The sequence below is a fragment of the Amycolatopsis suaedae genome, from assembly GCF_004214935.1.
GTDB classification, from domain to species: Bacteria; Actinomycetota; Actinomycetes; order Mycobacteriales; family Pseudonocardiaceae; genus Amycolatopsis; species Amycolatopsis suaedae.
In genome coordinates this window covers 284,198-341,868 of record NZ_SFCC01000001.1, presented here as the reverse complement: position 1 = coordinate 341,868, position 57,671 = coordinate 284,198, and the positions used below count along the sequence as shown (strand labels likewise).

Annotated in this window: 52 protein-coding genes (2 of these 52 running past the window's edge); 28 read left to right on the top strand and 24 right to left on the bottom strand. The window is 72.0% G+C overall.

Annotation, left to right across the window (positions count from 1 at the left end; genetic code table 11):
• A protein-coding gene (locus EWH70_RS01600; protein WP_130473374.1) for a DUF6801 domain-containing protein crosses the window boundary here: on the top strand, positions 1-627 show its 3' portion. Its footprint begins 678 nt before the window's first position; only the last 627 of its 1,305 coding nucleotides appear in the window; its start codon lies beyond the left edge, outside the window; it ends in the stop codon at positions 625-627.
• A gap of 467 nt (positions 628-1,094) precedes the next feature.
• A complete protein-coding gene (locus tag EWH70_RS01595) occupies positions 1,095-3,398 on the top strand; it encodes an ATP-binding protein (RefSeq protein ID WP_240686731.1) in 2,304 nt (767 codons plus the stop codon).
• Here the strand turns inward: EWH70_RS01595 and EWH70_RS36445 are convergent.
• Genes EWH70_RS36445 through EWH70_RS01575 form a run of 4 tightly spaced genes read right to left on the bottom strand, consistent with a single transcriptional unit; the run spans position 3,370 to position 7,587 of the window.
• Positions 3,370-4,635 (bottom strand): PucR family transcriptional regulator, encoded by a 1,266-nt coding sequence (locus tag EWH70_RS36445; RefSeq protein ID WP_130473372.1) that lies wholly within the window; start codon positions 4,633-4,635, stop codon positions 3,370-3,372. The two genes, EWH70_RS01595 and EWH70_RS36445, sit on opposite strands and share 29 nt — an antisense overlap.
• 48 nt (positions 4,636-4,683) lie before the next feature.
• Positions 4,684-5,796 (bottom strand): HTTM domain-containing protein, encoded by a 1,113-nt coding sequence (locus EWH70_RS01585; protein ID WP_130473371.1) that lies wholly within the window; start codon positions 5,794-5,796, stop codon positions 4,684-4,686.
• Positions 5,793-6,383, bottom strand: a complete 591-nt coding sequence (locus EWH70_RS01580) for a DUF5819 family protein (RefSeq protein WP_130473370.1) — start codon at positions 6,381-6,383, stop codon at positions 5,793-5,795. Before EWH70_RS01580 ends, EWH70_RS01585 begins: the two co-directional genes overlap by 4 nt.
• A 7-nt stretch (positions 6,384-6,390) precedes the next feature.
• Positions 6,391-7,587: a lipase family protein gene (locus tag EWH70_RS01575; RefSeq protein ID WP_130473369.1), complete on the bottom strand. Its 1,197-nt coding sequence runs from the start codon at positions 7,585-7,587 to the stop codon at positions 6,391-6,393.
• On the opposite strand from EWH70_RS01575, the gene EWH70_RS01570 reads away from it, so the two are divergent.
• Positions 7,586-8,935 (top strand): PucR-like N-terminal domain-containing protein, encoded by a 1,350-nt coding sequence (locus EWH70_RS01570; RefSeq protein WP_476692382.1) that lies wholly within the window; start codon positions 7,586-7,588, stop codon positions 8,933-8,935. The genes EWH70_RS01575 and EWH70_RS01570 overlap by 2 nt on opposite strands.
• Here EWH70_RS01570 and EWH70_RS01565 read toward each other — a convergent pair.
• The gene (locus EWH70_RS01565) at positions 8,932-9,858 is read right to left on the bottom strand and encodes a proline dehydrogenase family protein (RefSeq protein WP_130473367.1); all 927 of its coding nucleotides are present in this window, start codon (positions 9,856-9,858) and stop codon (positions 8,932-8,934) included. The genes EWH70_RS01570 and EWH70_RS01565 overlap by 4 nt on opposite strands.
• An 85-nt stretch (positions 9,859-9,943) precedes the next feature.
• Here EWH70_RS01565 and EWH70_RS01560 point away from each other — a divergent pair, with 85 nt between their 5' ends.
• Positions 9,944-11,089: a PucR family transcriptional regulator gene (locus EWH70_RS01560; RefSeq protein WP_130473366.1), complete on the top strand. Its 1,146-nt coding sequence runs from the start codon at positions 9,944-9,946 to the stop codon at positions 11,087-11,089.
• Between the two features lie 432 nt (positions 11,090-11,521).
• On the opposite strand, the gene rpmF is transcribed toward EWH70_RS01560, so the two are convergent.
• Entirely contained in the window at positions 11,522-11,698 is a 177-nt protein-coding gene (gene rpmF / locus EWH70_RS01555; protein ID WP_420809024.1) for a 50S ribosomal protein L32, read from the bottom strand.
• Between the two features lie 178 nt (positions 11,699-11,876).
• Here rpmF and EWH70_RS01550 point away from each other — a divergent pair, with 178 nt between their 5' ends.
• Complete coding sequence (locus EWH70_RS01550) at positions 11,877-12,650, top strand: GNAT family N-acetyltransferase (RefSeq protein WP_130473365.1); 774 nt, start codon at positions 11,877-11,879, stop codon at positions 12,648-12,650.
• On the opposite strand, the gene EWH70_RS01545 is transcribed toward EWH70_RS01550, so the two are convergent.
• The gene (locus EWH70_RS01545; protein WP_130473364.1) at positions 12,581-13,195 is read right to left on the bottom strand and encodes a LysE family transporter; all 615 of its coding nucleotides are present in this window, start codon (positions 13,193-13,195) and stop codon (positions 12,581-12,583) included. The two genes, EWH70_RS01550 and EWH70_RS01545, sit on opposite strands and share 70 nt — an antisense overlap.
• A 182-nt stretch (positions 13,196-13,377) precedes the next feature.
• Here EWH70_RS01545 and EWH70_RS01540 point away from each other — a divergent pair, with 182 nt between their 5' ends.
• The 8 genes from EWH70_RS01540 (at position 13,378) to EWH70_RS01505 (ending at position 22,943) form a co-directional block, all read left to right on the top strand.
• Positions 13,378-14,298 carry an NADP-dependent oxidoreductase gene (locus EWH70_RS01540; protein ID WP_130473363.1) on the top strand — a complete coding sequence of 307 codons (921 nt, stop codon included), beginning with the start codon at positions 13,378-13,380 and terminating at the stop codon, positions 14,296-14,298.
• A gap of 49 nt (positions 14,299-14,347) precedes the next feature.
• A complete protein-coding gene (locus EWH70_RS01535; protein ID WP_205669010.1) occupies positions 14,348-15,652 on the top strand; it encodes an MFS transporter in 1,305 nt (434 codons plus the stop codon).
• A 35-nt stretch (positions 15,653-15,687) separates the two neighbouring features.
• Positions 15,688-17,577 (top strand): molecular chaperone HtpG, encoded by a 1,890-nt coding sequence (gene htpG, locus EWH70_RS01530; protein WP_130473362.1) that lies wholly within the window; start codon positions 15,688-15,690, stop codon positions 17,575-17,577.
• An 88-nt stretch (positions 17,578-17,665) separates the two neighbouring features.
• The gene (locus EWH70_RS01525; protein ID WP_130473361.1) at positions 17,666-18,337 is read left to right on the top strand and encodes a response regulator transcription factor; all 672 of its coding nucleotides are present in this window, start codon (positions 17,666-17,668) and stop codon (positions 18,335-18,337) included.
• The gene (locus tag EWH70_RS01520) at positions 18,334-19,725 is read left to right on the top strand and encodes a sensor histidine kinase (RefSeq protein WP_130473360.1); all 1,392 of its coding nucleotides are present in this window, start codon (positions 18,334-18,336) and stop codon (positions 19,723-19,725) included. The genes EWH70_RS01525 and EWH70_RS01520 overlap by 4 nt, the downstream gene beginning before the upstream one ends.
• Entirely contained in the window at positions 19,713-20,174 is a 462-nt protein-coding gene (locus tag EWH70_RS01515; protein ID WP_130473359.1) for a hypothetical protein, read from the top strand. Before EWH70_RS01520 ends, EWH70_RS01515 begins: the two co-directional genes overlap by 13 nt.
• A gap of 64 nt (positions 20,175-20,238) precedes the next feature.
• Positions 20,239-21,447, top strand: a complete 1,209-nt coding sequence (locus EWH70_RS01510) for a DUF418 domain-containing protein (RefSeq protein ID WP_130473358.1) — start codon at positions 20,239-20,241, stop codon at positions 21,445-21,447.
• A gap of 389 nt (positions 21,448-21,836) precedes the next feature.
• Positions 21,837-22,943 (top strand): beta-eliminating lyase-related protein, encoded by a 1,107-nt coding sequence (locus tag EWH70_RS01505; protein WP_130473357.1) that lies wholly within the window; start codon positions 21,837-21,839, stop codon positions 22,941-22,943.
• On the opposite strand, the gene EWH70_RS01500 is transcribed toward EWH70_RS01505, so the two are convergent.
• Complete coding sequence (locus EWH70_RS01500) at positions 22,900-23,352, bottom strand: hypothetical protein (protein ID WP_130473356.1); 453 nt, start codon at positions 23,350-23,352, stop codon at positions 22,900-22,902. The two genes, EWH70_RS01505 and EWH70_RS01500, sit on opposite strands and share 44 nt — an antisense overlap.
• 147 nt (positions 23,353-23,499) lie before the next feature.
• Complete coding sequence (locus EWH70_RS01495) at positions 23,500-25,128, bottom strand: DUF885 domain-containing protein (RefSeq protein WP_130473355.1); 1,629 nt, start codon at positions 25,126-25,128, stop codon at positions 23,500-23,502.
• Positions 25,129-25,189: 61 nt separating this feature from the next.
• Between EWH70_RS01495 and EWH70_RS01490 the strand changes: the two genes are divergently transcribed.
• The 4 genes from EWH70_RS01490 (at position 25,190) to EWH70_RS01475 (ending at position 29,049) form a co-directional block, all read left to right on the top strand.
• Entirely contained in the window at positions 25,190-27,514 is a 2,325-nt protein-coding gene (locus tag EWH70_RS01490) for a molybdopterin oxidoreductase family protein (RefSeq protein ID WP_130473354.1), read from the top strand.
• 13 nt (positions 27,515-27,527) lie between these two features.
• The gene (locus EWH70_RS01485; protein ID WP_130473353.1) at positions 27,528-27,986 is read left to right on the top strand and encodes a hypothetical protein; all 459 of its coding nucleotides are present in this window, start codon (positions 27,528-27,530) and stop codon (positions 27,984-27,986) included.
• Positions 27,987-28,050: 64 nt separating this feature from the next.
• Positions 28,051-28,323: a GlsB/YeaQ/YmgE family stress response membrane protein gene (locus EWH70_RS01480; RefSeq protein WP_130473352.1), complete on the top strand. Its 273-nt coding sequence runs from the start codon at positions 28,051-28,053 to the stop codon at positions 28,321-28,323.
• A 3-nt stretch (positions 28,324-28,326) separates the two neighbouring features.
• Positions 28,327-29,049 (top strand): aminoglycoside 3'-phosphotransferase, encoded by a 723-nt coding sequence (locus EWH70_RS01475; protein WP_130473351.1) that lies wholly within the window; start codon positions 28,327-28,329, stop codon positions 29,047-29,049.
• Here the strand turns inward: EWH70_RS01475 and EWH70_RS01470 are convergent.
• Together EWH70_RS01470 and EWH70_RS01465 are read right to left on the bottom strand one after the other, a co-directional pair.
• On the bottom strand, positions 29,029-29,820 hold the full coding sequence (locus EWH70_RS01470) for an endonuclease/exonuclease/phosphatase family protein (protein ID WP_130473350.1): 792 nt from the start codon (positions 29,818-29,820) through the stop codon (positions 29,029-29,031). The genes EWH70_RS01475 and EWH70_RS01470 overlap by 21 nt on opposite strands.
• Before the next feature lies 1 nt (position 29,821).
• Complete coding sequence (locus EWH70_RS01465; protein ID WP_130473349.1) at positions 29,822-30,583, bottom strand: glycosyltransferase family A protein; 762 nt, start codon at positions 30,581-30,583, stop codon at positions 29,822-29,824.
• Positions 30,584-30,660: 77 nt separating this feature from the next.
• On the opposite strand from EWH70_RS01465, the gene EWH70_RS01460 reads away from it, so the two are divergent.
• The 3 genes from EWH70_RS01460 to EWH70_RS01450 all read left to right on the top strand — a co-directional run bounded on the left by EWH70_RS01460 (position 30,661) and on the right by EWH70_RS01450 (position 35,081).
• The gene (locus EWH70_RS01460) at positions 30,661-31,866 is read left to right on the top strand and encodes a hypothetical protein (protein ID WP_130473348.1); all 1,206 of its coding nucleotides are present in this window, start codon (positions 30,661-30,663) and stop codon (positions 31,864-31,866) included.
• Positions 31,867-31,955: 89 nt separating this feature from the next.
• Positions 31,956-33,131, top strand: a complete 1,176-nt coding sequence (locus EWH70_RS01455; RefSeq protein ID WP_130473347.1) for a PQQ-dependent sugar dehydrogenase — start codon at positions 31,956-31,958, stop codon at positions 33,129-33,131.
• Between the two features lie 852 nt (positions 33,132-33,983).
• Positions 33,984-35,081, top strand: a complete 1,098-nt coding sequence (locus EWH70_RS01450; protein ID WP_130473346.1) for a hypothetical protein — start codon at positions 33,984-33,986, stop codon at positions 35,079-35,081.
• Here the strand turns inward: EWH70_RS01450 and EWH70_RS01445 are convergent.
• From EWH70_RS01445 to EWH70_RS01420, 6 genes are all read right to left on the bottom strand, one after another.
• Positions 35,062-36,429: a purine-cytosine permease family protein gene (locus EWH70_RS01445; protein WP_130473345.1), complete on the bottom strand. Its 1,368-nt coding sequence runs from the start codon at positions 36,427-36,429 to the stop codon at positions 35,062-35,064. The two genes, EWH70_RS01450 and EWH70_RS01445, sit on opposite strands and share 20 nt — an antisense overlap.
• Positions 36,422-36,898 (bottom strand): cupin domain-containing protein, encoded by a 477-nt coding sequence (locus EWH70_RS01440; RefSeq protein ID WP_205669000.1) that lies wholly within the window; start codon positions 36,896-36,898, stop codon positions 36,422-36,424. Before EWH70_RS01440 ends, EWH70_RS01445 begins: the two co-directional genes overlap by 8 nt.
• A gap of 61 nt (positions 36,899-36,959) precedes the next feature.
• Positions 36,960-38,198: a glycoside hydrolase family 27 protein gene (locus tag EWH70_RS01435; RefSeq protein WP_240686730.1), complete on the bottom strand. Its 1,239-nt coding sequence runs from the start codon at positions 38,196-38,198 to the stop codon at positions 36,960-36,962.
• Positions 38,199-38,220: 22 nt separating this feature from the next.
• Positions 38,221-41,940, bottom strand: a complete 3,720-nt coding sequence (locus EWH70_RS01430; protein WP_130473344.1) for a glycoside hydrolase family 2 TIM barrel-domain containing protein — start codon at positions 41,938-41,940, stop codon at positions 38,221-38,223.
• 140 nt (positions 41,941-42,080) lie between these two features.
• Positions 42,081-42,929: an SAM-dependent methyltransferase gene (locus EWH70_RS01425; protein ID WP_130473343.1), complete on the bottom strand. Its 849-nt coding sequence runs from the start codon at positions 42,927-42,929 to the stop codon at positions 42,081-42,083.
• Positions 42,930-43,163: 234 nt separating this feature from the next.
• A complete protein-coding gene (locus EWH70_RS01420) occupies positions 43,164-44,072 on the bottom strand; it encodes an aminoglycoside phosphotransferase family protein (protein ID WP_130473342.1) in 909 nt (302 codons plus the stop codon).
• Between the two features lie 204 nt (positions 44,073-44,276).
• Here EWH70_RS01420 and EWH70_RS01415 point away from each other — a divergent pair, with 204 nt between their 5' ends.
• Complete coding sequence (locus EWH70_RS01415) at positions 44,277-44,642, top strand: hypothetical protein (protein WP_130473341.1); 366 nt, start codon at positions 44,277-44,279, stop codon at positions 44,640-44,642.
• Here the strand turns inward: EWH70_RS01415 and EWH70_RS36055 are convergent.
• The 3 genes from EWH70_RS36055 to EWH70_RS01400 are packed head-to-tail and all read right to left on the bottom strand — an operon-like array spanning position 44,612 to position 46,850.
• Positions 44,612-45,379 (bottom strand): helix-turn-helix transcriptional regulator, encoded by a 768-nt coding sequence (locus tag EWH70_RS36055; protein WP_240686729.1) that lies wholly within the window; start codon positions 45,377-45,379, stop codon positions 44,612-44,614. The two genes, EWH70_RS01415 and EWH70_RS36055, sit on opposite strands and share 31 nt — an antisense overlap.
• Positions 45,380-45,416: 37 nt before the next feature.
• A complete protein-coding gene (locus EWH70_RS01405; protein ID WP_130473340.1) occupies positions 45,417-46,235 on the bottom strand; it encodes an alpha/beta hydrolase in 819 nt (272 codons plus the stop codon).
• 24 nt (positions 46,236-46,259) lie between these two features.
• Positions 46,260-46,850: a hypothetical protein gene (locus EWH70_RS01400; RefSeq protein ID WP_130473339.1), complete on the bottom strand. Its 591-nt coding sequence runs from the start codon at positions 46,848-46,850 to the stop codon at positions 46,260-46,262.
• Positions 46,851-46,913: 63 nt separating this feature from the next.
• On the opposite strand from EWH70_RS01400, the gene EWH70_RS01395 reads away from it, so the two are divergent.
• From EWH70_RS01395 to EWH70_RS01385, 4 genes are all read left to right on the top strand, one after another.
• A complete protein-coding gene (locus EWH70_RS01395) occupies positions 46,914-48,065 on the top strand; it encodes a PucR family transcriptional regulator (protein WP_130473338.1) in 1,152 nt (383 codons plus the stop codon).
• A 102-nt stretch (positions 48,066-48,167) separates the two neighbouring features.
• Positions 48,168-48,329, top strand: a complete 162-nt coding sequence (locus EWH70_RS35355; protein ID WP_165436106.1) for a hypothetical protein — start codon at positions 48,168-48,170, stop codon at positions 48,327-48,329.
• Between the two features lie 135 nt (positions 48,330-48,464).
• A complete protein-coding gene (locus EWH70_RS01390) occupies positions 48,465-49,358 on the top strand; it encodes a glycoside hydrolase family 43 protein (RefSeq protein WP_240686728.1) in 894 nt (297 codons plus the stop codon).
• Positions 49,359-49,868: 510 nt separating this feature from the next.
• Positions 49,869-52,802: an alpha-L-fucosidase gene (locus EWH70_RS01385; protein ID WP_130473336.1), complete on the top strand. Its 2,934-nt coding sequence runs from the start codon at positions 49,869-49,871 to the stop codon at positions 52,800-52,802.
• On the opposite strand, the gene pdxR is transcribed toward EWH70_RS01385, so the two are convergent.
• The gene (gene pdxR / locus EWH70_RS01380) at positions 52,788-54,263 is read right to left on the bottom strand and encodes a MocR-like pyridoxine biosynthesis transcription factor PdxR (RefSeq protein WP_130473335.1); all 1,476 of its coding nucleotides are present in this window, start codon (positions 54,261-54,263) and stop codon (positions 52,788-52,790) included. The genes EWH70_RS01385 and pdxR overlap by 15 nt on opposite strands.
• 28 nt (positions 54,264-54,291) lie before the next feature.
• Between pdxR and EWH70_RS01375 the strand changes: the two genes are divergently transcribed.
• Entirely contained in the window at positions 54,292-55,104 is an 813-nt protein-coding gene (locus EWH70_RS01375; protein WP_130473334.1) for a methyltransferase, read from the top strand.
• Here the strand turns inward: EWH70_RS01375 and EWH70_RS35755 are convergent.
• The 3 genes from EWH70_RS35755 to EWH70_RS01365 are packed head-to-tail and all read right to left on the bottom strand — an operon-like array spanning position 55,068 to position 56,994.
• Entirely contained in the window at positions 55,068-55,259 is a 192-nt protein-coding gene (locus EWH70_RS35755) for a hypothetical protein (RefSeq protein ID WP_205668999.1), read from the bottom strand. The genes EWH70_RS01375 and EWH70_RS35755 overlap by 37 nt on opposite strands.
• Complete coding sequence (locus EWH70_RS01370; RefSeq protein ID WP_130473333.1) at positions 55,256-56,404, bottom strand: alpha/beta hydrolase family protein; 1,149 nt, start codon at positions 56,402-56,404, stop codon at positions 55,256-55,258. The genes EWH70_RS35755 and EWH70_RS01370 overlap by 4 nt, the downstream gene beginning before the upstream one ends.
• On the bottom strand, positions 56,401-56,994 hold the full coding sequence (locus EWH70_RS01365; protein ID WP_130473332.1) for a TetR/AcrR family transcriptional regulator: 594 nt from the start codon (positions 56,992-56,994) through the stop codon (positions 56,401-56,403). The genes EWH70_RS01370 and EWH70_RS01365 overlap by 4 nt, the downstream gene beginning before the upstream one ends.
• A 43-nt stretch (positions 56,995-57,037) precedes the next feature.
• Here EWH70_RS01365 and EWH70_RS01360 point away from each other — a divergent pair, with 43 nt between their 5' ends.
• A complete protein-coding gene (locus EWH70_RS01360; RefSeq protein WP_130473331.1) occupies positions 57,038-57,436 on the top strand; it encodes an acyl-CoA thioesterase in 399 nt (132 codons plus the stop codon).
• A gap of 37 nt (positions 57,437-57,473) precedes the next feature.
• On the top strand, positions 57,474-57,671 hold the start of the coding sequence (locus EWH70_RS01355) for a PGPGW domain-containing protein (protein ID WP_240686727.1). Its footprint extends 222 nt past the window's final position; only the first 198 of its 420 coding nucleotides appear in the window; the start codon lies at positions 57,474-57,476; its stop codon lies off the right edge, out of view.

Sequence of the window (57,671 nt, the reverse complement as noted above, 5' to 3'; positions counted from 1 at the left end):
GGTGACCCTGCAGGCGATCCCGCGGGTGACCCCGCTGGCGACCCGGCCGGTGATCCGGCTGGCGACCCGGCGGGTGACCCGGCTGGTGACCCCGCGGGCGGTCCGGGTAACCCGATCGAGTACGGGTTCAACCTGGCCGGCTCGTCGTTCATCAAGACCCCGAACGGCACCGTGAAGCTCACCGGCGGAATCGACGCCAAGTACGACCTCGCGACCGGCAAGTTCGACGCGGATCTGAAGCTCGACCCGACCACCGGCGAGTTCAAGATCATGAACTTCCTGCCGACCACCGCGAGCATCGAGTTCACCCCGGAGGGCAGGACCACCGGGACCCTGATCGACGGCCAGCTGAAGTCCACCTCCGCGGAGTGGATCACGCTGACGTCGGTGAAGGCGTTCGGCTTCCCCATCGGCGGCGGCGCCGAGTGCCGGACGGTCGAGCCCGCGAAGATCAGCCTCGCCTCGAAGCCCGGCTTCGACCCGCTCGCCGGTGGCAAGCTCACCGGCGGGTACGACCTGCCCGGCGTGAAGGGCTGCGGTTTCCTCAACGACTGGATCAGCATGTTCACCGCTGGTCCCGGCAACACCGTCGACGTCGACCTGACGCCGAAGAAGGCAACCAGCTGATCCGCTCCATCCGGAGGGGCCCCATGCTCGCCATGGGGCCCCTTGCTCATGAACGGGCGCCCAAGCACGTGAAGGCCACCGTCACCACGTCTCGCGTCAGGGCCCCGGCGAAGTCGGTCGCCGGGCGTGAGCGAGGGGGCTTTACGGGCGAAGAAGGGTAGTAAAGCTCCCTTGCTGCCTTACGGGTGTGGCTGGTGGGGCTGCCGTGGCCCGCGATGCCAGCGGGACACCTGGGAGCGCGTGAAGGCCGAGTTCCTGTCGCCAGACGTGGTGAAGGTGGCCTTCACGTGCTTGGGGCCTTCACCGGCACGGGAACGGCGTAGCGTGACCAGTCTCGTCACTCGATCTAGCCTGGAATGCACACAGCGTCACTCGAATTAACGAAATCATGATCCGATTAGTCCAAGCGGTGGTACGCAGTTTGCGCCACAATGATCACCCTACTCGGACAGGTGGGTGATGCCGGAGTGCGTGCAGCGGGGGCCACACACGACGTGTTACCGGCCGAGGTGACGACCTACGTCGGCCGGCGGGCGGAACTGTCCGAGCTGCGCAGGTTGCTCGGCGTCTCGCCGGTCGTCACCCTCACCGGCCCGGGCGGCGTGGGCAAGACCCGGCTGGCGCAGCGCGCGGCCGCCGCCGTGCGGGCCGCGTTCCCCGGCGGGCTCGCCTTCGTCGAACTCGCCGACCTGCGCGAACCCCAGCTCCTCGTCGACACGGTCGCGCAGCGGCTCGGCCTCGGCGACCGGGCCGCCCGCCCGCGTATCGACGTGCTCGTCGACCACCTGCGTGGCAGACGGCTGCTGCTGGTGCTCGACAACTGCGAGCATCTCGTCGCCGCCTGCGCCCAGTTCGTCAGCACGCTGACCACCTCGTGCCCGGACCTGGTCGTGCTCGCCACCAGCCGCCAGTCCCTGGCCGTCGCCGGTGAGCACGTCCTGCCGGTGCCGCCACTGACCGTCGAGGGCAGCTCGCCCGCACTGCTGGCGCAGTCCGACGCCGTGCGGCTGTTCGTCGACCGGGCCACCGCCGTGGTGCCCTCGTTCCGACTGACCGAGGACAACACCGCCGACGTCGCCCGGCTCTGCCGCGCCCTGGACGGACTCCCGCTGGCCATCGAGCTGGCGGCGGTCCGGCTCCGGTCGCTGTCGGTCGGCCAGCTCGCCGACCGGCTGGACAAGCGATTCACCCTGCTCACCACCGGCGGATCCCGCGGGCCGAGCAGGCACGGGACGCTGCGCTCGCTGGTCGACTGGAGCCACGAGCTGTGCACCGAGCAGGAGCGGCTGCTGTGGGCACGCGCGTCGGTGTTCTCCGGCACGTTCGACCTCGACGCCGCCGAGGCGGTCTGCTCGGGCGACGGCCTGGACACGGCCTCCGTGCTCGACGTGATCGACCGGCTGCTGGACAAGTCCATCCTGCACCGCGACGACGTCGAAGGCGTGGCCCGCTACCGGATGCTGGAGACCATGCGGCAGTACGGCGCCCAGCGCCTGCGGGCCGCCGGCGACACCGAGCACTACCGGCGGCGGCACCGCGACTGGTTCTTCGAGCTGACCCGGCGGTTCGAGGCGGAGTGGATCAGCCCCGCCCAGGTCACCTGGATCAGCAGGCTGCGCCGGGAACACGCCAACCTGCGGGTGGCACTCGAGTTCTGCGCCACCGCGCCGGACGAGGCCGCGGTGGGCCTGCGGGGCCTGCCCCCGTTCAAGGAGTACTGGATCATCACCGGCCTCACCGAGGGACGGCTGTGGCTGGACAAGCTGCTCGGCGTCACCGGCGAGGACACCCCGAGCCGCGCCCACGTCCTGTGGATCTACGCGTTCTACGCCCTCGTACAGGGTGACCTGCCCGCCATGGAACGCGCGCTGGCCGCGGCGACGGAGACCGCCGACCGCGACGGCGACGAGAGCGCGCTGGCCTACGTCGACCACGTGCGCGCCTACGCGGCGCTCATCGGCAACGACATGGCCACCGCGGCGACGTTGTTCGAAACGGCGATCCGCTCGTTCCGCGAGCAGGGCGACCGTCCCGGCGAACTGTGGTCGACCTTCAACCACGGGCTGGCGCTGAGCCTGTCCGGCCACTACGAGCGGGGCCGCCGGATCCTGCGCGACAGCATCGCCACGCTCGCCGCCAACGGGGAGCTGTTCTGGCGGTCGTGGGCACTGTGGTCGCTCAGCGCCGCGGAGTACCTGCACGGCGACATCGCCGACGCCACCGGCGACGCACTGGAGATGCTGCGCCTGCAACGGCAGGTCCACGACAAGGTCATCCTGGCGTTCGGCCTGACCGTGCTGGCCGGCTGCGCGACCCGCAGCGACGAGCCACGCCGCGCGGCCCGGCTGCTGGGCGCGGCGACGACGGTCTGGCAGACGCTGGGGGCCACGCCCAACAACTACGCGGCGTTCGTCGAACCACGCAACCGCGACGTCGACACCGTCACCGGCCAGCTCGGGGTCGAGGACGCGGCCGCCGAGTTCCTCGCAGGCACCGGACTGTCCACAGAGGACGCCGTCGCCTACGCGCTCGGCGAGGTGCCCGCCGAGCCGGACGCCGCGGTGCCGTTCCGCAGCCCGCTGACCAAGCGGGAGACGCAGATCGCCGAACTGGTGGCGATGGGCATGACCAACCGGGAGATCGCGGAGCGGCTGGTCATCTCGCGGCGCACGGCCGAGACCCACGTCGACCACATCCTCGGCAAGCTCGGCTACACCAACCGGGCCCAGATCGCGGCCTGGTTCACCGATCGGCACACCCCGCCCGCATGAGCCGGGCACGCACGGCGACCTCCAGCTCGAACCGGTGCTGCGGGTCGTCCAGCGACGAGCCCAGCACCTCCTCCAGCTTGTGCATCCGGTACCGGACGGTCTGCGCGTGCACCTGGAGCCGGTCGGCGACCGCCGCCACCCGGCCCCGGCTGGCCAGCCACTCGTGCAGCGTCACCAGCAACCGTTCCTGCTGCGCCTCGGCGAGCGTGTCCAGCGGCGCCAGATGCCGGTCCACCAGCGTGTCGATCAGCATCTCGTCGGCGAACAGCGCGAGCGGGAGCTGGTGATCGGCGCAGTCGACGACCGGAAGCGCCGGGATCACCCCGCGGTCGGCCAGGTCGAGCGCGCGGCGGGCCACGCGCAGCGACGACGGGCACTCCTCCAAGGGCACCACCGGTCCGACGGCGGCCCGCCAGCCCGGCAGGCTCGCGGCGACGCCCGCGGCGTCCAGCCGGTCCCCCGGCGCCACCAGGCACGGCGCCTGCCCGGACAGGTCGGCCAGCACCGCCGACGGCAGCGCGGCGGCGGCCCCCCGGTCGTCCGGTGCGCGCAGGGCGACCACGGTGACCGTCGCCGGCAGCGGCCAGTTCGCCAGCCTCGCGGCGTCGGCGAGTGCGCGGCCACCGGCCGGTGCCTCCGCGGTCAGCAGGTGCAGTAGCTGGGCACGCCGGGCATCCAGGCCGTCGGCGGCCTCGGCGCGTGCCGCCGCGTACCCCTCCGCGCAGTGCAGGGCCAGCTCGTCGAACCGCGCGGCGACGGTGTCGGCGCAGCCCCGCGTCCACTCCGCCGACGCGCCCCGCGACCGCAGGAACTCCCACAGCCGCCGCCCGGCGAGCCCGCCCGCGATCCGGAACGCCTCCTGCACCGCGTCGAGCGACCGGCCGTCGGCGAACTCCACCGAGCCGAGCCCGCGGACCACGCCGGACCAGTCCTCCCGCGCGACGGTGGGGTCGACGAGGGCGTCCACCCCGTGTTCCAGCACGGCACGGACGGCCCCGGCCGCGACCTTGCCGAACGGGCCGTCCAGCACGTCGCGGTACTCGGCGACGGCCCGCCGCACGCCGGCGACGACCTCGGCGGCCACCTGGTCGGCGTGACCGCGGAAAGCCAGCACCAGCTCGCGGTGCCCGGGACGCAGTCCCACCGTGCCGTCACCCGTTCGCTGCCGGGGAGGCCGCGGCACCGGCATCACCGGCGCCACGACCTCGCTCAGCCGACTCCACTGTCGAACCACCATCTGCAGCTCCCGATCAGAAAACCCACCCAGGGCCACCCAGCATGGCGATCAAGGAACCGGTCCCGCGTCCGGAGAACTACGTATGCCACTACGTAGGGGGAGCCGCGCCACCCTGGCCACGGTCTCCCCTGCCCGGCGCAGCACGCTGGTCGGCGCGAACACCAGGTCGACCGCGATCACGGCGAGCGAGAAGAACGGCAGGCCCAGCAGCAGCGCGATGCCGAGGTGCTCGGCGATCAGGCACACCAGCAGCACGTTCTTCACCCTGCGGTTGACCAGACTGAACGGGAAAGCCAGCTGGACGGCCATGGTGGCGTAGGTCAGCACGAGCACCACGACGGCGTGAGCGGACAGCAGCTCGGACACCGCTGGCAGCACGGCGAAGTCGTCGATCCGCAGCGAGAAGTACACGGCGGTGCCGTCGGCCCAGCGGGTGCCCTGGGTCTTGAGCAGCCCGGCGGTCAGGTACAGCAGGCAGATCTGCGCCATGATCACCAGCAGCGCGGCGTTGTGGGTCAGGTTGGCGATCGCGTCCAGCACGGCCCGCTCACGCTGCCTGCGCCTGCTCGCCCACCACAGCGCCTGGACCAGCCAGGCGCCCCAGAACGCCACCGCCCAGCCGGCCGTGAGGTGACCGGTGACGGTGGCCGCCAGCAGTCCGGCCCCCGTGGCACCCCACAGCGGGTACCCGGCCGCGCCGTCGCGGCCCCGGCGCGCGTCCAGCGACCAAACCTGCCCGCAGCGGGTGAACGTCAGGTAGATCGCCACCAGGTGCAGGATGTTGTCGCCGCCGTTGTTGACCAGGCTGTTGCGGTTCTGCAGCGACAGCACTCCGATCAGGAACAGGATCGCGGCGGTCCGCGTCCGCCAGCCCAGCAGCAGCGCCACGCTGGCGGCGATGGCGAACAGGTAACAGGCCTCGAACCAGACCGCGCCGTCCGACCAGAGCAGCACGCTGAACGCGCCGGAGCGTGCGGTGGCCCGCTGCGCCAGCTCCCAGCTGAACGGCCCGTCCGGGCCGAACAGCTCGTGGCGGTTGGGCCATTCTCTGATCAGGTACGCCAGCCAGGTGCCGGCGACGCCGATCCGCACGGCCGCCGTCTGGTAGGCGCCCAGCGCCGTGCCGGTGACCCGGTCGTAGAGACCGGCGAGGCGGCTCACGGCCGGTCCGCAGGCGTCACGGGCCACCACGGCAGCTCCCGGTGGGTGGGCCCGGCCGCCTGGCCCGCCGAACGCCACGGCGGATCCGGCACCGGCGTGGTGACCAGCCTCAGCTGCACCCGGACCGCCGCCGGGTCCAGCCGAGTGAGCGCGATCCGCCGCAGCAGCGCCTCGGCGATCAGGCCGTTCTCGCCCAGCGCCACCTCCCGCCGGTCGTGGGTCTGCACGTAGCGGCGCCACGCCTTGCGCAACTGGTCGCGGGTGTCGCTGGGCAGCGGGTTGCCCCTGGTCCGCTCGTGGTCGACGGCGGACAGGTCGGTCCAGCCGGTCCGCCGCGTCGAGCCGCCGGCATCCGGGACCTCCGCGCGGGCGTGCACGGCGGTGTTGACGTGCGGCGGCTCGGGGGCGAACAGGTTCCAGTTCTGCACGAACTCCGGCGACATGTACTCGTGGATGGCATCGCCGTACCGGTCGCTGAGCACGTTGTCCGGCGCGAGGTAGAGCGCGGTCAGTCCGATGTGGACAGCCGCGGCGGCGGCGAGCACCGCCGCCGCGGCGCCCACGACGGCCCGCGCGATGCGTTCCACGGCGTGCTCAGCAGTTCGAGCCCGCGGGGACACCGGCGACACGGTCGCGCATGAACGCCAGCGCGTCGGCGTTGCCGGTGTAGACCAGGGTGATGTGGTCGGACTGGTAGGCCTTCCAGGTCAGCTTCACGCCCTGCGCGCAGTAGGCCGAGCGCAGTGCGGCCGCCTGCCCGAACTGCACCAGGTCGTCCTGCTCACCGTGGTACTGGTAGACGGGGACGCGCGGGGGTGTGCCGCCCAGCTTGTTCTCCCCGACCCTGGCCAGCCACTCCGGGTCGACCAGCGGGCTGCTGGTCAGGTAGTCGCGCAGCCGCTTGTTCTCGTACTTCAGCAACAGGTCCAGCGTGCATTCATCGGCGTTCATCGCGTTGACGGCGGCGCGGCCGGCGTCGTTCAGGCTGGGCCCGAGATCCAGGTCCGGGTAGGCGTTGTCCAGTCCCAGCAACGCGAACAGCAGCAGGCCGAAACCGCGCTTGCCCTCCAGATACAGCGCCACCTCGGTCAGGTCGGCGGGGACGCCGCCCGCGACGATGCCGATCAGGTCCAGCTCGGCGGCGTACTCCGGCTGGAGCTGGCCCGCCCACATCGACGCGCCGCCGCCCTGCGAGTAACCACGCAGCATCACCTTCGCCGACGGCGAGATCCCGGACTGCGGCAGCCGCTGCGCCGCCCGTACGACGTCGAGCAGGGCGTGCCCTTCGGCGCGCCCGGTGACGTAGGTGGCCTTCGGCTCGGGCCGGTAGCCCTCGTAGTCGGGTACCGCGACGGCGTAACCGCTGTTGAGCAGGTCGTTCAGGGCGGGCTGCTCGTAGAAGGCGTGCCGGTCGATCATGTTCGACGGCCGGCACTTGAACGCCGGTCCCTGCGTGCCGGGGGCGAAGCCGACGAGCGGGGCCTTCGCCGGGTCGGCGCCGCGCGGCACGATCACCGTGCCGGTCATCGCGGTGCGCTCGCCGAGCGCGTTGGTCGACAGGTACATGACCTGCCAGGCGGCCGGCGGCGTGCCCAGCGGGCCGGACTTCGACGGCCGCCACCGGATGACGTCGCCCGGCTTTCCCTCCGGCAGCGGGCTGGGCGGGACGAAGAAACTGTCCCCCGGTGGCGCCGGATCGGGCGGCGGTTGCGCTGACAGCGCCGGAACCGCACACAGCACGGAGCCCGCCACCAGGGCGGTGATCACGACCGAAAGAATCCTGCGCCTCATGCGCCGGAAAAGTAGCCGCGGGGCCGCACTGGAAACAATCACGACCCGAAACGGAAACCCGGGCCGACGCCAGCTTTGTCATTTCCGGACAATGGCGATCTTGCTGTTTTGTTCGTTTGACGGCCGCGATCACGGGGGTTATTTTCCGTGGATGAACAGGCAGCAACCGCAGAATGCTGTCCCGCTGAGTTCGTCACAGAAACTCTGGAACAGGATTCCCGCTCAGCTCGCGGAAAAGGTGCGCCCGCTGACCGGCGCATTGATCCACGACGCGGTCCGGGAAATCCAGCGTACCGTTCCCGCCTACGATCAGCCGTTGGAAGGCAAGTTCCACGACGTGCTGGTGGGCTGCACGACGATGGCGATCGAGACCTGTTTCGACGCGATCTGCGATCCGCACTCGCTGCGGGCCGACTGGAAATCGGTGTTCCGCTACGGCGGGCGGGTGGAGTTCCACGAGGGCCGCACGATGGACGCCATGCAGGCGGCGATCCGGATCGGCGCCAGGGTGGTCTGGCGACGGCTCAACACCGTCGGCAGGCACATGGGGATCAACCCGGAGATCCTGTTCACCACGGCCGAGGCGATCTTCGCCTGGGTCGACGAGGTCAGCACGACGGCGGTCGAGGGCTACCTGGAAGCACAGGCCGAGGCCGCCGGCGCGACCGAACTGCACCGCAGGCGGCTGCTCGCGGCGATCCTGGCCGAGCAGGGCGTCTCGGCGCCGGCACTCGCCGATCTGGCCTCGGCGGCGGAGTGGGACCTTCCCGCCAGGGTCACGGTGATCGCGTTCCGGCAGCCCGAGGGCGAACCGCCGTCCGGGCTGTCCCTCGGCGGCCGGGTGCTGGTCGACCTGGACAGCGCCGAGCCGTGCCTGGTGGCGCCCGAGCCGGACGCCGACCTGGACGAGATCACCCGCAGGCTCGGCGGGGTGCGGGCGGCGGTGGGACCGACCGTCGCACTCGCCGACGCGCACCGGTCCCGGGCCCGTGCCCGCCGCGCGCTCGCGCTGGCGCAACGCGGCCTGCTGCCCGACGACCCGGTCATCCGCTGCGCCGACCACCTGCCGACGCTGGTGCTGTTCGCCGACGACTTCCTCGCCGCGCACCTGGCCAAGCACGTGCTGGCGCCGTTCGACACGCTGCCCGCCAAGCAACGCGACCGGCTGGTCACCACGCTGCGGGTGTGGCTGGAGACCCGCGGCGGGGTGACCGAGGTCGGCCGCAGGCTCGGCCTGCACCCGCAGACGGTCCGGTACCGGATGAACCAGATCAGCGAGCTGGTCGGCGACCGGCTCACCGACCCGGACGAGCGCCTGCTGGCGGAAATGGTGCTGCGGACGCGTTAGCGCGTGAACACCGACCGGACGAAGAACGCCACGTTGGCCGGCCGCTCGGCGAGCCTGCGCATGAAGTAGCCGTACCAGTCGGCGCCGTAGGGCAGGTAGACCCGCACCCGCGACCCGGCCGACACGAGCCTGCGCTGCTCGGCGACGCGGATGCCGTAGAGCATCTGGTACTCGAAGCTGGCCGACGTGCGCACGGCCTCCTCGGCGAGCCGCCCGGCGATGGCGATCATCCTCGGGTCGTGCGTGGCCACCATCGGGTAGGCAGCGGACTCGAACAGGATGCGCAGGCACCGGACGTAGGCGCGGTCGACGTCGGCCTTCGCGGTGTAGGCGACCGAGGCCGGCTCCGCGTAGGCGCCCTTGACCAGCCGCACCCGTGAGCCCTCGTAGGCCAGCGCCCGGCAGTCGTCCTCGGTGCGGTGCAGGCAGGACTGCAGCACGGCGCCCAGCCACGGGTAGTCGGCCCGCAGCTCGCGCAGCACCTCCAGGGTGGAGTCGACCGTGCTGTGGTCCTCCATGTCGAGCGTGACCGTGGTGCCCGCGCGCCGGGCGGCCTCGCAGATCACCCTGGCGTTGTCCAGCGCGATCCGGTGGCCGTCGCCGGGCAGTGCCTGGCCGACGGCCGACAGTTTCACCGACACCTCGGCCCGCTCGCCGTGGCCGAGGTCGCCGAGCCTGCCGAGCAGGGCGACGTAGGCGTCGCGGACGGCCTCGGCCTCGGCCCGGCTGGTGGTGTCCTCGCCGAGGTGGTCGATGGTGACCGTCGCGCCCTCGCCGGTCAGCGCCTCGGTCGCGGCCAGCACCTGGCCGGTGGTCTCACCGGCGACGAAGCGGTTCACCAGGCGGCGCGACGCCGGGGTGGTGGTGACGAGCTTGCGCACGCGCGGGCTGCGCGAGGCCATCAGCAGTGGGGTACCGAGCATGGGCACACGGTACGACCGCGAGCCCGTCACGACTCCGGACAGCTGTCACGACAATGCCGTGATCTGTTGGACATATGCTCAACACATGCGGCCGGAGTTGCAGGACATCGTCGACGAGGTTTCGCGGCTGCTCGGCCGCCCGGCGACGCTGGAGGACCGGGACCTGAACCTGGTGGCGTTCTGCTCGCACGGCAGCGAGATCGACGAGATCCGGCGGCGGTCGATCCTGGAACGCCGGTCCTCCGCCGACGTACGCCGGTGGTTCGGCCGGTTCGGCATCGCGACGGCCGACGGTGCGGTGCGGATCCCGGCGGCGCCGGCCGAGGGTGTCCTGGCCCGGCTGTGCCTGCCCGCCCGGTGGAAGGGGCTGACCCACGGCTACCTGTGGCTGCTCGACGAGGAGCCCGGTGTCGACGACGACGCGGTTCCGGCCGCGCTGGCGCTGGCCGAGCGCGCGGGCGCGCTGATGGCGCAGCAGAGCCGGACCCGCGAGCAGCTGGAGTTCGCGGTGCGCGATCTGCTCTCCCCCGACCGGGAGGCCGTCGAGCGGGCCGCGACCGAACTGGACGACCAGGGCCTGGTGCGCCGCGGTGTTGCGGTGACGGCCGTCGAACTGCGGCTGCCGGGGCGTGCGGCGCTGGAGCCGGTGAACCTGTGGACACTGCCACGGTCGGTGCTGGCCTGGTCCGGCAGGCACCACACCACGCTGCTGGTGCCCGCGCCCGCCTCGGCCCACGACATCGCCCGGCGCGCACTGGACCTGCCCGGCCAGCGCACCGGCCTGCTCGCCGGGATCGGCGCACCGCGGCCGGACCTGACCGAGGCCGGTGCCAGCTGGCGGGAGGCCCGGCTGGCGGCGAGGGTCGCCGAGTCGGTGCCCGCGCTGCGGCCGGTCGCGGCGTGGGCCGAACTCGGCGTGTACCGGCTGCTGGCCTGCGGCCCGGAAGACGCGCTGACGTCGGCCGTGCTCGACCCGGCGGTGCGCCGCCTGCTCGAGCACGGCGATCCCGGCCTGGCCGGCACGGCGCTGACGTTCCTGGACCAGGCGGGCAACGTGGCCGCCACCGCGGCGGCCCTGTCGGTGCATCGGCAGACGGTGTACTACCGGCTGCGGCAGGTGGAGCGGGTCACCGGCCTGGACCTGTCCCGCGGCGACCACCGGCTGCTGCTGCACCTGGGCCTGTCCATGGCGCCGCTGCTGACCCCGCCCCCGGACGCTCAACGCACGTGAGACGTCAGGGCCCCGGCAAAGTCGGCGCTGGCGTCTGGCAGGCGGGCCGGAAGGCGGAACTCACGACATGGATCCGGTTCTCGTGTCGTGAGGTGACGGGTGACCGGTGATGCGGTTGTGACGCCTGGGACGGCTGGGACCTGTAGGTCCGCATGAAGGCCGAGTTCCTGTCGTCTCACGTGATGAAGGTGGCCTTCACGTGCTTCGCGGCGCCTGGTGTCACGGCCCGGCAGTCTCAGTGGTCACAGCAGGCTCGGCAGCCCCACTGGTCGCCACGAACGAGACAACCCCACGACCGGCGAACTCCCCCAATGTGGCATTGGGGGAGTTCAAGTACCCCAATGCCACATTGGGGTACACGCGACAAGCCACCCACACCGACTTCGCCGGGGCCCTCAATGAAGGTGGCCTTCACGCGCCGGTGGGGCACCGTCAGCCGGTCACCTGCCTGCCGTTGTACCGGCCGCAGGCCGGGCACACCACGTGCGGCGGCTTCAGCTCACCACATGCGGGGCAGCGGATCAGCTCCGGCGCGGTGATCTTCTTCCACTGCGCCCGGTGGTGCCGGACCCGCGAGCGCGACTTCTTACGGAACATCGAACTGGACATGAGTCGTCCTGGGAATGTGAGTCGAGTCAGGGCACGCTGAGCAGCCCTGCCGGTCGGCCGGCAGGGCTGGGTGCCGTAGCTAGGACGCCTTCGGCATCGCAGAGCGCTCGATGATCACGGCGCGACGGTAACCGGGCCGGCCCGGTACCGGCAAACCGTTTTCTGCCAGGATCGGCGAGTGTCCGAACTGGTCAGGAGCCTCCAGGAACGCACCGCCCGCGCGGTCCCGGCACGGCACGTCAGCGGCGCCGGCGGGTGGTGGCTGCGGCACGACGCCGCCGGCTCGTGGTGGGCGGGATCGGTACTGCCGCACCACGACGCCGCCCCGGCCGAACTGCCCGGCCGGATCGCCCACGCGGAACGGTTCTACGCCGGCCACGGCGCCACCGCCTGCTTCCAGATCAGCCCCGGCGCGTGCCCGGCCACCCTGGACGCCGCACTGGCCGCTCGCGGCTACGTCCTGCGCAGCCCGATGTCGCTGCGCACCGCCACCACCGCGACCCTCGTCGGCGAGCCGCGGCACGCCGTCCGGCTGGACGACCACCCGGCGCCGGACTGGATGCACGTCGCCGGAGCGGGCCCGGCGGAACGGGAGGTGCTGGACCGTATCCGGCTGCCCGCCGCGTACGCCACTGCCGTCATCGGCGGGACGCCGGTCGCCGTCGGCCGCGCGGTCGCCGACACCGGCTGGGCCGGGGTGTTCGGGATGGCGACCCTGCCCGAGGCTCGCGGAAGGGGCGCGGCCCGCGCGGTGCTCGCCGCACTGGCGGGCTGGGCCCGTGACCACGCGGCGGACCGGATGTACCTGCAGGTCGAACCCGGCAACACCGCCGCGGAACGGCTCTACGACCGGCTCGGGTTCACCGAGATCTGCGCCTACCACTACCGCACGACCAGCCCGACCGCCAGGCCCGCGACCAGCAGCCCGGCGGCGACCGCGGTCACCAGCTGACCGCGGCGCCCGGTCAGCACCCGGCCGAGCAGGGCTCCACCACAGGCCAGCAGCAACTGCCAGCTCGCCGAGGCCGCGAACGCGGCGAGCACGAACACCGTCCGCTCCCCCGCGTCCGCCGCCACCTCGGCCTGGCCGCCGAGCACCAGCACGGTGAAGTACACGACGGTGAGCGGGTTGAGCAACGTGACGCCGAACAGCCCCAGGTACGCCCGCGCGGCGCGGACCGGCGGCTCCTCCGCCGCGGGACTCCGGTAACGCCGGATCCCGCTCACCACGCCGTGTCCGGCCAGTCCGATGAGGACGGCGGCCGAACCCCAGCGCAGCTGGGCGGCGACCGGTTCGATCAGCGGGGCGAGGGCGGCGCCGCCGGCAACGGCCAGCGCCGCGTACAGCCCGTCCGCCGTCGCCACCCCGAGCGCCGCGGACACGCCGGTGCGCAAGGAGGTGCGGGCGGTGAGCGACACCAGGTAGACCGCGACGGCCCCGACCGGAACGGCGATGCCGTAACCGGCCGCGAGGCCCGCGGCCAGCGCCTCGATCACGTCCGGAGGCTGGTCGCTCCCGGCTCGGGGCCGCGCTGCTGTCGCGCCGGCACGAGACGTGCGACGGCGGACGACAGGACCACGGCGATCGGGAACATGCGGCGATCGTGCCGTCCGCCACGTTCGGGGGCAATCGGTTTTGCCGGCGGAATGCGATCACCGCCCGCCGCGTTGCCGCCGGCATGAAGGCAATCACCCAGGCCGGATACGGCGGCCCAGAAGCGCTGACCCTGACCGAGCACCCGGAGCCGAAGGTCGGCCCGAGCGAGGTACTCGTCGAGGTGCGGGCAGCCGGGGTCAACCCGGTGGACTGGAAGCTCGGCGCGGGCTACCTGGACGAGATCATGGAGTCGGTGTTCCCGATCATCCCGGGCTGGGACGTCGCCGGTGTGGTGACGGCACTGGGCCCGGACGTGCCCGAGTTCGCCATCGGTGACGAGGTCTACGGCTACATCCGCAAGGACGTCGCCCAGCTCGGCGCCTACGCCGAGCGGGTCGCGGCGAGCGTGCGGATGCTGGCCCGCAAGCCCGCGTCGCTGAGCTGGGAGCAGGCCGCCGGTGTCCCGCTGGCCGGGCTGACCGCGCTGCAGTCGATCGACCGGGTGCACGTGGCCAAGGACGACACCGTCCTGATCCACGGTGCGTCCGGCGGGGTCGGCTCGCTCGGCGTGCAGATCGCCGTCGCCCGCGGTGCCCGGGTGATCGGAACGGCCAGCGAGCGCAACCACGACTTCCTGCGGTCCCTCGGCGCCGAACCGGTCAGCTACGGCGACGGCCTCGCCGACCGGGTCCGCGCGCTGGCCGACGGGGTGGACGTGGTGCTGGACTTCGTCGGCGGCGGTGCCGTGCACGCCTCGGCCGGGTTGCACCGCGACGCGTCCCGCCTCGTCTCCATCGCCGACGGCGACGCCGCCGGGCTGGGCGGGCACGTGCTGTGGGCACGCCCCGACGCGGCTGGACTGACCGAGCTGGCGCGGCTGGCCGACGAGGGCGCGCTGACGGTGCACGTCGACCATGCGCTGCCGCTGGCCGAGGCGGGCCGGGCGTGGCAGCTCAGCCAGGAGGGCCGCACCCGCGGCAAGATCGTGCTGACCGTCGGCTGACCTTTGCGGTATACAGAGTCCGCATTGGCGGGTGGCTCTGGGGGACGCGATGGAGCGGGACCGGCGCGGGTTCCGGCGGGTACTGGCCGCGAGCATGGCGGGCGCCGTGCTGGAGTGGTACGACTTCGCCGTCTACGGCGTACTGGCGGCGACCGTGCTGGGCCCGCTGTTCTTCCCCGGTGACGACCCGGTCGCCAAACTGCTGGCGGCGCTGGCGACGCAGGGACTGGGGTTCGTGGCCCGCCCGCTGGGCGGCGTGGTGTTCGGCCACCTCGGTGACCGGATCGGCCGCAAACCCATGCTGGTCACCACGTTCCTGCTGCTGGGCACCGCGACGGCGCTGATCGGCGTGCTGCCGACCTACGAGCAGGCCGGCCTCACCGCGACGGTGCTGCTGGTGGTCCTGCGGATGGTGCAGGGCTTCGCGCTCGGTGGCGAGTTCGGCGCTGCCGTGCTGCTGGTCAGCGAGTACGGCGAGCCCCGGCGGCGCGGGTTCTGGGCGTCCTGGCCGCAGGCCGGTGCCCCGGCGGGCACCGTGCTGGCGACGGTGGTGATCACCGTTCTGGGCGCGGCGCTGCCCGGCACGGCGTTCGACGACTGGGGCTGGCGGATCGCGTTCCTGTTCGCGCTGCCGCTGCTGGCCGTCGGCTTCTGGGTACGCAGCGGCATCGAGGAGTCGCCGGTGTTCCGGCAGGCCCGCGAGGCCGCCGGGCAGCGGCCGCGGTCCAGCATCCTGCAGGCACTGTCGAAGCCGCGCGCGGTGCTGCTCGGGCTCGGGGTGCGGCTGGGCGAGAACGTCGCCTTCTACGTGTACACGGTGTTCGTCATCGCCTACGCCACCACCTACGCCGGATTCGCCAGGGGTGACGTGGTGCTCGCGGCGGCCGCGGCGTCGGTGTTCCAGTTCGCCGGCATGATCGGCGGCGGCTGGTGGTCGGACCGGGTCGGGCGGCGGCCCGCGATGCTGGTGCCGACCGTGGCACTGCTGGTGTGGGCGCCGGTGTTCTTCTGGCTGGTCGGGTTCGGCAGCCTGCCGCTGCTGTGGGTGGGCGTCTGCGTGGGTGCCTTCCTGCACGGGATGCTCGCCGGCCCGGAGGCGGCGTGGATCGCCGAGTTGTTCCCCACCCGGTACCGCTACGCGGGCGCGTCGCTGGTGTTCCAGGGGTCGTCGATCATCGCCGGTGCGCCTGCGCCGTTCATCGCCGTGTGGCTGGTCGAGACGGTCGGCGTCGGCGCGGTGATCGGCTACCTCGCGCTGACGGCGGTGATCACCGTGATCGCCCTCGCCGCCAGCGCCGAGACCCGGGGCGCGGACCTGGGTACTGCGGAAACGGTCAGTCCCGATCAGCGATAATCGCGGCGTAACCGCACGTGAAGGAGAGGACTGCGTTGACCGGACAGATGGAGACACTGGAGTTCCAGGCGGAGGCACGCCAGCTGCTGCAGCTCATGGTGCACTCGATCTACTCGGACAAGAACGTGTTCCTGCGCGAGCTGGTGTCCAACGCCTCCGACGCGCTGGACAAGCTGCGCCTGGAGTCCTACGCGGACAAGGACCTCGACGTCGACACGAGCGACCTGCACATCCAGCTCGCCACCGACGCCGACGCCCGCACGCTGACCATCACCGACAACGGGATCGGGATGTCCCGCGACGAGGTGGTCAACCTCATCGGCACGATCGCCAAGTCCGGCACCGCCGAGCTGCTGGCGAAGCTGAAGGAGTCCAAGGACAGGCAGGAGGCCGAGCTGATCGGCCAGTTCGGTGTCGGCTTCTACTCGGCGTTCATGGTCGCCGACAAGGTCACCGTGCTGACCCGGCGGGCAGGCCAGCAGGAGGGCACCCGCTGGGAGTCCTCCGGTGAGGCCACCTACACCGTCGAGACCGTCGACGACGCCCCGCAGGGCACGTCGGTGACGCTGCACCTCAAGCCGGCCGACGAGGAGGACCGGCTCTTCGACTACACCGACGTCGGCACCCTGCGGTCGCTGGTCCAGCGTTACTCCGACTTCATCAGCCACCCGATCCGGATGGAGGTCGAGCGCACCAAGGACGGCGAGACCGTCCGCGAGACGGAGACGCTCAACTCGATGAAGGCGCTGTGGGCCCGGCCCCGCGGCGAGGTGACCGACGCCGAGTACAACGAGTTCTACAAGCACATCAGCCACGACTGGGTCGACCCGCTGGAGACCATCCGCCTCAGCGCCGAGGGCACCTTCGAGTACCAGGCGCTGCTGTTCCTGCCCTCGCGCGCGCCCTACGACCTGTTCACCCGCGACGCCAAGCGCGGCGTGCAGCTCTACGTCAAGCGCGTGTTCATCATGGACGACTGCGAGTCCCTGATGCCGGAGTACCTGCGGTTCGTCAAGGGTGTGGTGGACGCGCAGGACCTGTCCCTGAACGTGTCGCGGGAGATCCTGCAGCAGGACCGCCAGATCAGCCTGATGCGCCGCCGCCTGGCCAAGAAGGTGCTCTCCACGGTGAAGTCGTTGCTGGACAACGACACCGAGAAGTACCGCACGTTCTGGTCGGAGTTCGGCACCGCGGTCAAGGAGGGCCTGGTCACCGACCCGGACAACCGCGACGCCATCCTCGGCATCGCCTCGTTCGACTCCACCCACGACAAGGCGGAGCAGACCACGCTGCGTGCCTACCTCGACCGGATGCCGGAGGGGCAGGAGCACATCTACTACATGACCGGCCGCTCCCGCGCCGTCGTGGAGAACTCCCCGCACATGGAGGCGTTCGCCGCCAAGGGCTGGGAGGTGCTGATCCTCACCGACGCGGTCGACGAGATGTGGGTCGAGTCCGCCGGCGAGTACGAGGGCCGCAAGTTCCAGTCGATCGCCAAGGGCGAGGTCGACCTGGACTCCGGGACCGAGACCGGCGACAAGCAGGACGAGGAGTTCAGCGGACTGCTGGGCTGGCTCGGCGAGAAGCTGTCCGACCACGTCAAGCAGGTGCGGCTGTCGTCGCGGCTGACGACGTCGCCCGCCTGCATCGTCGGCGACGAGCACGACATCACCCCGGAGCTGGCCCGCATGTACCGGGCGATGGGCCAGCCGCTGCCGGACGTCAAGCGGATCCTGGAGCTGAACCCGAAGCACCCGCTGATCACCGGCCTGAAGGCGGCCCACGAGCAGCGGGCCGACGACCCGGCGCTGGCCGAGGACGCCGAGCTGCTCTACGGGACGACGCTGCTCGCCGAGGGCGGCGAGGTCGCCGACCCGCCAAGGTTCGCGCGCCTGCTCGCCGACCGCCTGGCCAAGGGGCTGTGAGCCCCGCGGAGCCGCGCAATGTCCTGATCGTGTCGCAGAACCGCCGTGCGCCGGGCGCGCACGGCGGTCCGCGCCGATAATCGGCGGTGTGGCACAGGTTCTGCTGATCGAGGACGACCCGTCCATCCGCCGCAGCCTCGGCCTCGCGCTGGGCAGGCACGGACACGACGTCCGCGCCGCCCGCACCGGTGAGGAGGGGCTCGACCAGGCCCGCACGGCACCCGACGTCGTCGTGCTCGATCTGATGCTGCCCGGCATCGACGGGTTCGAGGTGTGCCGGCGGCTGCGCGCGGGCTCAGGCGTCCCGATCATCATGCTCACCGCCCGGGGTGACGACTTCGACGTCGTCGGCGGGCTGGAGGCCGGGGCCGACGACTACGTCGTCAAACCGGTCGAGCCACGCGTCCTGGACGCCCGGATCCGGGCGGTGCTGCGGCGCGGCACCCCGGAGCCGCGGCGGGTGGAACGGTATGCCGGGCTGGTCATCGACCGGGGAGCGGCCGCGGTCAGCCGCGACGGCGAGCCCGTCTCGCTGACCCCGACCGAGCTGCGGGTCCTGCTGGAGCTGTCCCGCTCCCCCGGTCAGGTGCTCAGCCGCCAGCAGCTGCTGGAGTCGGTGTGGCAGCACGACTACCTCGGCGACTCACGCCTGGTGGACAACTGCGTGCAGCGGCTGCGCGCCAAGATCGAGACCGACCCGGCGGCGCCGGTGTTCGTGCAGACCGTGCGCGGGTTCGGCTACCGGTTCGGGCCGGTGTGACCCGGCCGAGGTGGCTGACCGGCCTGCGGGTCCGGTTGGTGCTGACGTTCGCGCTGGTCACGGTCGCCGGGGCGGCCGCGGCGGCATGGGCGGGGTACGGCGCGACCCGCGGCTCCCTGGTCACCGAGGCACAGCAGCGCATCACCGAGGACATCCAGCGCCGGGTCACCGAGCTGGCGCCGGACCTGCGCTACCCACCCGACCAGGCGGCGCTGGACCGCCTGCGGGCGGCGGTCGGCGGGCCGGCCCTGGTCACCGCGGGCGAGCTGACCTCGGCCGGTGGCCCGGACACCGCCCTGATCACCGGCGAGCTGCGTGCCGCCGTGCGTGAGCGTGGCCGCCTGGTGCTGCAGCGGGTGGCGGGGCCGCGGCTGCTGGTCGGGACCCCGGTCATGGCGACCGCGGTGGACGGATCCCGGCGGCCGTCGGGCATCGAGGTGTACGCCGTGCGCGATCTGACCGCCACCGAGCAGCAGGTCGACGCCTCCGCCGAGGCGGCGACCACGACCAGCGCGCTCGCGTTGCCGCTGGCCGTCCTGCTCGCGCTGCTGGCCGCGCGCGGGGTGCTGCGCCCGGTGCGGCGGCTGCGACACGCCGCCGGGCGGCTGGCCGCCGGTGACCTGGACGCCCGGCTGCCGGTCCGCGGCTCCGACGAGCTGGCCGAGCTGTCGGCCACGTTCAACGACATGGCCGGCCGGCTGCAGGCGTCGGTGGGCGAGCTGCGCCGGTTCACCGCGGACGTGTCACACGAGCTGCGCACCCCGCTGACCACGCTGACCGCGGTCGCCGAGGTGCTGGAGGCGGAAGCGGGCAGGCTGCCGGCCGACACCAGGGAGCCGGTGCTGCTGGCCGTCGCCGAGACCCGCGCGCTCACCCGGCTGGTCGCCGACCTGATCGAGGTGTCCCGGTTCGACTCCGGGGCGGCGCGGCTGCGGCTGGAGGACGTCGACGTCCGCCGCGCGGTCGAGGACTGCCTGCGCTCGCGTGGCTGGTCCGGCTCGGTCGAGCTGGACTCCCCCGTCGCCGTCCCCGCGGTGCTCGACCGGCGCAGGCTCGACGTGATCATCGCCAACCTGGTCGGCAACGCGCTGCGGCACGGCAGCCCGCCGGTCCGGATCCGGGTGCGCGCCACGGAGGACACCGTCGAGGTGGTCGTCGCCGACCACGGCCCTGGCCTGCCCGGCGAGGTGGCCGAGCACGTGTTCGAGCGGTTCTACAAGGCCGACACCGCCCGGACCCGCTCCGAGGGCAGCGGGCTGGGGCTGGCGATCGCGGCGGAGAACGCCCGGCTGCACGGCGGAGACATCGAGGCCGGCAACGAACCCGGCGCCGGTGCGCGGTTCACCGTCCGGCTGCCCCGGCGTGAGGAGGACCGGTGCGACGGCTGATCATCCTCGCGGCACTGGTCACCGCCGGGTGCGGCATTCAGCCGACCGGAGTACTCGACGGCGGCGAGGCGCCCACCGGCGTGGCGCCCGGCGTGACGCTCTACTTCGTCGACGGGCGGGGCGAGCTGCGGCCGAACCTGACCGAGAGTGGCGAGCTCGGCGACGTCGCCGGTGCCCTGGACCTGTTGCTGCGCACCAGCGACCCGCCCGGCCTGCGGTCGGATCTGCGGCGGGTCAGCTCACTCGGCCCGAAGGTGACGGTGGCCGGTGACACGATCACCGTCGCCCTGCCGCTGGCCCCCGGTGAGGTGGGTCCACGCGGCGTCGACCAGGTGACCTGCACGGCCGCCGGGGTACGGCGGCAGGCCGGCGCGCGGGAGCCGGTGACGGTCGTCGTGTCGTTCACCGACGGCAGCGACGGCGGCCCCCGCACCTGCCCGCCGCGGTAGGGCTGCGACGAAACCGGGACACGGCCGCCACGTCACCCGGACCCCGGCCGGGAACTCTGTCCGCATGACCACATCGGACATCGAAAAGTCCACATCGGACAGCGTCGGGCACCGGGTGCCGCGGGGCAGGCTGCTCGGCGTCGACGTCGTACGCGCGCTGGCGATCATCGGCGTGTTCGTCATGCACTTCAGCATGACCGGCTGGCTCCACGCCGGGCCACGCGGTGAGACGCCCGCGTTCCTGCGCTGGCTGGACGCCGAGACGTCCTCACGGGCGATGAGCCTGTTCGTCCTGCTCGCCGGGGTGTCGGTGGCGCTGATGACCGGCGGCTCCCGGCCGTACCAGGGACGGCGGTGGGGCACGGCCTGCCTGCGGGTCGCCGTGCGTGCCGTCGTGCTGCTGCTGATCAGCCTGTGCATCGGCGAGTTCGGCCCGTCGGTGCTGGAGTTCTACGCGGTGCTGCTGGTGTTCCTGCTGCCGTTCACCCGGCTGCGGCCACGGACGTTGTTCGCCCTGTCCGCGGTGTCCGTGCCGCTCGCCACGCTGTACCCGATCTGGGTGTTCACCGACCGTCCGGAGTGGATGATGGCCGACCTCCCGGAGGGACTGGCGGTGCTGACCCATCCGGCGCAGTGGGGCGAGTACGTGTTCAGCCTGGTCTTCGCCGGCGGCGGGTTCCAGACCGTCTACGGTGTGCCGCTCGTCCTCGCCGGGCTGGCGATCGGCAGGCTGGACCTGTACGACCGGGCCGTGCGGCTGCGGATGGCGGTCACCGGTGCCGGGATCGCCGTCGCGGCGTGCCTGGTGTCCTGGGTGGCGCTGTACCCGCTCGGAGCCGCCGAGACGATCGACGCCGCGCAGCCCCCGGCCATGCCGTGGCAGGCCCTGCTCGCCATGCCCGGGCCGCGGTCGCTGTACGCCACCAGCGCGGTGGGCGTGACGTTCATGATCGGCGTCGCGTTGCTCCTGCTCGGCGTGCTGCTGAACCTGGCGGAGCGGCCGGGCTGGCGGACGGCGCTGTGGCCGCTGGCCGCGGCGGGCGGGATGACCATGACCTGGTACGCCGGGCACATCGTGTACCAGAGCCTCACCGGCAAGCCGGAGTCCTACTCGGCCGTCTACCTGCTGGCCGTGGTCACGGTGACGCTGGTGACGTCGGTGCTGTGGCGCCGGTGGCTGCGGCGCGGGCCGCTGGAGTGGCTGGTACACGCGGTGATCACCACGGTCGTGCCGTCCCGGCCGAGGCCCGTGAACGCCACCGTCACCACGTGAGACGGTGTGCCGTCACGGCGTCTGATGCCAGGGCCCCCGGCAAGGCCGGGGTGCTGTGCCCCCAATGTGGCATTGGGGAACTTGAAGTTCCCCAATGCCACATTGGGGGAGTTTGCAGGGTCTCTTTCGTGGTGACGGCTGGGTTTGTTGGGCCGGGTGTGACTGATGAGGCCGCGCCCCCGGGGCGGGGGTTCGTGAAGGCCACCTTCATCACACGAGACGACCGAAACTCGGCCTTCACGGCATGAGACGCCAGGCCCCGGCAAAGTCCGGGCGGTCGGGGTTCCCGGCAGTGCTACCAAGGGCACCTTGGTTGCGTGTTGCGCTACCAAGGTGCCGTTCGTGGCGGTGGTGCCGTGGTGGTCGGTTTCCCGGCTAGGGTCGGGGCCATGGGTGTGCACGAGCGGTGGGGAGTGTCCAGGGTCGTCAACGCGCACGGCACCTATACGCCGCTTGGGGTGTCGCGCACCCCCGCGCCGGTCGCCGCGGCCGTCGCCGACGCCCTCCAGGAGTTCTTCGTCATCGACCAGCTCGCCGACCGGGCGGGCGAAGCGCTGGCGGCGGCGACCGGGGCGGACGCCGGTGCCGTGGTGCACTGCACCTCGGCGGCGACCACCGTCGCGGTGGCCGCCGCCATGGCAGGCAGCGACCCCGCCCGGATCGCCGCGCTGCCGGACGTCACCGGGATGCCGCACACGGTCGTCGTCCCGGCCGGGCACGCCGTCGACTACGGGCAGAGCAACCTCCAGGCCATCCGCCTGGCCGGTGCCCGCGTGGTCCTCGCCGGAACCGAGCAGCGCTGCGACCTCGCCGACCTGGACGCCGCGCTGGCCGCGCCCGGCGTCGCCTGCCTGCTGCTGGTGTCGTCGCGGCTGGTGCGTCCCGGCGAGCCGGTCGACCTGGCCGGAGCCGTACGGGCGGCACACGCGCGGGGCGTGCCTGCCGTCGTCGACGCCGCGGCCCAGTTCCCCCGCGCCAGGGAGCTGACCGCGCTGGGCGCCGACGCGGTGCTGATCAGCGGCCAGAAGTACCTCGCGTCCCCGACCGCCGGGCTGGTGCTGGGGACGCGGGAGTTCGTCCGGGCCGTCCGCGACCAGGACCGTGGCATCGGCCGGGGGATGAAGCCGACGAAGGAGTCACTGGCCGGAGTGCTCGCCGCGCTGGAGGCGTGGCGCGGCGAGGACTGGGTCGCCGCCGAGGCCGCCAAGGCCGAGCGGTTCGTGCGCGACGCGTCCGCGCTGCCCGGGATCACGGCGCGGCCCTGGCCCGACCCGGCAGGCGCCCCGGTGACCCGAGCCGTTCTGACACTCGACGACGCCCCTCGGGTCGCCGAGGAGCTGGCCGCGGGAGACCCGCCGGTGTTCGTGATGACCGGCGGCCCCGGCGAGCTGGTCCTGGAACTGGTGTCGCTCACCGGCGACGAGATCGCCCTGATCCTCGACCGCCTGGCTATCAGTACCAGGAGAAGTGTGAGACGCACCAGCGACCTTCGGTGAACGTGGCCTGTATGCGGCCGTTCGCCGTACCGCGGGTGCTGGTGCCGGTCAGATAGCCGATCACGTAGCGGTCCTCCGTGGTCGGCTCGTCCGGCGGTCCGTCCAGCCGCAGTCGCGCGCCGGACTGGACAGCCTCGCCGACCGCGTCCGCGGGGGTGCCCTGCTGGGCCGAGCTGCACAGCTGGGCGGTGGCGGCCTGAACGTGACCGCCACCGATCGTGTCCAGGAACGTCGTCAGGACCGGGGTCGCGGCCGCGCGGTCAGGCCCGGCCGCCCGCACCCGCCGATCGTCGGAGAGGAAGAAGCCGGGGGCGACGAAGCCGAGTACGGCGAGCGTGCCCAGCAGAAACACGAGCCCGGCGCCGACGACCGCGACGATCACCGCCGTGTTCCCCCGGCGCCGCGGCACACCACCGGCGTACGCACCATGGGGCCAGTTGCCGGGTGGCCACGGACCGCGTGGTGATTGGTGCATCCCGGCGTTCTCCTGTCCAGCGGCTGTCACATGTCCGCGTCACCCTGCCCCACGACCGCTGTCAGAATGCTTTCAGCCGGCTCACTCGCGCCCGGCGATCCAGTCGGCCACCAGGTCACCGAGGACCGGCAGCGGCACCAGGCCGCTGCCGAGCACGACGTCGTGGAAGTCGCGCACGTCGAACGCGTCACCGAGCTGCTGCTCGGCCAGTGCCCGCAGGCGCTGGATCTCCAGCCTGCCGGTCATGTACGACAACGCCTGCCCGGGGCACTCGATGTAGCGGTCGGTTTCCGACTGCACCTCGACGTCGCTGAGCACGCAGTGCTCGCTGAGGTAGTCCACGCACTGCTGCCGCGACCAGCCCAGCGCGTGCAGCCCGGTGTCGACGACGAGCCGCGCCGCGCGCACCGAGTCCTCGGCGACCATGCCCAGCCGCATCAGGTCGTCGGAGTACAGGCCCATCTCGTCGGCCAGCCGCTCGGTGTACAGGCCCCAGCCCTCGTCGTAGGCCGACAGCGACACCTGCGTCCGCAGCCGGGGCAGGCCGCGCAGCTCGTGCGCGAGGCTGATCTGGAAGTGGTGGCCGGGCACGGCTTCGTGGAAGGCGACGGTCTCGGCGATGAACCGGAACCGGTCGCTCACCCGGTGGGTGTTGGTGAAGTAGATCCCCGGCCTGCTGCCGTCCGGCGCCGGGGTCGTGTAGTACGCGGGCGAGGCGAGCGGCGCGTCGGCTTCCGGCACCGGCCGCACCACGCACTCGGCCGCGGGCACGCGGCGGAACCAGGCGGGAGCGGCCGCGGTCGCCCGCTCCACCGCCGCCTTGGCCACGGCGAGCATCTCCTCGCCGTCCCGCCACCGCAGTGCCGGATCGGTCCGCAGCCGGTGCCGTACCGCGGCGGGCTCCGCGCCGCCGAGTGCGCGGTACTCCTCGTCCAGTGCCCTGCCGATCTCCAGTCCGGTGCGGTGCAGCTCCTCCGGGGTACGGTCGGTGGTGGTGTGCATGCGGACCAGCCGCGCGTAGGCCTGCTCACCGCCGTCCAGCCAGCACAGTCCCGGGCGCTCGTCCGGACGGCCCCGCCCGGCGAGGTCGGTCAGCGCGTCGCGGTAGGCCACCAGCGCGGGACGCACCACGCCGGACACCAGCCGTTCCCGGCGTTCCGGCCGTTCGCCGGTCAGCGGCGGGGTCAGCAGTGGGCTGGGTTCGGTGGCCAGGAACCGGTCGACGTGGCCGACGGCGTTGCGGATCATGCGGTCCACCGGCGTCCTGCCCGCCCCGGCACCGGCCCGCTGCCGGGCGGCCAGCGCCGCGAAGAAGCCGGGCACCGCGGCCAGCCTGGCCAGGAAGTCCTCCTCCGCCCGCTCGCCCACCGGGGTCTGCTGCGGCAGCCACGCCAGCACCTGGGCGCCCTCGGCCTCCATCGGGTCGGCTACCACGAACTCGGTGAGCCGCGCGTCCAGCCGGGCCAGCAGCCCCTCGGCGTGGTGCGTCACGACGCTCAGCGTGATCCGGTCCGGATCGGCCGATTCGGCGGCCTGCCCGGCGATCCGGGCCGCCCGCTCCCGCAACCGGGCGTCGCCCTCCTCGGAGACGTCGCGTAGCTCGTGGTCGTGCCCGGGGATGCTGTCCAGGGTCGCCACGATCGGCGCCTCCGTGGCCAGCGCGTCGAGCAGGTCGTCGGCCAGCTCGGCCGCGGTCGGTTGGTCGCCCATGTCCGAGTTGTACCAGCACGGGCGCTGTTTGCGCTGGCATCCGAGTGGGTAGGGCTGCCAGGTGACGACCGACCGGACAACCGACATCTGGGGCGCCCGCACCCCGCACGGCCGGGGCACGCCGTGGCCGGCCAGGGTGGACCTGCACCTGGCCGACGGTCTCGCCGAGTCCGACGTCGAGCGCTGGGTACGCTCGGCCTGCGTGCTGTGCAGCAACGGCTGCGCCTGCGACATCGCCGTCAGGGACGGCCGGATGGTCGGGATACGCGGCCGGGCCGGGGACCGCGTGAACCACGGCAGGCTGGGCCCCAAGGGACTCTACGGGTCGTGGCAGTGGCAGGACCGCGACCGCCTGACCCGCCCGCTCGTGCGCGACGGCGGGCGGCTCGCCGAGTCCACCTGGGACGAGGCCATGAACCGCATCGTGCGCCGGTCCAGGGAGCTGCTCGACGAGGTCGGCGCGCTGTCGCACGGGTTCTACACCAGCGGCCAGCTGTTCCTCGAGGAGTACTACACGCTGGCGGTGATCGGGAAGGCCGGGCTGGGCACGCCGCACATGGACGGCAACACCCGGCTGTGCACCGCGACCGCCGCGGCGGCACTGAAGGAGTCGTTCGGTGCCGACGGCCAGCCGGGCAGCTACAACGACATCGAGCACTGCGACGCGCTGTTCCTGTTCGGGCACAACATGGCCGAGACGCAGACGGTGCTGTGGTCCCGGGTGCTCGACCGCCTCGACGGCCCGGACCCTCCGGTGCTGGTGGCCGTCGACCCGCGCCGCACGGCCGTCGCGCGGGCCGCCGCCGACTCCGGCGGCGTGCACCTCGCCCCGCTGCCCGGCACCAACCTCGCGCTGATGAACTGCCTGGTGCGGGAGCTGCTGGAGCGTGGCTGGACCGACCGCGACTACGTCTCCGTGCACACCGTCGGGCTCGACGAGCTGACCGCGACGGTCGCGCCCTACACCCCGGAACGCACCGCCGAGATCTGCGGCGTACCCGCTGCCGACCTGCGCCGCGCGGCGGAGATCTTCGGCACCTCGCCCCGGGTGCTGTCCACCGTGCTGCAGGGGTTCTACCAGTCCCACCAGGCGACGGCGGCGTCCTGCCAGGTCAACAACCTGCACCTGCTGCGCGGCATGCTCGGCAGGCCCGGTTGTGGTGTCCTGCAGATGAACGGGCAGCCCACCGCGGAGAACACCCGCGAGTGCGGCGCCGACGGCGACCTGCCCGGATTCCGCAACTGGAACAACACCGACCACGTCCACGAGCTGGCCAGGCTGTGGAACGTCGACCCGCTCACCATCCCGCACTGGTCCCCGCCCACGCACGCCATGCAGATCTGGCGCTACGCCGAGCAGGGCTCGATCCGGCTGCTCTGGATCTCCGGCACCAACCCGGCGGTGTCGCTGCCGCAGCTGCCCCGCATCCGCGACATCCTGCGTGCCGAGGACCTGTTCGTCGTGGTCCAGGACGGCTTCCGCACCGAGACCACCGAACTGGCCGACGTCGTGCTGCCCGCGGCGTTGTGGGGCGAGAAGCAGGGCACGTTCACCAACGCCAGCCGTACCGTGCACCTGTCGGAGAAGGCCGTCGAACCACCCGGTGACGCCCGCAGCGACCTGGACATCTTCCTGGACTACGCCCGCCGCATGGACTTCCGCGACCGCGACGGCGCACCGCTGGTCGGCTGGTCCGGCCCGGAAGGCGCGTTCGCCGCGTGGCGGGAGTGCAGCCGGGGCCGCCCGTGTGACTACAGTGGACTGTCCTACGACCGGTTGCGTGGCGGCAGCGGCATTCCCTGGCCGTGCACGGACAAGGAGCCGGACGGCGTCGACCGGCTCTACACCGACGGCGTGTTCCCCACCGATCCCGGCTTCTGCGAGGACTTCGGCCACGACCTGCTCACCGGCGCGGCGACCCCGCCGGAGAAGTATCAGGCGCAGCGGCCGGACGGGCGGGCGTTCCTGAAGGCGGCCGAGTACGTTCCGGGGCCCGAGCAGCCGGACGCGGACTATCCGCTGCGTGCCACCACCGGCCGTACCGTCCACCATTTCCACACCCGGACCAAGACCGGCCGCTCCCGCCGGCTCCACGACGCCGCGCCACGGCCGTGGGTCGAACTGTCCACACAGGACGCCGACGAGCTGGGCGTGGCAGAGGGCGACCTGGTGCGGGTCGAGTCGCCGAGGGGCGCGGTGGAGGTTCCCGCGCGGATCGGCACCACCCGGCCCGGGGTGGTGTTCCTGCCGTTCCACTACGGCACCTGGGACGTCGAGGCCGACCATGGCCGCGCGGCCAACGAGCTGACGGTCACCGAGTGGGACCCGGTGTCGAAGCAGCCGCTGTTCAAGCTGTCCGCCGTGCGCGTCACCAAGGTTTCCTGAAGGGAGACGGCCCATGCACCTGGCCACCTACGTCGGCTTGCTGCACACCTCGCTGGGCACGCTCGCCGACGCGTTTCGCCGGGTCGGTGACGGCCACGCCGAGGAGCCGGACGTGCAGCAGCTGTGCCACCTGCTCGCCGGCCGCACCGAGCGACAGGCCGAGGCGCTGGAGCCGGTGGTGCGGCGCTACGGCGAGCAGCGGGAGGACGAGCCGGAGCGGCTGCACGCGGCCGGGATGGACGACGTCCGCGGCGGTGCCGTCGGCCTGCTGCGGGACCTGCAGGACCTCTACACGCTGGCGTCGCTGGCCGACATCACCTGGACGGTGGTCGGCCAGGCAGCGCAGGGGCTGGCCGACCACGAGCTGCTGGAGATCGTCGACTCCTGCGAGAAGGAGACGAGCAGGCAGCTGGGCTGGTTGCTCACCCGGATCAAGCAGGCGGCACCGCAGGCCCTGATCGCCGCGTCGTGACGTGCCGCCGTTGTGGATCTCCAGTAGCGTGACGGTGGAGGATCTCACAACTACGGGGTGACACATGTTCTGGACGATCGTGGGCTGGATCGGGTTCGGCCTCATCGCCGGTTTCATCGCACGGGCCCTGGTTCCCGGCAAGGACGACATCGGCCTGCTGATGACCATCGTGATCGGCATCGTCGGCTCGGTGGTGGGCGGTTTCCTGTTCGGGCTGCTGACCGTGGGCCTGCGTGGCTTCCAGCCCGCGGGCTGGATCGGGTCGGTCATCGGCGCGATCATCGTGCTGGTGATCTACAACAAGGTCACCGGCCGCAAGCGCCGAGCCCGGACGTAGACCGTGCCGGTCCCACCCGCCGTCACCGCCGTCGTCGGTGACGGCGCCGAGTGGTCGGCGGATCACGAGGGACAAAGCGGCGGCGTCTGGAAGACCACCGGCGCCGCCGGCACCTTCTTCGTCAAGCACGGCGAGGACGCCGCTCGCGAGCACGACCGGCTGCGCTGGCTCACCGGCCGGGTGCCGGTGCCCGAGATCGCGGCGTTCACCGGCGACTGGCTCGTCCTCGCCGACGCGCGTGCCGTATCCGTGGCCACCGAGCCGCCTGCCGACCCCGGCGCGGCGATGGGCGCGATCCTGCGCCGCCTGCACCTGCTCCCGGTGGCGCGGTGCCCGTTCGACGCCCGGACACCGGTGACCGTCGGCCAGGCCAGGCACAACGTCGCCGCCGGGCTCGTCGACGCGGACGACTTCGACGACGACCACGCCGGTTCCACCCCCGGTGAGCTGCTGGACCGGCTGGTCGCGTTGTGTCCCGCCGACGAGGACCTGGTGGTCAGCCACGGCGACTTCACCGCCGAGAACGTCCTGCTGCGTCCCGACGGCTCGGCGCTGCTCACCGACGTGTCCCGGCTGGGTGTCGCCGACCGCCACCGGGACATCGCGCTGGCCTGCCGTGGCCTCACCGGCGACCAGGCCGGCTCGTTTCTCGCCGCCTACGGCCTGATCGACCGGCCGGACCCCGCCCGGCTGTACTGGTACCGGCTACTCGACGAGTTCCTGTGAGCGCAGGTCCGCGGTGACGCCGAAGTGGTCGCTGGCCCACACCCTGCCACGCGGCACGTCGAACACGAGCCGGCAGTCCGACGGCAGCAGCCCGGGTCCGGCGTCGGTCTCCCGCACGAGCAGGTAGTCCAGCCTGCGGCCGCCGTCGCCCACGACGAGCGGGTTCACCGCGCTGTAGGTGTGCCCCGGCTCGCCGGGATGCAGCCACTCCCACACGTCGCGGTAGCGCACGCTGGTGCCGCACAGTGACTGCAGGCCGCGCCAGAACCGCATGCTGGCCGCGTCCGGGGTGGCGTCGAAGTCGCCGGCCACCACCACCGGCAGGTCCCGGTCGGCCACCGTCCGCTCGATCAGCCGCGCGGCGAACACCGCCTGCAGCTCCCGTTCGTGCTCGTGTGCCAGGCGGTACGACGGCTTGTGATTGACGAACCAGATCGGCGACGGCCCCAGCACCTCGACCATGCCCACCCAGGCCGCGAACTCGGCGAGGTCGACCCGCTGTGTCGCGGGCATGCGGAACTGGCGTACCTGCCCGATGGGCAGCCTGCTGGCGATCGCCGATCCCCTGCCGTCCGCGTCGGGATCCTCCTGGTGCACGACCGTGTAGTCGTCACCGAGCAGATCGGCCACCTGGTCGTAGCCGCCGGTCCGGACCGACTCCTGGAACGCCACCACGTCGGGTGCCAGCTCACGCAGCCGCTCGGCCAGGACCACCCGGCGTGCCGTCCAGTCGCCGTACCGGGCCCACAGGTTCAGCGTGAGGATCCGCATCTCACCGATGGTTCCACGCCGGACCGCGGGACAGCAGCTCGACGCGCTGCCGGACCAGCGTCCGATGCGCCCCCCCCCCGGCGAATTTCGAGGTTTCCCTCCGCCGCGACAGCTGGCGGGGATGCTTGCGGTAGCGCAGGGTCGCCGCGTCGGCCAGCACGCCGTCGGCCACGGCGGACGCGGCCATGAGCAGGCCGGTGTCCTCCATGCCGTGCAACGCCGTCCAGCCGCCCAGTTCGACGACCAGCTCGCGATGCCACAGCACCCCGGCGGGGTGAATGGGCGGGGGCCGCGTGGGGTCACGCAACCATTCCTCGGCCAGCTTGCCCCTCGGCAGCGGCCCCGGGCTCACCGGCAGCGGGTGGTCCCGCAGGCTGCCGCCGGGCAGCAGGTCCCGGGCGTGGCCCGCGGCGAACCCTGCCGACGGCGCGGCACGCAGCGCGGCGAGCAGGGTCGTCAGCGCCGCCGGCTCCAGTTCGTCGTCGGCGTCGAGGTTCTGCACGTACGGCGCGCCGGTGCGGGCGAGGGCGATGTTGCGGGTCACGGCCGGCCCGGCGCTCTCGCCGTTGCCCGCGAACGAGACCCGGTCGTCGGACAGGGCGCCGGTCACGGCCAGTGCCGCCGTCACCCCCGCGTCGTCCCAGCCGTCGAACTGCACGAACCACCGCCAGTCCGGGTGGGTCTGGTCCCGCAGGGAGCGGTAGGCGTCCGGCAGGAAGGAGGCATAGTCCGCGTGTACCGCGGTCACCACGTCAACCCGCACGGCCGTAGTGTCTACCACCCGTGACCGCCCGACTGTGGTAGGTAGTGGGACAGCACACCCATGGCTTGAGGGGACTCATGGACGAGCGCGCACTGACCGAGACCCTGCGGCACGCCGCCGCCACGGGTTCGCGGGAGCTGGACCGGATCTGCGAGACCGCGGCCAAGGATCTGATCGCCGCCGGCGTCGAGCCGCCGTTCCGGGTGGAGTCGGCCGACTTCGCCACCGACCCGTTCCTGATCTGCGCCGACCGCTACTGGCGGCTACGTTTCCTGGACCGCCCGACCGTCGACACCGCCGTCCGCTGCCGCCAGTGGATGACCCGCCACGTCGATCCCGGCCACCACGACGCGGTCGAACAGAAGTGGGCGCTCGGGTACGCGTTCGTCACCAGGGACAGCGTGGAGTCCGCCGGTGAGCTGACCGAGGCCGTCGCGGCGATCCTGAGCGAGCACCGCGGCGACGCCGGTATCGCCTACTTCGCCACGCTCTACCACGCGGGCAAGCTCCGGGCGAACTTCGTCTTCGACGACCTGCGCACGTTCCTCGACTCGTCGCCGCTGGCTCTGGCGTGCGACCAGCATCGGGAGGATCCGCTGTTCGTGGCGCTGGAGGCGTTCGCCGCGTTCGGCAGCCGGGTGGTGCGGGCCGAGCACGCCCGCACGTTGCTCGACCGCGCCTGGGACTCCCCCGGCCGCGGCTACGCGGTCATCGACCTCTGCCTCCACGCGCTCGCGGCCTGTCCGCCGTTCGACGGGCAGCCCGAGCTGCTGCGGTCCCGCGCCGAGCAGGCCGTCGCGGCGCATCCCACATCCGCCATCTTCCGGTTCCGGCTGGCTGCCGGGCAGCGGATGTGCCAGGACTTCGACGCCGCGCTGGACAGCATCGACACGGCGCTGCGGCTGCTGCCCGCCATCGGTTCCCGCAGCAGCCACAACGAGTTCCAGCAACAGTTCCTCGTCGAACGGGCCACCATCCAGCAGGGACAGCAGCTGGCCACCTGGACCGCCGAGCAGAAACGGCAGTGGACCCGTCAGCAGGAGAGCACCGACGACCTGCGCCGCACCCTGCAGACGTCGACGGTGCGGGCGATCGAGCTGGTCACGGTCTTCACCGCGGCCATCGCCTTCGCCGTCGGCTCGCTGCAGGTCACGCTGGCCGGGACATTGTCGGTCGGTGACCGGGTGCTGATCATCGCTACGTTCGGCACCGGCCTGCTGCTGTTCGCGCTGCTGGTCATCGGCGGCACCTGGCTGATCACCCGCAGGCGCCGCCGCCGGTGAAACCGGACGAACTCACTTATGGAGGTACCGCGGCGCGCCCGGCGCTTGGTTGAATTGGATTAGACCATTCAACGGCGTTTGGAGCTCACATGTCGCGACGACACCTGCCCGTGGTCGCCTCGCTGGCCGTGCTCACGTTGCTCGGCACCGCGATGCCCGCGGCGAGCGGGACGGAGACCCGTGCGGGCGTACCGCTGGACCAGCTGACCGCTACGGCCACCGAGGTCGCCACCGGCCTGCGCAACCCGACCGCGATCACCGCGCTCAACGACGGCAGCGGCCGCATCGCGGTCACCGAGAAGCGCGGCGTCGTCCGTGCCTACCACCCGCGGACCGGCCTGGCCGCCGAGCCCCTGCTCGACATCAGCGACAAGGTGAACGCGGCCGACGTCGAACGCGGCCTGCTCGGTCTCGCCATCGCCACGGACAGGCAGGTCTACGTCGCCTACACCCGCAAGTCCGACAACGCCGTGACGCTGGGGCGGACCAGGTTCGGCTCCAACCAGGTGCAGGAACTGCTCTCCCAGGAGCATTCGCGCTACCCCAACCACAACGGCGGGCAGCTGGCGTTCGGCCCGGACGGCAAGCTGTACTGGGGCATCGGTGACGGCGGCGGCGCGGGCGACCCGCTGGCCACCGGGCAGAAGCTGGACACCCTGCTGGGCAAGATCCTGCGGATCGACGTCAGCCGTGCCTGCGCCCCGCTGCCGTACTGCGTCCCCGCCGACAACCCGTTCGTCCGCACCCCGGGCGCCCGCCCGGAGATCTGGTCCTACGGCCTGCGTAACCCGTGGCAGTTCTCGTTCGACCGGGCGGACAGGTCGCTGTGGATCGGCGACGTCGGGCAGGGCCGCTTCGAGGAGGTCGACCACATCGGCGGCAACCAGGGCGGGGTCAACTTCGGCTGGTCGTGCAAGGAGGGCCCGGTGGTCTACGACGAGACCCGGTGCAGCCCGGACGCGAAGTACACCGACCCGGTGTTCCACTACATCTCCGGCGAGCAGGGCTGTGCGGTGATCGGCGGCTACGTCTACCGCGGCAGGAAGTTCGCCGGCCTCGCGGCGGGCACCTACCTGGCGACCGACTTCTGCCGCGGCACGGCGTGGGCGGTGCGCAAGAACGCCGACGGCACCTACGCCAGCGGCCAGATCGGCCAGTTCCCGCTCGACGCGACCGCGTTCGGCACCGACGCCCAGGGTGAGCTGTACCTGGCCGACGAGGTACCCGGGCGCCTGCACCGGATCTCGTTCGCCAAGAAGGGCTGACAGCGGCGGCAACCGGCTGCGCGCCACAGCACGTGAAGGCCCCCTTCATCACATGAGACGTCAGGGTCCCGGCAAAGTCCGGTGACCGCGGCCGCAGCGCTGCTGCGAAGGGCACCTTGGTGGCGAGATTCGCCAGGATGGTGCCGTTGGCTGCGAGTGTGGGGTCTCGTTCGTGTGACCGGCGGTGCCGTTGTGGTGGCCGGTCAGCTGGGTTGGTGTGAAGGCCGAGTTCCTGTCGTCTGACTTGATGAAGGTGGCCTTCATGCGCTTCCCGGCCCGGCTCCCGCCGCCTCGGCGAGCACAACGTGCACAACAGGCACAACGCGCTCAGCAGTCCCACCGGCCACCACGAACGAGACCCTCGCACGTCGGGCACAAGCACGTGAAGGCCACCTTCACCACATGAGACGTAATGAAGGTGGCCTTCACGAGCTTTACCCAGGGCCGGTGTCTCGCCGTCTGGAACCGGCGTGCCGGACAGTGGGACCAGGCGGACGGGAACGTGCAACTCGCGGGTCCGCAACGGTCGACTCGCGGGTCGGGAACGGAGGACTCGCACGAACGGCCCAGTCGCGCGGGCGACCGGCGGCACCACGTGAGAACCCGATCCACATGGTGAGTTCTGCGCTCACGCACGCGAGTTCTGCATTCCGGCACGCGAGTTTTACGTTCCGGCACGCGAGTTCCACGCTCGAGACCAGCCACCTCGCCTGCCCGCCACCGGACCTTTGCCGGACCCTGGCGTCTCATGCCGTGGGGGCACCTTCACGGCACCGGCACCAGGGGGCGCGGAGTCCGGCAGGAGTGTGCCAACCGGGACGGGTCCCGGTGCCGGTGAGGTATGAATGAGTAGTGACCAGCAGACCACGGCGGCTGCTCACCGAGGCGGCGGAGCAGGCGGGTTTCGGCAGGGTCGTCCGGATCCACTACCAGTACAGCAGCCTGGCCGCGGTGATCACGCTGCTGACGCTGACCTCCGTGCCCGCCGCCATCTCGGTGCTTCCGCTGCTGCTGGAGGACACGCCGTACTGGCGGCTGCCGATCGTCGGCTGGGCCGCGCTGCTGTGCCTCGGCCTGCTCTGGCTGCGCTGGGGCCCGGTGGCCAGCCTGGAGGGCAGGCACTACCTCGCCGTCGCCGAGGGCGGGCTGGTGGTCTGGCAGACCGGGCTCGACGTCAGCCCGACACCCGTTCCGTGGGACCGGCTGTCCCTGCGGATTGTGGGAACGGTGCCGAACACCCGCCAGGAACTGGTGTGGACCGAGGACGGCGAACGGCAGGTCCTCCCTGTCCCCTCGATGAGCAGGCACGACGACCTGCTCCGCGCCGTCCGCCAGGGCGGCCCGCTCCTGCCGCTGTCCAAGGGACGGGTCGCACTCCGCGCCACCACCGGCATCGCCGCGGCCGCCGCCCTCTGGTTCGCCATTCTGCCCGAGACGGTGAACCTGGTGGCGGGACGGCCACCACACCACATCAAGGACTTCGGCCGGATGTGCTTCGGCGGCGAGCCGTTCGGCCGCGCCGCCGAATACACCGGCCCCGGGCCGCACCCGGTGGCCGTCTTCCTCGGCACCGACAGCGAGGACTCCTACCCCGAGCACACGGCCGGTTTCGCCGAGAGCGACGAGCGCTGGCCGCCGGCCACGGAACTGCAGCTCGTGGCATGCGCCCGCCTGGTCGGGACCAACGACAGCGGCTCGAAGAGCTGTTCCTACTCGGGCGGCTACTCGACGTCGTCCTCCCAGGGCCGCTGGCAGGTCGAGGTGTACGAGGCCCGTACCGGCCGCCCGGTCCACTCCTTCCCCGCCGACGGGACCATGCCGGAACCCGGCTGCTCGCCGCGGATCATGGTGAACCCGGACTCGGACCGCAGCAGCGACTACGAGACACCCCCGGACGACGCCGCCTTCGACGCCGCCCTGCACCCCCTCGTCACCAATCCCGCTCCCTAGACCGGCGCATCAGCACGGCGTACAGCACACCGGGCACGACCAGTCCGAGCACCCACGCCAGATCGGCCCCGCCCAGCAGCCCGACCAGCACGCCGACGTACACACCGTCCACATTGGAGAACGGCACCTGGACCAGCATGCCGGCGACGTAGGCGAGCAACGCCGGTGCCGCCCAGCGGCCGTAGCGGCCGCCCGGGTCGTAGATGGCGTCCAGGTCGTAACGTTCCTTGCGCACCAGGTAGAAGTCGACCAGGTTGATCGAACTCCACGGGGTGAGAAAGTACAGCAGGAAGTGCAGGAACAGCACGAAGTTGCCGAGAAACTCACCGCGGCCCAGCACCGCGATCACGCCACCGAGCACCCCGACCGCCGCGATGTAGCCGATCCGCGCCGCCTGCGAGAGCGCCACCTTCCTGCTGACGGCGGTCAGCGTGGTGGCGACCGTCATGTAGCCGCCGTAGATGTTGAGCACGTTGACGGTGAACTTGCCCAGCGCGATCGCCAGCAGCAGCGGGACGACCAGCGCCTCTCCCCCGAGCCCGACGATGTAGGCCACCTCGCGGCCCTTGAACGCGTTGCCCGCGACGGCGTAGGCGAGCGCGCCGAACGACATGGCCCAGGCCGCGCCGAGGACGGTACCGCCGTAGGTCCACCAGAACGTCGACCGCACCGACGTCGTGGCAGGCAGGTACCGCGAGGTGTCGGCCACGTACGGGCCGAACGTCAGCTGCCAGGACGCGGTCAGCGACAACGCCAGCAGGAACTTGGGCAGGTCCAGCCGCGGCTCGGCGAGCACCGCGCCGAGGTCGTGGCCACCGACCAGCCGGACGCTCAGGTACACGAACACGACCACCGACAACGCCGAGGCCACCCAGCCGAACCGGTGGATCAGCCGGTAGCCGACGACCGCGATCGCCGCCGACGCGGCGGCGTAGCCCACGATCGCCACGTCGGTCGGCAGGCCGGTGATCTGGGCGACCGCCTGCCCGCCGAGCACGTTGCCGCTGGCAAAGTAGCCCAGGTACATCACGACGACCAGCAGCAACGGCAGCACGGCGCCGTAGACGCCGAACTGCGCCCGCGACTGGATCATCTGCGGGATGCCCAGCCGCGGCCCCTGGGCGGCGTGCAACGCCATCGGCACGCCGCCCAGCGCGTTGCCCAGCACGACAGCGACCAGCGCCCACAACGGGTGCACGCCGACCAGCACCGTCAGCGCCCCGGTCACCGCGGCGGTGATCTGCATGTTCGCCGCGAACCACAGCGTGAACAGGCTCCGGGGGTGCCCGTGCCGCTCGGCCTCGGGAACCGGGTCGATGGAACGCCGCTCGATGGCGGCCTCAGGCACCGTCCACCGAACCGGGCGGCAGGAAGTTCACGTCGCACTCGGCCGACCGGCGCACAGCCTCCTCCAGGTCGTCGAGGTCGTGCAGCCGGTCGAACAGCTCCGCCAGCCGTCCCGCCGGGCTCACCCAGAACAACGCGCGGGTGGGCGCCTCGCTGCGGTTGTAGTACGCGTGCGGCAGGCCCTTCGGCATCCGCACGGTGTCACCGGGCCCGGCGGTCTCCCACTGGCCGTCCAGGTACAGCGTGAACACACCGTCCAGCACGTAGATGTGCTCGTCCTGGGTGGGGTGGACGTGTGGTGGCACGCCGGTGCCCGGTGGGTCGTAGGTCTCGAAGGCGAAGCTCGACTCGCTCGACGCCTTCATGGAGTAGGTGTGCCCGAGCACGTTCCACACCTTGCTCCGCATGCCCTCGCCCGCGAGCGTGATCCCCTTGGGCAGGGGCCCCAGCACGATCTCCTCGCCGGTCACGAATCCTCCTCGACGTCGTGGTCGGTCCGATACTGCCAGTGACCCGCCGCGCGGACCAGCCTCACGTCAGCGGCCGCACCCGCAGCAGTACCACCCCGTGTACCGGCACCTCCGCCGACAACTCGCCCCGGCTCACCGACTTCCGCCCGGTCCACAGGTCGGTGACCAGGTGCGGACCCGGGCGCAGCCCCACTTCCCCGGTCCGCGCGGTGATCCGCGCGGCCCGCTCGGACCGGTTGAACAACGCCACCGCGACGTCACCGCCGGCCAGCGGCCGGGCCCAGACCTCCAGGTCGCCGTCGTCGCGTACCCGGTCGGCGGCGACGCCGCGGCGGTCCTGGCTGACCGCCAGCACGCCGCGGTTGGTGAGGATCTTCCTGATTTCGCCCGGCATGGCCCGCAGGTCGTTGCCCGCGATCATCGGCGCAGCCAGCATGGCCCACATACTGAAGTGCGCCCTGGCCTCGGTGTCGGTCAGGCCGGGGAAGCCTTCCACGTTGTACACCCCGACCTCGAGCATGTCCGGGTCGTTCCAGTGCCCCGGCCCCGCCCAGTCCCGCAGCGGCTCGGTGACGTCGATGATGTCGGTGACGCCCATCGGATAGGTGTTGGGGTTGCCGGTGCGCCACACCGGCTTGATGTCCTCGGTGGTGCGCCACTGGTCGGCGATCGCGGACCAGTCGTACTTCGCGCCGTTCTTCTCGTCGTGGTAGCTGTTGGCGTTGATGCTGTAGACGATGTCGCGGCCGGTGGACCGCAGCGCGTCCCGCATCACGGTGAACGCCGCGATCTGGTCGGCCAGCGTGCCCTCCGGCGAGCACCAGTCGTACTTGAGGTAGTCCACGCCCCACTCGGCGAACGTGCGGGCGTCGCGCACCTCGTGTCCCCTGCTGCCGGTGGCGCCCGGGTAGGCGCCACCGCGCTGCGCGCAGGTCTTCTCGGTCGGCACCTGGTAGATGCCGAACTTCAGGCCCTTGCCGTGGATGTAGTCGGCCAGTGCCTTGATACCGCTGGGAAACCGTTGCGGGTGCGCCCGCAGGCTGCCGTCGGCGGCACGCTGCGGATCGAACCAGCAGTCGTCGATCACCACGTACCGGTAACCGGCGCGGGCCATCCCGGACGACACCATCGAATCCGCGGTGTCGCGGATCAGCTGTTCGTTGATGTCGCAGCCGAAGGTGTTCCACGAATTCCAGCCCAGCGGCGGCGTGGGGGCCGGTTCGGCCGCGGCGGCGGGAACCGCCTGCGTGCAGGCCAGCACGAGCACGCAGGCGGCCGCGATCTTCCCTGACAACGTCACGTCAACCGTCCTTTCCGGACTGTCAGGCGCCGGCGGGCAGGCCGGCGCGCGCCTCGGCCGGGGTGAGCGGCCGCAGCGTGAGGCTGTACTCGTAGGTGGCGTCGGCGGCGACCTGGTACTGCTTACGCACCGGGTTCGGGGTGTCGCCGACACCGGTGGCCGCGTGACTCGCGTGCAGGGTGAACCAGCCCTTGTTGCGCTGGAGCTGGAACGGGTACGCGGCCCGGTCCAGGTCGTCGAAGGGGGTCACGCTGACGTCCTTGGCACCGGCGACGAGCAACCCGCCGAGCCTGCCGTCGGACAGCAGCGCCCACCGGCTGTCGGTGTGGTTGCCGTAGTCCTGCGGCCGGTGGTAGTCGACGTACTGCTCGTCGACGGTGCTGGAGTGCACGCCGATCGGGGTGCCGTCGCGGCGGTCGTTGTAGCTCTCGTCGCGGCGGCCGTACCAGCTGAACCGGTCGAACGAGTCGGGCACGGCCAGCGACACCCCGATGCGTGGCAGGTACGGCAGTGTCCGCACGCTGCCCTGGGGCACGACGCGGTGATCCAGCTTCAGCTCGCCCGCCGGGGTGACGGTGTAGGTCATGGTCTGGTCGAACCACGCACCCGCCACGTCCGGTGCGGCGACCCGGGAATCGACGACGATCCGCGGGCCGGGTTCCACCCGGACGCCGGTGACGGTGGTACGCAGGCGGTCCAGCCCGGCGCGGCGCCAGTCCTCCCCTTCCGCACGGCCCCAGGCCCAGGTCTCGTTGCTGATCGGTGCCCGCCAGGCGTCCAGTTTCGGGCCACCGGCCAGCAGTTCCTTGCCCTGCGCGCGGATCGAGGACAGCGTGCCGGTGTTCTTGTCCACGGTGTAGACGGTCCGGCCGGCGGTGGCGGTCACCGCGGTGGCCGTCTCGGTCACCTGGGCGGCCCCGGCCGTCCCGGGCCGGTCGAGCCCGGGGATCCGCTTGCCGCCCAGCGTGAACTGGTCGTGGGCGAGCACGTGACCGTCGGCGGTGACGGCCTCCACGGTCAGGAACCGTTCGCGGTCACCCGGGTTGGGCGGGATCGCCGGCCGGACGGTCACGGTGGCGTCCGGTCCGGCCCGCAGCGGCTGCCGCGCGCCGGCCACCTGCCGGGTCCCCTCGGTGACCTGCCAGCGCAGGGTCAGGTCGTCGGTGCCGGTGAACTGCCGTTCGTTGCGGATCGACAGCGCGCCAGCGTCGAAGGCGAACCGGATGGGCTGGTGGGCCCACGCCAGCTGGGTGGTCTCCGGCTGCGGTTGCCGGTCCGGGGTGATCATGCCGTCCACACCGGACATCGTGGAACCGTAGGACAGGTGGGTGCCGCGCTGGTGGATCTCGTCGAAGTCCAGTGCCAGCACCGGTTTCGGCGCGGCTTCGCGGGTACCCAGTTCGGCGGGTGTCAGTGCCCGGTCGTAGATCCGGACGTCATCCACCGTGCCGTGGGCCATCCTGCCGACCTCGCTGGGGTCGTTCCAGGACATCTCGAAGTCCCGCCCGATGTTCACCTCGGCCGAGGATCCGTCGATGGGGCCGTCGAACGGTGTGCTGGCGACCTGCCTGCCGTCGATGAACAGGCGGACCGCGGTGCCGTCGTAGGTGCCGCTGACCCGGTGCCAGTTGCCGTAGAAGTCGGCAGGCACCTTGGCCTGGGCGGTCCGCCACGTTCCACTGTGGATGAAGAACTCCAGGGTGTCCCTGTCCTTCATCTTCAGTGCGTACTGGTGATCGCCCTTGCCGACGATGCGGAAGTCACCGGTCCACGGCGCCGGTTTGACCCAGGCGTCCAGGGTGACCGCCTTGCCCGTGATGTCGAGCTTGCGGTCACGGTAGACCTCGACGAAGTCGTCCAGGCCGCTCAGGTGCAGTGCCTTGCCCGCCTGGGCGTCGCGGCCGGGCACATGTTCCGGCATTCCGGACAGGTGGGTGGAGATGTTGTTGCCGGACCGGTCGGGCACGATGCGGATGTCCTGCCGGATACTCTGCTCGGCCCAGTCCCAGATGAATCCGCCCTGGGTGGCCGGGTTGGCCCGGATGATGTCCCAGAACTCGCGGAAGTTGCCGAGGCTGTTGCCCATCGCGTGGGCGTACTCGCCGAAGATGAGCGGCTTGGTCGTGGTCCGGGCCTGTTCGGCGAATTTCTCCGGCGACGGGTAACGCGGTCCCCAGATGTCGGCGAACGGCGCGTCACCGTCGGGGTTGTTGGACTGGTGGTAGATCGGCCGGGTCGGCTCGTTGGCGTCCAGCCACTCGGCCATCGCGAAGTGGTGGGCGCCGAGACCGGCCTCGTTGCCGGTGTCCCAGAGGAAGACGCTCGGGTGGTTCTTGTCGCGTTCCACCATGCCGATCAGCCTGTCCAGGAAGGCGTTCTTCCATTCGGGCTGGTTGGCCTGGCACCACTTCGAGCAGTCCTCGTGGTTGTGCGTCTCGATGTCGACCTCGTCGCCGATCCAGATGCCCTGCCGGTCGGCGAGGTCGTAGAGGTAGGGGTCGGACGGGTAGTGCGAGGTACGCACGGCGTTGACGTTGAGCTGCTTCATCAGTGCGACGTCGCGTTCCTGCGCGGCACGGGTGGCGTGCCGGCCGGTACGGGGGTCGGTCTCGGCGCGGTTGACGCCCTTGAACAGCACCCGCTTTCCGTTGACCAGCAACTGCTTTTCGCGGATCTGGAGTTCCCGGAAACCGGTGGTCTCGCTGGTGATGTGGGTCGTGCCGTCGGGCGCGGTGAGCGTGAGCACCACCGTGTACACGTTGGGCGTCTCGTCGGTCCACTTCGCCGGGTTGCGCACCGGCATGGTCAGGTTCGCGGTCGCGTCCGGGCCGGTGACGTCGACCTCGGTGGCGGCCGTGGCGACCTCGGCGCCGCTGGCGTCGCGCAGGCTGGCGGTGAGCCGGTGCCTGCCGGTGGTGCCGCCCGCCTTGTGGCCCAGCTCGACGGCGGCGGACAGCGTCGCGTCGGTGTAGGTGTCGTCCAGGTCGGTGCGCAGGGTGACGTCCTCGACGTAGGTGGACGGCGTCGACCGCAGGCTGACCGAGCGGAAGATCCCGGCGTAGCGCCACTGGTCGACGTCTTCGAGGTAGGCACCGGCGCTCCAGCGGTGCACCTGCACCGCGACGCGGTTCTTGCCGGGGCGGAGCGCGGCACCGATGTCGAACTCGGCGGGCGTGTAGCCGCCCTGGTCGTAACCGACGTAACGGCCGTTGACCCAGACGAAGTACGCCGAGGTGACGCCCTCGAAGCGGAGGAAGGTGCTGCGGCCCGACCAGTCGGCCGGCAGGTCGAAGTCGCGGACGTAGGCGCCGGTCGGGTTGACGTCCCTCGGCACCTTCGGCGGGTCGTCCGGCTGGATCTCGGTGGCGATGTTGCGGAAGATCGGGTGATCCAGGCCGTCGGTCTGCCAGGTGTGCGGGACGTTCACCTGCCGCCAGTCCGACACGTCGTAGCCGTCGGCGTGGAAACCGGCGGGGACCTCCTCGGGCCGGTCGGCCATGGCGATCCGCCACTGCCCGTCGAGGCTGCGGGTGAACGGCGTCTCCGGGGCGCCCTTGGCGGCGGAGTCCGCGTCGGCGTAGGGCAGCAGGCTGGCGTGGGCCGGCTCCTGGTTCTCCCCCACCTTGCTCGGGTCTTCGAGGTAGGAGTACAGGTCACCCGGCGGTCCGGCCGACGCCGGAACGGCGACGACCATGGTCAGCGGAAGCACGAGGGCAGCGAGCAGCCCACCGCGGCGGCGCATGTTGAACCTCCATGTTCAAACAAGATCGAACATGAGACAACAACAATTCACGGTATACGTCAATAGTGCGTTAGGAGGACTGTTAGCGCTCACACACGGCCCGAGCACCCGACTTTCGCCGTGTACGCCAGGGGCAGGAGTCAGGGCTTGCGGCCGAGCCCGGCGTAGCCGCTGCTGCTCGACGGGTTGCCGGCGAACTCCCGCGTCGCCGGCGAGGGCCGCAGGTCGGGCCGCCACTGCGGGATCCACACCACGCCGGGGTCGACCAGCTCCCAGCCGTCGAAGAACCGGGTGAACTCCGCCCGGTCGCGCATGTGCAGCTCGGTGCTGTGCTGCCGGTACTGCTGGCGGACCTCCTCCCGGCGGTCGCCCTCCTCCGTCGGCTCGTCGTCGACGGTCAGGTGCGAGCACAGGAAGTACGAGCCCGACGGCAGCAGGTCGCGGTAGTGCCCGATGATGGCGTGCGGGTTGTCCTCCGGGCCGACGAAGTAGAGAACGCCGACCACGATCAGGCCGATCGGCTGCGACGGGTCGAGCACCCCGGTGTCCAGCGCCCGGCGCCAGATCGTCTCCGGATCACGCAGGTCACCCTGGATGACCGCGTGCCGCTTCGGGTCGCCCTCGCGCTCCAGCAACACCTTCGAGTGGGCCACCGCGACCGGCTCGATGTCGACGTAGACGCACCGGCTGCCCGGGTTGACCTCGTCGGCGATCTCGTGGACGTTGCCCACGGTCGGCACGCCGGAGCCGAGGTCGAGGAACTGGTTCACGCCCTGCTCGGCGAGGTACTGCACGCCGCGGCCGAGGAACTCCCTGCCCACCTTCGCCAGCACCCGGACCCCGGGGAACGCCGCGACCGCCCTGGCGCCGAACTCCCTGTCGATGGCCCAGTTCGCCGTGCCGCCGAGGAACCAGTCGTAGATCCGCGCCGGGTTGGGGTGTTCCAGGTCGACACCCTCGGGAACGAAGTCGGGATCCTGGGCCGCCATGCGCACTCCTCACCGGTTCGGTTGTCGCCGTTCACCGTAGCGGACGGCCCGCCTCCGCCCGCCGGACCCGGCGGAAAACCACGAGCGTCCCCGGCCGGTCGCGGCCTACGCTCCCGCGTCTCGTGATCATCCGCCGGCAAGGAGCGTCCGGCATGCCCGCGTGGCTGCTCACGCCGGGCCTGCTCCGGCTGGCCGCCCGGGCCGGCCGCCGGAGCCCGCCGGACACTGAGCCCGTCATCGCCGGTACAGCAACAACGTCCGGGCGATACCGACCTGCTCCGGGTCCATTGTGGACTTTCCGTCCTCGATGTCCCAGAGCGCGTTCTGCAGGACCCTGCCCAGGGTCCAGCCTGCCGCACGCGGACGGTCCAGTCCGAGTGCCTCGGTCATCAGGTCGAAACGGCGGAGCACGCCGCGAACCGTGCCCGCGCCGTCGTCCCACGGGTCGCCGAGTGCGGGCAGCAGCTCGAAGCCCGGGTCGCCCGCCAGCGGGACCGGGTCGATCGCGATCCACGGTTCCCGTTGCCCGGCAAGGACGTTGTCCCGGTGCAGATCCCAGTGCAGCAGCCGGTCGCCCGGCTCGGGCACCAGCTCGGCCACCGCCCCGGCGCAGACCCGCAGCAGGGCCCGCTCGCCGGGGTCGGCCAGCGCGGGCAGCGCGCGCCCGGTGTCGTCGACCATCGCCGCGGCGATGTCGCCCAGCCGCCGCATGCCGGGCGGGGCCGGTACGGCGACGAGCCGCGCGAGCAGGCCGGTGACGACCCGCAGCCGCGCGTCGTCGTCGCGCAGCGCGGACAGCGGCCGGGCGGCGTCGAGTCGTTCCAGCAGCATGGTTCCGGTGGGCTCGTCCAGGTCGAGCAGGTGGACGATGCCGTCACCGTTCCACCGCCGCAACGCCGCCGGTGCGCCGGCGTTCTCGTCGGTGACCGGCTGGAACTTCAGCACGGCCCGCAGGCCGTCGTCGCGTACCACCGGGACGACGAGCGAGCCCATGCCGTGCGCGGACGGGCCGTCCGGCCGGACCGCCCAGCGGTCCATGCAGTCGCCGATCAGCGACGGCAGCCCGGCCACCCAGGTGCCGTGCTCGTCGCGGTGCAACGCGGTGAACGTGTCGGGAATGTCGACGGATGCCGACGGTGACATCGGTGTTTCTCCTTCGTGGGATGGGATTTCACTGGCCACGAAGGAGCGCGGGGGTGCCCGGATGCCGGGCTGGCGTCAACGCATGCCCGCGATGCTACCGAAAAACGATCATCGGGGTTACGTACAACTGCGTATGGAGCCGCGGGCCCGCCGGGTGGTGTGCTGTCGCTGTCTCACAACGGCATTCGGCAAGGGGGAAGGTCAGTGGACAGGACAGAGGTGGTGGACCGCGGGACGGCGGTGGGGCCGAACATCCTGCGGGTCGGTGACTCCTACATCTGCTCGGGTATCGAGCCGACGTTCGTGCCCTTGGGTGGCGATCACGTGCGGCAGGTGTTCATCGAGCTGCCGGTCCGGTTCGTCGGGCGGCCGACGGTCACGGCACTGGTGCATCCGAGGGAGAACCCGGCGGCGGGCGGGGTCGCCTTCGTGGTCTACAACGTCACGGTGACGCCGCTGGGCACGACCGGGACGCAGATCAAGATCTCGGCGACGAACAACGCCGTCGGCGTGGGGGCCGGCGGGCTGTTCGAGTGCGACTACGTGGTGGTCGGCCAGGCCGCCACCTGACCGGTCAGCGCGGCCACCAGTCCGGTGCGGTTGGTCAGGCCGAGCGTGCGGTAGGTCAGCTCCAGGTGTTTGTGGACGGTCCGGGGACTGATCGCCAGTTCACGGGCGATCTCCCGGTCCGTCCGGCCCCTGGCGACCAGCCCGGCGATCTGGCGCTGCCTCGGGGTGAGGCAGGCCAGGACCTCCGGACGCGGCTGTGCCGCGAGCAGCCGCTGCCAGGCCAGCGCCCTGGCCAGGTGCGGCGCGATCAGCTCGACCAGCATCCGGTCGCGTGCGGTGAATCCGCTGCGGGAGCGGTTCACGGTCAGCACGCTGCCGTGCCGGTCGTCGACGCCGACCACGCACAGCAGCTGGTCGACGGTGCCTCTCGGCCGGTAGAAGTCGGTGTACAGCGGCAGGCGCCGCAACTGCCGCATGCCGGCGAGATCGCTCAGCGCGACCGACCCGCCCACCGTCAGCCTGCCGGTCCGGTAGGCGGCGAAGCCGGGGTGCTGGTGGACCAGCGCGCCGAGTTCGGGGCTGCCGGAGAGGTTGGCCTCCGGCCGGTCGGTCACGGCGCCGAGCACGCGGCCGGTGACGTGGTCGGTCTGGACGCACGCCGCGGCATCGCTGCCGACCAGCCGTGCCAGCAAGGCCAGGCCCGCACCGGAGACCTCGGCTTCGTGCCCGCATTCGGTCAGCGCGCCCACCACGTCCAGCGCGCCCCGCAGGTCACGTGCGTCCAGCTGCTCGCCCACGGGTGCAAGAGGCGGCGATGGGCCGCCAGATACGCCGTCAGGCCGCCAGCCGCGCGCGGAACCATCCGGTGAGGATCTCGTCGACCGCCCTGGCGGCGGGCAGCTGTGGCGCCGGCTCGAGGCCCGGTTCGTCGGCCAGCGGGTGCGCCAGGCCGGGCACGGTGACCAGCTCGACGTCGGCCGGGCGGTCGTAACGGCCGCGCAGGGTGGCGACCAGCTCGGCGGCGTCGGCGCGGAAGCCGGGGTGGTCCTGTTCGCCGCTGACCAGCAGCAGCGGCGGCTGCGCCGCGATGTCCGCGGCACGGGCGACGAAGTCCAGTTCACCGGCGGTCCGCTCGGCTTGCTCGGTCCACCGGTACGGGTGCCCGGCCAGGCCCTCGGCGAGCCCGACCGCCGACCGCACCCGCACCGCCGGGTTGACCAGCGCGACCGACCTGAGCGGGATCTCCGAGGTGGTCAGCACCCGCAGGGCGACGGCTCCGCCGAGCGAGGCGCCGAGCACGCTGACCGGCCCGTCGCCGACCGGCAGCTGGTCGCGCAGCGCGGCCAGCGCGGCGGGAAACTCGGCGGCGGCCTGCCGGGCGAACGGCGCCAGGAAGGACAGCAGCACGTCCTCGCGGGCCAGCGCGACGGCGGCGTCGAGCCGGCCGTCGACCATCCGCGCGCCACACATCGGCATGCCGAGGTGGACCCGCCAGGCCGGTACCCCGGTCATCGGCAGCGCCGCCGCGAACGCCGCGTCCGTCCGCGGCGCGTCCAGCATGTGCCAGGTGACGATCAACGGCGCCGGGCCGCCGCCCTCCGGTGCCAGTGCCGTGTACGGCACGCCCGCCGCGGTACCCGTGATCGTCTCCATGCCGTCACGGTATTCGGCGCGGTGTCAGTCCCGCGGCGGTGGCCCCAGGATGTCGGCGTACTCGGCGTGCACGGTCGCGTCGTCCTCGGCGTCGAGGCCGAGGTCGCGGCGCATGGCCGCGCGCAGCAGCCGGTACTCCCGCAGGCCCTCGTCCCAGAGCCGCTGCTCGTCGGGGTGGCGTGGCGTGTTCAGCAACCCGATCGCGACGGTGGACCGGCGCAGCATCGACTCCCGCAGCATCCGGCGGACGCTCTCCGGCGCGTGGACGTTGATCGTGCCGAGGGAGTCGCGGGCACGCGCGGCCACCTCCCGCAGCTCGGCCTCCAGATGCTCGTCCAGTTGGCCGTCGGCGATTTCCCTGGCGCGGTAGAGCACCCAGTCGAACGCCTCGATCGCGCCGACGACCTCGGCGTAGGCCTGCGCCCGCCCCTCGTAGCTGCGATTCTCCCGTTCCCGCTCGCGTTCCCGCTGCCAGCGCAACTCCTCGCGGGCGGTCTCCCGCCGCCATCTGCGGTCCTCGCGCCATCCGGCGACCAGTTGCGCGCCGATCACCCCGGCGAGCCCGAGAAGGCCGACGACGATGGGAACCCACAACGGAACCTGGCTGCCTGACACGGCCCCACAGTAGGGCGTGCGGTGCTGTTACGTTGCGGTGGCTGCCAGAAAGGGGCGGGACGGATGACCGTCGGCCAGTGGAGTGACCGGGTGGGCCGGATCCTGCGCGAGATGGCTGCCGACCAGGGCGTGCTCGACGAGGTCGTGGCGACGGCACGGGCGGCGGCGCCCGAGGTGGCCCGGCTGCCCGAGGCGGAGAACCGGCGGCACATCGCGGTGCTGCTCGCCGCGGGCCTGGCGCTGTTCGACGAGGCGGCCGAGCCCGACGACAGCGGCTTCGCCGCGGCTGCCTCGCTCGGCGCCGACCGCGCCGCCCAGGGTGTGCCGATCACGGCGCTGCTGCGCGGGGTGCAGGCCGGGCGCAGCCGGGCGGTGGAGATCGCCATCGCGCGGGGGCGCGCGGCCGGGGTGCCCGAGCAGGTACTGGTGGAGACCCTGCTCGACGTGGACCGGCACATCGGCGAGCTGGAACGTCAGGTCATCACCGGCTACCACACGGCGGAGCTGGAACTGTCCCGCACCGCCCGCGACGCGCGGACCCAGCTGCTGCGCCGCGCCGTCCTGGGCCGGCGGCCGTCCGACGAGGAGCTGACCCAGGCCGGGATCTGCCCGGACGGCCCGCAGCACTGCCTGGTCTCCGACGTCAGCGACCCGGTGCAGGCCCGCACCCTGGAGCACGAACTCGGCGAGGGCGTCTTCGGCCTCGTCGACGGCCGGCTCACCGGTCTGCTGCCCCGGCTGCCGGCCCCCGGCGCGGGTGGGACGGCGCTGACCGTGGTGACCCCCGCCGTTCCGCTGGACGAGATCCCCGCGCTGTACTCACTGTGCGTCACCGCCCTCGGCACGGCGAAACGCCGTCGTGCCCGCGGCAGGCACCTGCTCACCGAGCTGGCCGGCGAGGTGGCCCTGGCCGCCCAGCCCGCGCTGGGCGCGCTGCTCGGCACCACCCTGCTCGGCGCGCTCGACCCCGCCGACCGGTTCCACCGGCAGCTGGCGTTCACCGCGCTGGCGTACCTGGACAACGACCGCAGGCTCGACCACACGGCCGCCGCCCTGCATGTCCACCCGAACACGGTTCGGTACCGATTGGACCGGCTGCGCGAGATCACCGGGCTGTCCGTCGAGGCGGGAGCCCCCGGTGATCAACCGGGCGTCCTACGAGGTCTACGCATGTGGTGGGGGTTGCGCTCCTGGCTGGATCAGCCTGAGGTATGACTCCGGTTTGCCTCCCCGGATCGACACGCACCGCATTCGCGCTGGGCTAACGTTGTCACAACGTCAAGGTATTTTCACCGACCGAACGCCGGAGGCCGCGAAATGGTTGAAGATTCGATCGGACCTGAGCTGGGAACATTGGAGCGGCAGGAAAACTTCTTCGCCCACGTTGTCGATCCGATGGTCGAGGAAGCGCGGCAGATCGGCGTCTCCATGCCCGCGTTGATGGTGCACATCATCGAACAGGTCTCGCACGAAGCGTAGGTCCACAGCCGACATTCCCGGCACGGTCGGGTGATCGTCGCCGTTTGCGGGCATGACCGCGCCGCCGCCGGGTTACCCGGACCGGCAACGGCGGCGGAAGGCGGCAGCGTGCGGTGGAGTTCGGCAGTCTTGTCGGTGACGTTGGGGGCGGCCCTGCTGACCGCTCCCCCGGCGGCCGCGGTGGAACCGGTCCTGCTGATCAACCAGGATTTCGCCGATCCCGACGTGCTGCGTACCGGCGACGGGTTCACCGCGTTCGCCACCGGCGGGCAGGCCGGACGCATCCCGGTGGCACGCGCACCATCGGCGACGGGCCCCTGGACCGTCGGCGGTGACGCCCTCGCCGACCCCCCTCGCTGGGCCGACGGCGACGGCAGGTTCTGGGCGCCCGACGTGTCGTCGCGGGGCGGCGACTTCCTGATGTATTTCGCCGCCCAGCCCGCTGGCACGGACCGGTTGTGCATCGGCGCGGCACTCTCGGCCGAGGCGGCCGGTCCCTACCACCCCGTCGGCGACGCTCCGCTGGTCTGCGTACCGGAGGACCACGGCGACATCGACCCGGAGTCGTTCGTCGACGCCGACGGCCGCCGGTACCTGCTGTACAAGAGCGGCACGGTCCCGTCGGGGATCTGGCTGCAGGAGGTCACCGCCGACGGCCTGGGCCTGGCCGGGCAGCGGCGGCTGATCCTGCGGGCCGACCGGCCCGGGGAGAACGGGGTGGTGGAGGCACCGGCGATGGTGCGGGTGCCGCGCGGCTACGTGCTGCTCTACTCCGGCGACCGGTTCGACAGCACCGGCTACCACACCGGATACGCCACGGCGCCGGCCCCGGCCGGCCCGTTCACCAAGGCGGCGGAACCGTTGCTGACGACCGCCGAGGTCGGCGGCGCCGTCGACGGGCCCGGTGGCGCGGACGTGGTCGACGGCAGGATCTACTTCCACGGCTGGCTCAACGGGCAGCGGATCGCGCGCGGGGTCTACTCGCTGCCGGTGCGGTTCGAGCCCGGCGGCCGCCCGGTCATCGGCTGATCCCGGCTCCTGTCCCGCGCCAAGCACGTGAAGGCCACCTTCAGCACGTCACACGTCATGGCCCCGGCAAAGTCCAGGTGTGGGCAGGGCGAGGTGGCTGGTCCCGAGCGTAGAACTCGCGTGCCGGAACGTAGAACTCGCGTGCGTGAGCGCAGAACTCACGATGTGGACCAGGTTCTCACCCGGTGCCGGTCGCTCACGCGACCGGCCCGTTCGCGCGAGTCCTCCGTTCCCGACCCGCGAGTCGACCGTTCCGGACCCGCGAGTTGCACGTTCCCGCCTGTCTGGTCCCACTGCTTGGCGTGCCGGGTCCAGATCGCGAGACCAGTCCTGTCCTCGCCTGGCCGACCGGGCAGGAAGGTGGCCTTCACGTGCTCTGACGGTCACCGGTGCACGGTATACGTCGGATGCCTGCCCGAGTCAGACTCCGAAGGGAGGCTTGCCTGCCATTGGTCACGGTGAAATCATCGGATCTCTGCCGAGCAGGACCGATGAGGGAGCGACCGGCCCATGGGACTTCGACCGCTTCGACCACTGCGCCGCACCCGTCCATCCCGCCTCCGGCGGCTCGCCGGCCTCGCCGCCGTCCTCGCGCTGCTGACGACGCTGCTGAGCGCTCCCGCCGCCACCGCCGAGGTGCACCATCCCCGCCAGCAGTGGCTGCGCGCGTCGACGGCGGGCCTGTTCCTGCACTGGGGCATGTACACCGCGCCCAAGCACCTGGACTGCGCCGAATGGGAACGCGACGTCACCGCGGGCGGCTGGTCCGCCGACTACTGGGTCGACCAGGCACGCAAGCTGGGCGCGTCCTACATCGTGCTGGCCACGTTCCACAGCAGGCTCGGCTACGCCCGGCCCTGGCCGTCGAAGATCCCGGGCAGCTGCGCGACCAAGCGGGACCTGCTCGGCGAACTGGTCGCGGCGGGCAAGGCCAAGGACGTCAAGATCATCCTGTACATGACCGACGATCCCCAGTGGCACAACGAGCAAGGCAAGTCCTCTTTGGACTCGGCGGCCTACTCGGCGTACAAGGGCGAGCAGGTCGACCTCACCACCCGGCCAGGCTTCGGCAGGTACAGCTACGACCTGTTCTTCGAGGTCATGGACAACTACGCCGACCTCGCCGGCTTCTGGATCGACAACGACAACGAGTACTGGGAGCGCAACCGGCTCTACGAGCAGATCCGCGAGAAGCGCCCGTCCTGGTTGCTGAGCAACAACAACGAGGACACGCCGATCATGGACACGGTCAGCAACGAGCAGAAGACCGGGATGACGCCGTCCTACGACTACCCGCAGGCGGCGTTCACCCCCATGCCGCGGCTCACCGAGGCCGACTACAAGCTGCCGACCACCGGCTCCTGGTGGTACGACGGCGGCGATCACCCGGTCGACGTCCGGCTGAGCACGGGCCGCTACATCACCAACGCCGGATCGTCGATGAAGTCGCTGATGGCCGAGACCCCGATGGTCAACGGCAGGTTCCCGCCGCAGCAGGAACAGTTCAACGAGTTCATGTCCCGCTGGGTGCCGCCGATCCAGGAGTCGCTGCGCGGCACCGAGGGTGGCGGCTACATGTACGGCGGCATGCAGCCGGGCTTCTGGAACGACGGCGCGCACGGCGTCGTCACCGTCGCCCCGGGCGCTGCCACCCAGTACGTGCACGTGCTCACCCGCCCGCGCACCGACCAGGTCCGGCTGCGGGACAACGGCTACCAGATCACCGAGGTCACCGACCTGCGCACCGGCAAGCGCAAGGAGTTCACCCAGTCCGGCGGATATCTCACCATTCTGGGCATCACCGAATGGGACGCCTACGACACCGTGTTCCGGGTCCGCACCGCCGGGCAGCGGTTCTACTACGACCCCTCGGTGATCCGGGCGATCGCCTCCGCCGCGCACCCCGATCACCCGGCGGCCAATCTCGCCGACGGCAGCTTCGAGAAGTTCTGGGACGCGGGCGGCACGCTGCCCGTGTCGGTGACCCTCGACCTCGGCAGGCGGCGGCCGGTCACCCACTTCGCGGTCAACCAGCGGGAGTGGTCGCCGACCTACGCGCGGGAGTCGTTCGGCAGGCCGGAGGACTCGGCCCGGATCAAGGACTACCGCGTCCGGCTCAGCGACGACGGCGTGTCCTGGGGTGCCCCGGTACGCGCGACGGCGATGCCCAGTGCCCGCGGCGTGCAGTTCGTCGACATCGGCGACCGGCAGGCACGGTTCGTCCGGCTCGAGGTCGCCAACACCTGGAGCGGCCCGCAGGCGCCACCGTTCCACCGGCAGCTCAAGATCGACGAGATCAAGGTCGGCTACGGCTACCCGCGGGCCGCGGGGGAAGCCCCGGGCGAGGCGGAGTCGGCCGCGCTCACCGGCACCGCGGCGCCGGCCACCTGCCGGGCCTGCTCCGGCTCGGCGCAGGTGACCGGGCTCGGCGGCGGCGCGGGCAACGCCGTCACCATCGACGGGCTGACCGCCGCCACCGCAGGCGAGCACCGGCTCCAGCTCGACCACACCGCCGAGGCGCCGACGAGCCTGACCGTACGGGTCAACGGCGGCGATCCGGTGGAGGTCGCCGTCCCCGCCGGTGGCCGGGACGTGCCGGTGAGCACCGCGATCCCGGTGCCGCTGCGGGCGGGCGCCAACTCGGTCACGGTCTACAGCACGGCACCCCGCGGTCCCGGCCTCGACCGGGTGTCGGCCGGGCCGATGCCGCCGTCGTCGTACGTGCCGAGGACGACGCTGACCGTCGAACCACACGGCGTCCAGTGGCTCGGCTCCGGCCGCCAGTCGATCACTGTGTCGGCGACGCTGCGGATGGACGTCGACGACGCACTGGACCAGGTGAGTCTCGCCCCGGCCGTCCCGGCGGGCTGGACGGTCACCGGAGCACCGGCGAGCGCCCCGTCGCTGCGGCTGGGACAGCTGCTGCACGGCACCTGGACGCTGACCTCACCGGCCGGCCAGGACGTCACCGCCACCGAAATCCCGGTCACGGCGTCGTTCCGGACACTGGGCAGGGCGAAGTCGGTGGCCAAGCCGGTTAAGGTCCGCCCGCGTCCGGCCGACCGGGTGTTCGTGCGCGAGGCCGAGGACTCCCGCAACCAGATCGGCAGCTCCGGCGTGACCGGCTGCGGCCGCTGCTCCGGCGAGCAGAAGGTCCGCAACATCGGCGGTTCGCCGGACGCCCACGTCGTCTTCGGTGACGTGACGGTGCCCTCGGCCGGGGTCTACCGCCTGTTCGTCGACTTCACGGTCAACGGCACCCGGTCCTACCTGGTGTCGGTCAACGGCGGTCCGCCCGCCCGGGTCACCGGGACCGGCCTGGGCAACACCGAGCCCCAGACGGAATCCCTGCCGGTGACGCTGACCGCGGGGGCCAACACCATCCGGCTGTTCAATCCCGACGAGGGGGCACCGGACCTGGACCGGATCTCACTCGGTTCGTGACAGCACCGCGCCCAGCGCGGCGACGCCGTCCTCGATCTCCGTCGCCGCGCTGGCCGCGTAGCCGAGCACCAGCCCGGGGTCGTGCGGGCGCTGGCAGTGCCAGGACAGCGGCTGCACCTTCACCCCGCGTTCCAGCGCACCGGCCGCGATGTCCACATCGGACACCGCCCGGCCGGGGAACGTGATCGTCAGATGCAGCCCGGCCGCGGCACCGTGGACGACGGCTCCCGGCAGATGCTTCGCGACCGCGGCGATCATCACGTCGCGGCGGCGCCGGTGCCTGCCCCGCAACAGCCGCAGCTGCCGGTCGAGTTCACCGGACTCCATCAGCCGGGCCACCACCAGCTGCGGCAGCACCGCGTTGCCGAGATCGGCGTAGCGCTTGGCCGCGACGAACGCCTCGCGGAAGCGGGCGGGCACCAGCACCCAGCCGACGCGCAGCGCCGGAGCCAGCAGCTTCGACACGCTGCCCGCGTAGCAGACCTGCTCGGCCAGCAGTGAGCGCAGCGCGGGAACCGGCGGGCGGTCGTAGCGGTGTTCGGCGTCGTAGTCGTCCTCGACGATCAGGCCCCCGTCGGCGGCCCAGCGCATCAGGTCACGACGCCGGTCGCCGCCGAGCACCACCCCGGTCGGGAACTGGTGGGCGGGCGTGAGCAGGACCGCGGGGCTGCCCAGCTCCCGCAGCCGCCGCACCACCAGGCCGTCCTCGTCGACCGGGACCGGCGGGGTGCGCTCCAGCCAGTTGCCCAGGTGCTGCCGCGCGCCGAGCGAGCCGGGGTCCTCCACGGCCATCTCGGTGATGCCCTCGGCGACGAACAGCTGCGCGAGCAGGCTCAGCGCCTGCGCGACGCCGGCGACGACCACCACGTCGGCAGGGTCGGCGCGGATCCCGCGGGTCCTGGCCAGCCGGTGCGCGACCGCCTCCCGCAGCGCGGGCGCGCCCCGCGGGTCGCCGTAGGCCAGGTCGGCCGCCGACAGCCGGCTCAGCACCGCCCGCTCCGCGCGCAGCCAGGCAGTACGGGGGAACGCGGCCAGGTCCGGGACGCCCGGCGAGAGGTCGATCCGCGCCGGTGCGGCACGCAGCACGTCGAACACGTCCGGGCCGGGCCGCCCGGCGAACACCGCGGGCACGCCGGGGGAACCGGCCGGGGTGACCGGCGGCGCGGGCGCCGCCACGACGACGGTGCCAAGCCGGCCCCTGCCCGCGATCTGGCCGTCCTCCACCAGCCGCTGGTAGGCCTCGGTGACCACCCCGCGCGACACCCGCAGCTCCGCGGCCAGCACGCGGGTGGGTGGCAGGCGGCTGCCCACCGCGAGGCTGCCGTCGGCGATCGCCTGCCGCAGCCGCCCGGTCAGCCAGTCGGCGAGCCCGCCCCTCGGCACGTCGGCGCGGGACAGCTGGAGGAAGTCGGAGCCCACGATTTTGGACCCGTCGATCACGTCCGCTTTGGACCTGTTCACTGGACCAGAGTAGCGCCACGCTGGCGTTATGCGCGTCGATTTCCCACGTTACGTCCACGGCTACTCCGGGCCGGAGGCCCGCCGTCTCGGGGACCAGGCCGACGTACTGGCCGGCCTCCTGCACGCCGGTACCCGGTTCCCGGCCGGCAGCAGCGTCCTGGAGGTCGGCTGCGGGGTCGGCGCGCAGACGGTCCACCTGCTGGCCGCCAGCCCGCACATCGAGCTGACCGCCGTCGACCGCTCCGCCGAGTCGCTCGCGACCGCCAGGGAGACGGTGGCGCGGCGGTTTCCGGGCGCGCACGTCCGGTGGCTGCACGCCGACCTGTTCGACCTGCCCGCCACGGGGTTCGACCACGCCTTCGTGTGCTTCGTGCTGGAGCACCTGCCCGACCCGGTCGCCGCGCTGGCGGCCGTGCGTGAGCTGGTGCGGCCGGGCGGCACGGCGACCGTGATCGAGGGCGACCACGGCTCCGCGTTCTTCCACCCGCGCAGCACCGCCGCGCAGGCGACGATCGATCACCTGGTCGGCCTGCAGGCCGCCGCGGGTGGCGACGGGCTCATCGGCAGGCGGCTGCACCCGCTCCTGTGTGCCGCGGGCCTGCGGGAGGTCGTGGTCGAGCCCCGGACGGTCTATGTCGACGGCTCCCGGCCCGGCCTGGTGGACGGGTTCACCCGCAACACCTTCATCGCCATGGTCGACGGTGTCCGCGAGGAGGCACTGGCCGCCGGACTGTCCACACCGGACGAGTGGGACCGCGGCATCGCCGACCTGCACCGCGCCGCGGGCCAGGACGGCACGTTCCACTACACGTTCTTCAAGGGCACCGCGGTGAGGGCCTGATGTGGTGCGCCGTCCTGCTGTTCGCGGTGGCCGTGGTGGTCGCGCTGGAACGCGCCCACCGGCGCCGGGCGCGGCCGGAGCCACGGCTGCGTGGATCCGGCGTGCCCGACCGGGACCTGGACCGGACGCGCGCCGACCTGCGCTGGCTCGGTCACGGCCTGCCGAGCACGGTACGCGAGACGAAGCCGGAGATCGCCCGCTCATACCGGGGCGGGTCGGCGTTCCAGGACTCGACATGCTCGGCGCCGGGGAACTCCTCGTAGGTCACCGGCCAGTTCAGCGCCGGTGCGGCGGCGACGAAGTCGCGGGTCATACGCGGCGGCGCCTGGGAGTCGGCACCCGCGCCGAACAGCAGCATCGGCGGCCGGGTCGCGGGCGGGTGCGTGACGAGGTCGAGTTCGTCCAGGTCGACACCGCTGCGCCAGTTGACGAGCACCGTGCTGAGCCAGGCGGCCGGCGGTGGCACGCCGTACTGGCCTGCCGCGTGCTCGGTCACGGCGGGCATGCTCAGCAGCGGTGAGTCCAGGACCGTCGCCGTGACCGTGGACGCCAGCGGCGAGTGCCGCAGGAACTGGCCGACGATCATGCCGCCCATCGACCCGCCGTAGAGCACGACACGGCGGGCACCCTGACCCTGCGCGTACCGCACGGCCGCCTCGACGTCGCGGTACTCGGACTCGCCGTAGTGCAGGAACCCGTCCGGCGCGGGCGGCGCGCCCTCGTCGTTGCGGTAGGTGATGGCCAGGACCGGCAGGCCGAGCCGGTGGAACGCCGGGATGGCGACCATGGCGTTGCGGCGGGCGTTGCGGCCGTGGACGGCGATCACCCAGGTGTCCTCGGCGGGGCCGGTCGCCGGGATCCGCCAGGCCGGCGCGGGGCCGAGCTCGGTGGGCACCATGACCTCGGTGTAGTCGAACCCGAACGTGGACTTCGGATCGGTGATCATCACGCCGGTCACGGCCACGGTCGTCCCCACCGAGGGGGCGGGCCCCTCGACGATCGGCCGCTCCACCGTGTCGGCCGTCTCGGCCAGCGCCGGGCCCACGGTGGCGTCGACGCCGTCCCACACCATCCGGTGCGTGCCGAGCCTGCGGGCGAAGTCGTTCGGCGAGCCGATCACCACCGTCCGCGTGCTGCCCGACCAGCGCACCTCGCGCACGATGTTGGAGCGGTCGGGGTTGGTGTAGTGCCGGTGATCGGGTTCGATCGCCTCGCCGCTGCCCCACCACGCCAGGCCGAACGACGCCCCGACGACCAGCACCAGCAGGACCGCCAGTCCGATCAGGACCTTCCGTCTCATCCGCTCTCCCCCGCGGTCAGGCCCGAGAGCACCCGGGCAATGGTCCGCTTGCAGAGCAGGCGGAAGTCCTCTTCGGACAGTGCGATGCGGCCGCCGTGGTAGAGCTGCACCAGCCCCATCGCCGGCATCGTGATGGCGAGCGTGACCTCCAGCGGGTCGTCCGCCCGCAGCACGCCGTCGCCGATCGCCTGCTCGACCGCGTCGAACACCGGGCCGAACGTCGGCGTGCCGCCGGCGCGGAAGTCCCCGGGGAACTGCCGGACGCCCTCGCGCCGTTCGGTGACGACGAACCGGTACAGGTTCGGCTTGCCCAGTGCGAAGTCGAGGAAGTCGTCGGTCAGCTCGTCGAGCCTGCCGGTGAACGTGGTGGCGCCCCGGCGCCTGCCCCAGTCCCTGCTCAGCTCGGCCACCGCGGCGTCGACGACCGTACGCAGCAGGGTCTCGCGGTTCGGGTAGTGCCGGTAGGTCGCCATCGCCGTGACGCCGGCGTCCGCGGCCACCCGGCGCATCGACACGGCGTCGGCGCCCTCGGCCAGCAGGATCGCCAGTGCCGCGTCGGCGATCCGTTCCGCCGTCCCCTTCTCGGTCATGTCTACACCGTACACGTGACGGTCTACGCTGTACACTGCCCGCATGACCGAGCCTTTGGTGCGGATGCCCCTGCGGGTGCGCTTCCACGAGTGCGACCCGCAGTCGGTGGTGTTCAACGCGCACTATCTCGCCTATGCCGACATGGCCAGCTTCGAGTGCCTGCGGGAACTGTTCGGCTCCCACGCCGCGGTGACCGCGCGGGGCGTCGACCTGGTGGTCGCCGAGTCGAACCTGCGCTACCACCTGCCGTGCCGGTTCGACGACGAACTGGTCGTCGAGGTGTTCACCGAACGGGTCGGCCGGTCCTCGCTCGTGCTCAGGTTCGCCGTCCGGCGGGGCGACGAGCTGGCCACCGAGGTGATCAACCGCTACGTCTGGGTCAGCACCGAGACGATGCGGCCGGTCACGCCGCCCGATGACATCCGGGCCGCGTTCGGCTGACGTGCCGAGCGCGGCACCCGGGGGTAGCGTGACCGCTGTGACCAGGCCCAACCACTTCAAACGCGCCGTCGTCCTCGTCGTGGGTGGCGCGCTCACGCTCGTCGGCATCGCGCTGCTGGTCCTGCCCGGGCCCGGCCTGCTGCTGGTCCTCGCCGGCCTGGTGACGCTCGCGTCGGAGTTCCCGAAGCTGGAGCGCTACGTCGACCCGGTGCGGGACCGGGCGATGAAGGCGGCG

Coding starts and splice junctions, on each gene's coding strand:
- EWH70_RS36445 (WP_130473372.1), bottom strand. CDS start 4,635: ATGGTGGTTCGACAGTGGAGTCGGCTGAGCGAGGTCGTGGCGCCGGTG.
- EWH70_RS01570 (WP_476692382.1), top strand. CDS start 7,586: ATGCGCCGGAAAAGTAGCCGCGGGGCCGCACTGGAAACAATCACGACC.
- EWH70_RS01575 (WP_130473369.1), bottom strand. CDS start 7,587: ATGAGGCGCAGGATTCTTTCGGTCGTGATCACCGCCCTGGTGGCGGGC.
- EWH70_RS01565 (WP_130473367.1), bottom strand. CDS start 9,858: ATGCTCGGTACCCCACTGCTGATGGCCTCGCGCAGCCCGCGCGTGCGC.
- EWH70_RS01560 (WP_130473366.1), top strand. CDS start 9,944: ATGCGGCCGGAGTTGCAGGACATCGTCGACGAGGTTTCGCGGCTGCTC.
- rpmF (WP_420809024.1), bottom strand. CDS start 11,698: ATGTCCAGTTCGATGTTCCGTAAGAAGTCGCGCTCGCGGGTCCGGCAC.
- EWH70_RS01540 (WP_130473363.1), top strand. CDS start 13,378: ATGAAGGCAATCACCCAGGCCGGATACGGCGGCCCAGAAGCGCTGACC.
- EWH70_RS01535 (WP_205669010.1), top strand. CDS start 14,348: ATGGAGCGGGACCGGCGCGGGTTCCGGCGGGTACTGGCCGCGAGCATG.
- EWH70_RS01510 (WP_130473358.1), top strand. CDS start 20,239: ATGACCACATCGGACATCGAAAAGTCCACATCGGACAGCGTCGGGCAC.
- EWH70_RS01505 (WP_130473357.1), top strand. CDS start 21,837: ATGGGTGTGCACGAGCGGTGGGGAGTGTCCAGGGTCGTCAACGCGCAC.
- EWH70_RS01495 (WP_130473355.1), bottom strand. CDS start 25,128: ATGGGCGACCAACCGACCGCGGCCGAGCTGGCCGACGACCTGCTCGAC.
- EWH70_RS01485 (WP_130473353.1), top strand. CDS start 27,528: ATGCACCTGGCCACCTACGTCGGCTTGCTGCACACCTCGCTGGGCACG.
- EWH70_RS01480 (WP_130473352.1), top strand. CDS start 28,051: ATGTTCTGGACGATCGTGGGCTGGATCGGGTTCGGCCTCATCGCCGGT.
- EWH70_RS01470 (WP_130473350.1), bottom strand. CDS start 29,820: ATGCGGATCCTCACGCTGAACCTGTGGGCCCGGTACGGCGACTGGACG.
- EWH70_RS01460 (WP_130473348.1), top strand. CDS start 30,661: ATGGACGAGCGCGCACTGACCGAGACCCTGCGGCACGCCGCCGCCACG.
- EWH70_RS01455 (WP_130473347.1), top strand. CDS start 31,956: ATGTCGCGACGACACCTGCCCGTGGTCGCCTCGCTGGCCGTGCTCACG.
- EWH70_RS01430 (WP_130473344.1), bottom strand. CDS start 41,940: ATGCGCCGCCGCGGTGGGCTGCTCGCTGCCCTCGTGCTTCCGCTGACC.
- EWH70_RS01425 (WP_130473343.1), bottom strand. CDS start 42,929: ATGGCGGCCCAGGATCCCGACTTCGTTCCCGAGGGTGTCGACCTGGAA.
- EWH70_RS01420 (WP_130473342.1), bottom strand. CDS start 44,072: ATGTCACCGTCGGCATCCGTCGACATTCCCGACACGTTCACCGCGTTG.
- EWH70_RS01405 (WP_130473340.1), bottom strand. CDS start 46,235: ATGGAGACGATCACGGGTACCGCGGCGGGCGTGCCGTACACGGCACTG.
- EWH70_RS01395 (WP_130473338.1), top strand. CDS start 46,914: ATGACCGTCGGCCAGTGGAGTGACCGGGTGGGCCGGATCCTGCGCGAG.
- EWH70_RS35355 (WP_165436106.1), top strand. CDS start 48,168: ATGGTTGAAGATTCGATCGGACCTGAGCTGGGAACATTGGAGCGGCAG.
- EWH70_RS01385 (WP_130473336.1), top strand. CDS start 49,869: ATGGGACTTCGACCGCTTCGACCACTGCGCCGCACCCGTCCATCCCGC.
- EWH70_RS01375 (WP_130473334.1), top strand. CDS start 54,292: ATGCGCGTCGATTTCCCACGTTACGTCCACGGCTACTCCGGGCCGGAG.
- EWH70_RS01370 (WP_130473333.1), bottom strand. CDS start 56,404: ATGAGACGGAAGGTCCTGATCGGACTGGCGGTCCTGCTGGTGCTGGTC.
- EWH70_RS01365 (WP_130473332.1), bottom strand. CDS start 56,994: ATGACCGAGAAGGGGACGGCGGAACGGATCGCCGACGCGGCACTGGCG.
- EWH70_RS01360 (WP_130473331.1), top strand. CDS start 57,038: ATGACCGAGCCTTTGGTGCGGATGCCCCTGCGGGTGCGCTTCCACGAG.